General features: G+C 64.9%; 54 protein-coding genes (2 of these 54 running past the window's edge). 20 read left to right on the forward strand and 34 right to left on the reverse strand.

Annotation, left to right across the window (positions count from 1 at the left end):
- The 5 genes from NRS07_RS17095 to NRS07_RS17115 form a co-directional block, all read right to left on the reverse strand.
- On the reverse strand, positions 1-1,159 hold the 5' portion of the coding sequence (locus NRS07_RS17095) for a methyl-accepting chemotaxis protein (RefSeq protein WP_259209103.1). The gene continues 1,139 nt to the left of window position 1, outside the view; 1,159 of the gene's 2,298 nt are visible here — the first part of the coding sequence; the start codon lies at positions 1,157-1,159; the stop codon falls past the left edge of the window.
- A gap of 18 nt (positions 1,160-1,177) precedes the next feature.
- Positions 1,178-1,726, reverse strand: coding sequence for a chemotaxis protein CheW (locus NRS07_RS17100; RefSeq protein WP_259209107.1), 549 nt, complete (start codon positions 1,724-1,726; stop codon positions 1,178-1,180).
- Entirely contained in the window at positions 1,723-2,139 is a 417-nt protein-coding gene (locus tag NRS07_RS17105; RefSeq protein WP_307729903.1) for a response regulator, read from the reverse strand. Before NRS07_RS17105 ends, NRS07_RS17100 begins: the two co-directional genes overlap by 4 nt.
- A 25-nt stretch (positions 2,140-2,164) precedes the next feature.
- Positions 2,165-2,560, reverse strand: a complete 396-nt coding sequence (locus NRS07_RS17110; protein ID WP_259209109.1) for a PleD family two-component system response regulator — start codon at positions 2,558-2,560, stop codon at positions 2,165-2,167.
- Between the two features lie 122 nt (positions 2,561-2,682).
- On the reverse strand, positions 2,683-2,835 hold the full coding sequence (locus tag NRS07_RS17115) for a rubredoxin (protein ID WP_091876441.1): 153 nt from the start codon (positions 2,833-2,835) through the stop codon (positions 2,683-2,685).
- 248 nt (positions 2,836-3,083) lie between these two features.
- On the opposite strand from NRS07_RS17115, the gene NRS07_RS17120 reads away from it, so the two are divergent.
- Together NRS07_RS17120 and hemL are read left to right on the forward strand one after the other, a co-directional pair.
- Complete coding sequence (locus NRS07_RS17120; protein WP_373889835.1) at positions 3,084-3,923, forward strand: hydroxymethylpyrimidine/phosphomethylpyrimidine kinase; 840 nt, start codon at positions 3,084-3,086, stop codon at positions 3,921-3,923.
- Entirely contained in the window at positions 3,913-5,211 is a 1,299-nt protein-coding gene (gene hemL, locus NRS07_RS17125; protein WP_259209115.1) for a glutamate-1-semialdehyde 2,1-aminomutase, read from the forward strand. The genes NRS07_RS17120 and hemL overlap by 11 nt, the downstream gene beginning before the upstream one ends.
- Positions 5,212-5,274: 63 nt before the next feature.
- Here the strand turns inward: hemL and corA are convergent, their stop codons facing one another.
- The 8 genes from corA to mpl all read right to left on the reverse strand — a co-directional run bounded on the left by corA (position 5,275) and on the right by mpl (position 13,528).
- On the reverse strand, positions 5,275-6,240 hold the full coding sequence (gene corA, locus NRS07_RS17130; protein WP_259209117.1) for a magnesium/cobalt transporter CorA: 966 nt from the start codon (positions 6,238-6,240) through the stop codon (positions 5,275-5,277).
- Between the two features lie 105 nt (positions 6,241-6,345).
- Positions 6,346-7,071 carry a monofunctional biosynthetic peptidoglycan transglycosylase gene (mtgA, locus tag NRS07_RS17135; protein WP_259209119.1) on the reverse strand — a complete coding sequence of 242 codons (726 nt, stop codon included), beginning with the start codon at positions 7,069-7,071 and terminating at the stop codon, positions 6,346-6,348.
- The gene (aroE, locus tag NRS07_RS17140; protein ID WP_259209120.1) at positions 7,068-7,889 is read right to left on the reverse strand and encodes a shikimate dehydrogenase; all 822 of its coding nucleotides are present in this window, start codon (positions 7,887-7,889) and stop codon (positions 7,068-7,070) included. The genes mtgA and aroE overlap by 4 nt, the downstream gene beginning before the upstream one ends.
- The gene (locus tag NRS07_RS17145; RefSeq protein WP_373889836.1) at positions 7,886-8,770 is read right to left on the reverse strand and encodes an energy transducer TonB; all 885 of its coding nucleotides are present in this window, start codon (positions 8,768-8,770) and stop codon (positions 7,886-7,888) included. Before NRS07_RS17145 ends, aroE begins: the two co-directional genes overlap by 4 nt.
- Positions 8,771-8,881: 111 nt before the next feature.
- Positions 8,882-10,933, reverse strand: coding sequence for a ribonuclease catalytic domain-containing protein (locus NRS07_RS17150; RefSeq protein WP_259209121.1), 2,052 nt, complete (start codon positions 10,931-10,933; stop codon positions 8,882-8,884).
- Positions 10,930-11,544, reverse strand: a complete 615-nt coding sequence (locus NRS07_RS17155; protein WP_259209124.1) for a chorismate lyase — start codon at positions 11,542-11,544, stop codon at positions 10,930-10,932. The genes NRS07_RS17150 and NRS07_RS17155 overlap by 4 nt, the downstream gene beginning before the upstream one ends.
- Positions 11,541-12,134 (reverse strand): YqiA/YcfP family alpha/beta fold hydrolase, encoded by a 594-nt coding sequence (locus NRS07_RS17160; RefSeq protein ID WP_259209127.1) that lies wholly within the window; start codon positions 12,132-12,134, stop codon positions 11,541-11,543. Before NRS07_RS17160 ends, NRS07_RS17155 begins: the two co-directional genes overlap by 4 nt.
- Positions 12,131-13,528 (reverse strand): UDP-N-acetylmuramate:L-alanyl-gamma-D-glutamyl-meso-diaminopimelate ligase, encoded by a 1,398-nt coding sequence (gene mpl, locus NRS07_RS17165; RefSeq protein ID WP_259209129.1) that lies wholly within the window; start codon positions 13,526-13,528, stop codon positions 12,131-12,133. Before mpl ends, NRS07_RS17160 begins: the two co-directional genes overlap by 4 nt.
- 89 nt (positions 13,529-13,617) lie before the next feature.
- Here mpl and NRS07_RS17170 point away from each other — a divergent pair, with 89 nt between their 5' ends.
- From NRS07_RS17170 to NRS07_RS17205, 8 genes are all read left to right on the forward strand, one after another.
- The gene (locus tag NRS07_RS17170; RefSeq protein WP_259213353.1) at positions 13,618-14,235 is read left to right on the forward strand and encodes a hypothetical protein; all 618 of its coding nucleotides are present in this window, start codon (positions 13,618-13,620) and stop codon (positions 14,233-14,235) included.
- A gap of 40 nt (positions 14,236-14,275) precedes the next feature.
- Complete coding sequence (locus NRS07_RS17175; protein WP_259209131.1) at positions 14,276-14,836, forward strand: TlpA disulfide reductase family protein; 561 nt, start codon at positions 14,276-14,278, stop codon at positions 14,834-14,836.
- A 121-nt stretch (positions 14,837-14,957) separates the two neighbouring features.
- Entirely contained in the window at positions 14,958-15,395 is a 438-nt protein-coding gene (aroQ, locus tag NRS07_RS17180; protein WP_259209132.1) for a type II 3-dehydroquinate dehydratase, read from the forward strand.
- Positions 15,396-15,485: 90 nt separating this feature from the next.
- The gene (accB, locus tag NRS07_RS17185) at positions 15,486-15,953 is read left to right on the forward strand and encodes an acetyl-CoA carboxylase biotin carboxyl carrier protein (RefSeq protein WP_259209134.1); all 468 of its coding nucleotides are present in this window, start codon (positions 15,486-15,488) and stop codon (positions 15,951-15,953) included.
- 173 nt (positions 15,954-16,126) lie between these two features.
- A complete protein-coding gene (accC, locus tag NRS07_RS17190; protein ID WP_259209136.1) occupies positions 16,127-17,542 on the forward strand; it encodes an acetyl-CoA carboxylase biotin carboxylase subunit in 1,416 nt (471 codons plus the stop codon).
- Positions 17,539-18,495, forward strand: a complete 957-nt coding sequence (gene prmA / locus NRS07_RS17195) for a 50S ribosomal protein L11 methyltransferase (RefSeq protein WP_259209138.1) — start codon at positions 17,539-17,541, stop codon at positions 18,493-18,495. Before accC ends, prmA begins: the two co-directional genes overlap by 4 nt.
- 3 nt (positions 18,496-18,498) lie before the next feature.
- Entirely contained in the window at positions 18,499-19,731 is a 1,233-nt protein-coding gene (locus tag NRS07_RS17200) for a DUF3426 domain-containing protein (RefSeq protein ID WP_259209139.1), read from the forward strand.
- A 19-nt stretch (positions 19,732-19,750) separates the two neighbouring features.
- Positions 19,751-20,692, forward strand: a complete 942-nt coding sequence (locus NRS07_RS17205) for a carbohydrate kinase family protein (RefSeq protein ID WP_259209140.1) — start codon at positions 19,751-19,753, stop codon at positions 20,690-20,692.
- A 52-nt stretch (positions 20,693-20,744) separates the two neighbouring features.
- Here the strand turns inward: NRS07_RS17205 and NRS07_RS17210 are convergent, their stop codons facing one another.
- On the reverse strand, positions 20,745-21,272 hold the full coding sequence (locus NRS07_RS17210) for a YggT family protein (RefSeq protein WP_259209141.1): 528 nt from the start codon (positions 21,270-21,272) through the stop codon (positions 20,745-20,747).
- 155 nt (positions 21,273-21,427) lie between these two features.
- Here NRS07_RS17210 and NRS07_RS17215 point away from each other — a divergent pair, with 155 nt between their 5' ends.
- Positions 21,428-22,723, forward strand: coding sequence for a hypothetical protein (locus NRS07_RS17215; protein ID WP_259209142.1), 1,296 nt, complete (start codon positions 21,428-21,430; stop codon positions 22,721-22,723).
- 522 nt (positions 22,724-23,245) lie between these two features.
- Here the strand turns inward: NRS07_RS17215 and NRS07_RS17220 are convergent.
- From NRS07_RS17220 to NRS07_RS17275, 12 genes are all read right to left on the reverse strand, one after another.
- The gene (locus NRS07_RS17220) at positions 23,246-24,892 is read right to left on the reverse strand and encodes a glycosyltransferase family 4 protein (protein WP_259209143.1); all 1,647 of its coding nucleotides are present in this window, start codon (positions 24,890-24,892) and stop codon (positions 23,246-23,248) included.
- A gap of 112 nt (positions 24,893-25,004) precedes the next feature.
- A complete protein-coding gene (locus NRS07_RS17225; protein ID WP_259209145.1) occupies positions 25,005-25,691 on the reverse strand; it encodes a hypothetical protein in 687 nt (228 codons plus the stop codon).
- A gap of 113 nt (positions 25,692-25,804) precedes the next feature.
- Positions 25,805-27,520 (reverse strand): PQQ-dependent sugar dehydrogenase, encoded by a 1,716-nt coding sequence (locus NRS07_RS17230; RefSeq protein WP_259209147.1) that lies wholly within the window; start codon positions 27,518-27,520, stop codon positions 25,805-25,807.
- Positions 27,521-27,604: 84 nt separating this feature from the next.
- Positions 27,605-28,726 (reverse strand): ribonucleotide-diphosphate reductase subunit beta, encoded by a 1,122-nt coding sequence (locus NRS07_RS17235; RefSeq protein WP_259209148.1) that lies wholly within the window; start codon positions 28,724-28,726, stop codon positions 27,605-27,607.
- Positions 28,727-28,814: 88 nt separating this feature from the next.
- Complete coding sequence (locus tag NRS07_RS17240; protein ID WP_259209151.1) at positions 28,815-31,742, reverse strand: ribonucleoside-diphosphate reductase subunit alpha; 2,928 nt, start codon at positions 31,740-31,742, stop codon at positions 28,815-28,817.
- Between the two features lie 521 nt (positions 31,743-32,263).
- On the reverse strand, positions 32,264-33,706 hold the full coding sequence (locus NRS07_RS17245; RefSeq protein WP_259209153.1) for a sigma-54 dependent transcriptional regulator: 1,443 nt from the start codon (positions 33,704-33,706) through the stop codon (positions 32,264-32,266).
- Positions 33,707-33,718: 12 nt separating this feature from the next.
- Positions 33,719-35,434, reverse strand: a complete 1,716-nt coding sequence (locus NRS07_RS17250) for a PAS domain-containing sensor histidine kinase (protein WP_259209154.1) — start codon at positions 35,432-35,434, stop codon at positions 33,719-33,721.
- Positions 35,435-35,442: 8 nt separating this feature from the next.
- Positions 35,443-35,688, reverse strand: a complete 246-nt coding sequence (locus NRS07_RS17255) for a PP0621 family protein (RefSeq protein WP_259209158.1) — start codon at positions 35,686-35,688, stop codon at positions 35,443-35,445.
- Positions 35,685-36,488: an inner membrane protein YpjD gene (locus NRS07_RS17260; protein WP_259209161.1), complete on the reverse strand. Its 804-nt coding sequence runs from the start codon at positions 36,486-36,488 to the stop codon at positions 35,685-35,687. The genes NRS07_RS17255 and NRS07_RS17260 overlap by 4 nt, the downstream gene beginning before the upstream one ends.
- 95 nt (positions 36,489-36,583) lie before the next feature.
- Positions 36,584-37,408, reverse strand: coding sequence for an ABC transporter ATP-binding protein (locus NRS07_RS17265; RefSeq protein ID WP_259209163.1), 825 nt, complete (start codon positions 37,406-37,408; stop codon positions 36,584-36,586).
- A 1-nt stretch (position 37,409) separates the two neighbouring features.
- Complete coding sequence (locus NRS07_RS17270) at positions 37,410-38,198, reverse strand: ABC transporter permease (protein WP_259213354.1); 789 nt, start codon at positions 38,196-38,198, stop codon at positions 37,410-37,412.
- A gap of 93 nt (positions 38,199-38,291) precedes the next feature.
- Entirely contained in the window at positions 38,292-39,266 is a 975-nt protein-coding gene (locus tag NRS07_RS17275) for an ABC transporter substrate-binding protein (RefSeq protein WP_259209165.1), read from the reverse strand.
- Between the two features lie 274 nt (positions 39,267-39,540).
- Between NRS07_RS17275 and ffh the strand changes: the two genes are divergently transcribed.
- Positions 39,541-40,908: a signal recognition particle protein gene (ffh, locus tag NRS07_RS17280; RefSeq protein ID WP_259209167.1), complete on the forward strand. Its 1,368-nt coding sequence runs from the start codon at positions 39,541-39,543 to the stop codon at positions 40,906-40,908.
- A gap of 232 nt (positions 40,909-41,140) precedes the next feature.
- Entirely contained in the window at positions 41,141-41,515 is a 375-nt protein-coding gene (locus NRS07_RS17285) for an SWIB/MDM2 domain-containing protein (RefSeq protein ID WP_259209170.1), read from the forward strand.
- 97 nt (positions 41,516-41,612) lie between these two features.
- Here the strand turns inward: NRS07_RS17285 and NRS07_RS17290 are convergent, their stop codons facing one another.
- From NRS07_RS17290 to NRS07_RS17305, 4 genes are all read right to left on the reverse strand, one after another.
- Complete coding sequence (locus tag NRS07_RS17290; RefSeq protein WP_259209174.1) at positions 41,613-42,989, reverse strand: alkaline phosphatase; 1,377 nt, start codon at positions 42,987-42,989, stop codon at positions 41,613-41,615.
- 20 nt (positions 42,990-43,009) lie between these two features.
- On the reverse strand, positions 43,010-44,467 hold the full coding sequence (locus NRS07_RS17295; RefSeq protein WP_259209176.1) for an alkaline phosphatase: 1,458 nt from the start codon (positions 44,465-44,467) through the stop codon (positions 43,010-43,012).
- Positions 44,468-44,583: 116 nt separating this feature from the next.
- Positions 44,584-45,222, reverse strand: a complete 639-nt coding sequence (locus NRS07_RS17300) for a lytic transglycosylase domain-containing protein (protein ID WP_259209177.1) — start codon at positions 45,220-45,222, stop codon at positions 44,584-44,586.
- Positions 45,219-46,937, reverse strand: a complete 1,719-nt coding sequence (locus NRS07_RS17305) for a proline--tRNA ligase (RefSeq protein WP_259209179.1) — start codon at positions 46,935-46,937, stop codon at positions 45,219-45,221. The genes NRS07_RS17300 and NRS07_RS17305 overlap by 4 nt, the downstream gene beginning before the upstream one ends.
- A 216-nt stretch (positions 46,938-47,153) precedes the next feature.
- Between NRS07_RS17305 and NRS07_RS17310 the strand changes: the two genes are divergently transcribed.
- Positions 47,154-47,807, forward strand: coding sequence for an RNA pyrophosphohydrolase (locus tag NRS07_RS17310; RefSeq protein ID WP_259209180.1), 654 nt, complete (start codon positions 47,154-47,156; stop codon positions 47,805-47,807).
- 163 nt (positions 47,808-47,970) lie between these two features.
- On the forward strand, positions 47,971-48,399 hold the full coding sequence (locus tag NRS07_RS17315) for a DUF1841 family protein (RefSeq protein ID WP_259209181.1): 429 nt from the start codon (positions 47,971-47,973) through the stop codon (positions 48,397-48,399).
- A 50-nt stretch (positions 48,400-48,449) separates the two neighbouring features.
- Here NRS07_RS17315 and NRS07_RS17320 read toward each other — a convergent pair whose 3' ends face one another.
- From NRS07_RS17320 to NRS07_RS17330, 3 genes are all read right to left on the reverse strand, one after another.
- Positions 48,450-49,970: a SulP family inorganic anion transporter gene (locus tag NRS07_RS17320; protein ID WP_259209182.1), complete on the reverse strand. Its 1,521-nt coding sequence runs from the start codon at positions 49,968-49,970 to the stop codon at positions 48,450-48,452.
- A gap of 110 nt (positions 49,971-50,080) precedes the next feature.
- On the reverse strand, positions 50,081-50,431 hold the full coding sequence (locus NRS07_RS17325; RefSeq protein WP_259209183.1) for a cytochrome c: 351 nt from the start codon (positions 50,429-50,431) through the stop codon (positions 50,081-50,083).
- Positions 50,432-50,439: 8 nt separating this feature from the next.
- Positions 50,440-50,778: a cytochrome c gene (locus NRS07_RS17330; RefSeq protein WP_259209185.1), complete on the reverse strand. Its 339-nt coding sequence runs from the start codon at positions 50,776-50,778 to the stop codon at positions 50,440-50,442.
- Positions 50,779-50,966: 188 nt separating this feature from the next.
- Here NRS07_RS17330 and NRS07_RS17335 point away from each other — a divergent pair, with 188 nt between their 5' ends.
- From NRS07_RS17335 to NRS07_RS17355, 5 genes are all read left to right on the forward strand, one after another.
- Positions 50,967-51,821 carry a MoxR family ATPase gene (locus NRS07_RS17335; protein WP_259209186.1) on the forward strand — a complete coding sequence of 285 codons (855 nt, stop codon included), beginning with the start codon at positions 50,967-50,969 and terminating at the stop codon, positions 51,819-51,821.
- A complete protein-coding gene (locus NRS07_RS17340; RefSeq protein ID WP_259209187.1) occupies positions 51,818-52,444 on the forward strand; it encodes a GNAT family N-acetyltransferase in 627 nt (208 codons plus the stop codon). Before NRS07_RS17335 ends, NRS07_RS17340 begins: the two co-directional genes overlap by 4 nt.
- Positions 52,438-53,607: a VWA domain-containing protein gene (locus tag NRS07_RS17345; RefSeq protein WP_259209189.1), complete on the forward strand. Its 1,170-nt coding sequence runs from the start codon at positions 52,438-52,440 to the stop codon at positions 53,605-53,607. The genes NRS07_RS17340 and NRS07_RS17345 overlap by 7 nt, the downstream gene beginning before the upstream one ends.
- A 115-nt stretch (positions 53,608-53,722) precedes the next feature.
- Complete coding sequence (locus tag NRS07_RS17350) at positions 53,723-54,922, forward strand: cation:proton antiporter (protein ID WP_259209191.1); 1,200 nt, start codon at positions 53,723-53,725, stop codon at positions 54,920-54,922.
- Positions 54,912-56,054, forward strand: coding sequence for a YbdK family carboxylate-amine ligase (locus NRS07_RS17355; protein ID WP_259209194.1), 1,143 nt, complete (start codon positions 54,912-54,914; stop codon positions 56,052-56,054). The genes NRS07_RS17350 and NRS07_RS17355 overlap by 11 nt, the downstream gene beginning before the upstream one ends.
- Before the next feature lie 57 nt (positions 56,055-56,111).
- Here the strand turns inward: NRS07_RS17355 and NRS07_RS17360 are convergent, their stop codons facing one another.
- Positions 56,112-56,130: the final stretch of a hypothetical protein gene (locus NRS07_RS17360; RefSeq protein WP_259209197.1), read on the reverse strand. 314 nt of this gene lie beyond the right edge of the window; the window shows 19 of its 333 coding nt (coding positions 315-333); the start codon falls outside the window, past its right edge; it ends in the stop codon at positions 56,112-56,114.

The following is a 56,130-nucleotide window of genomic DNA, read 5'->3' on the forward strand; positions in this document are numbered from 1 at the left end:
TAAAGACCGATGCGCCCACCAGCAGCCAGAACCATGGGCTCCTGGCCGCCAGCTGGCTACGATAATCCGCCTGGATCCGCGTCAGCGTCGAGCGCAAGCCTTCGTTGTCGCGCGCGATGACTTGCTCGGCGCTGCGGGCGGCGTCGAAATTATGAAGGTTGGCCACGAGCGTGGTCACGCCCTGCTGCCAGGCCCCGAAGGCGGTGCCGGCATCCGCCACGCGCTCGCGCAGGTCGGCGTCGGCCAAGGGTGCCAGGCTTGCCAGGCTTGCCAGCAAGGCGCCCAGTTCGGCGCTGTCGCGCGCGATGGCGCGGGCAGTGTCGCGCGGCGCCGCTCCAGCCGACATGAAGGCATGGGCCGTTGCCGGCAGGCGTTCGGCCAGCGCCTTGAGGCGTTCGGCGCTAGCTGCTTCGCGCGGGGCACCGCCAGCTAGACGGGCGGCAAGGCGGTGCAGGTCGGGCACCAGCGCGTCGAGCCGGGCCACGCTGGCGCCAAAGCCGATCAGGTGGCGCTTGTTGCCCGCGATGGTGGTGGCGGCCGCGTTCGAGGCCGACCAGGCCGAACGCGCTTTCGCGAGCTGGGCCACGAGCTCGCCGGAGGCGGCCGGGATCGCATGGCCGCCCAGGCGGCCGCCGCGCGCCAGCAAGGTCAGGTCGCGCACCACTTCGGCGCGGCTCTCGTCGAGCTCCTTGAAAGAGGAAATGTCGCCGCGCAGCGCGTTCGGCGCAGCCTTGGCCACGCGCTGCGAGTGCATCAGGGCGTCTGCGGCAATCTGGCCCTGGTTCGCCACCACGTCGGTGCGGGCGGCGTTCTGCCACATGGCCAGCACGGTCAGCACGATGCCGACCGCAAACGCGCCCATCACCAGGCGCAGCTGGCGCGCCAGCGACAGGTGGCCGATCAGCGGCAGGCGCAGGTCGTCATCTTCGGCGGGCATGACGCCCAGCGGCTTGCGTGGGCGCGTGTTGCCGAGCCGGCGCGCGGCGGCGTCGGCCGAGCCGTGCAGCTGCGCGCCGCCCCTGCCTTCGGTCGAGGGCTGCGGCGGCAGCATGTCCGGACCGAACTGGGTATCGGGCGACACCAGCGCGGTATCGTCGTGCGCGCTGGCCGCATTGTCTTTCAAGAAGGCGTTGATGCTGATCTTCGAGGCGAATCCCATACCGGCTCCTGGTGCTGCTTACTGAATGTCTGGTTGTTGCGCGATGTGCAAAAAGCGCTGTTCGCGCACCAGCGCTGCCAGCGAGAGCGGCGTCCAGAGGATATTGTCGGCATCGCGCAGGGCGTCGCCCTCGCGCTGCATGCTGCTGGCCTGGCGCAGGCCGTACACGCGCTCGGCCAGCAAGGCGCAGTTCATGCCCAGCGAGGGCGCGAAGGTCACCAGGCGCATGCCTGGCGCGGCGCCCGGCGTTGCGCCGGCCGCTGCTGCGTCCTGGCCCAGGTAGCGCGCCAGGTCGATCACGCCGACCAGGGAACCGCGCACATTGGCCAGGCCCAGGTACCAGGGCTGGGTCAGCGGCACCCGCGCCAGCGGCACCGGCGGCACGATTTCGCCGGCCTCGAGCAGGTCGAGCAGGTAGCGCGTCGCGCCCACCTGCATCCCCAGCTGGCGGATCGGGGCGCCGTTGCCGCTGTTCGCGGCCTGCATGCGCTCGAGCAGATGGTCCTGGTATTGGCGCAGCCGGATGCTGCGCGCGTCGCCTTCCGGCCGGGCTGCAACCTCGGTCATGCCGCGGCTTCAGCGGCGGCGGCCGGCGCTTCCTCCACGGCCGCCTTGGCGTCGAGCGCGGCGATACTGGCCAGCAGCAGCGCCGGGTTGACCGGCTTGACCAGGTAATCCCGGGCGCCCTGGCGCATGCCCCAGATGCGGTCGGTTTCCTGATTCTTGCTGCTGCAGATGATGATCGGGATCGCCGCCAGCGCCGGGTCGCGCCCGATCGAGCGCGTTACCTGGAACCCGTTCGCGCCCGGCATGACGACGTCCATCAGGATCAGGTGCGGGCGCTCGGCCCGGATCTTGTCGATCGCTTCCTCGCCATTGACGGCGGCGGCGACGGTATAACCATGCTTGGCCAACACATCGGTCAGGTAAAAGCGCTCGGTCGGGGAATCGTCGACGATCAGGATCTTTTGTATGGCCACGTGGGCTCCGCAATTCGGTTCGGGATCAAGCCTTGCCGGCCGTGTGTTCGCGCACGGCCGCCAGCAGGCTGTCTTTGGAAAAAGGTTTGGTCAGGTAGGCCGAGGCCCCGACCATGGCACCGCGTGCACGGTCGAACAGACCGTCCTTGGACGACAGCATCAGCACTGGCGTCGCATGGAAACGCGCGCTCTTCTTGATCAGGGCGCAGGTCTGGTAACCATCCAGGCGCGGCATCAGGATGTCGCAGAACACCAGCGCGGGATGGTGGTCGTTGATCTTGGCGAGCGCATCGAATCCGTCATCGGCCAGCACGACCTGGTAGCCTGCCTGGGTCAGGAAGATCTCGGCGGAGCGGCGGATCGTGCTGCTGTCGTCGATCACCATGATGGTCAGGCCGGTGGGTTGCGGCGATGTCGTCATTTTTGTTTCACTTCAGCATGAAACGCCACGATAGCACAGCGCATACCCCTTGTGCGCAAAGTGTTGCAGCATGTCAACTAGGCAAAATGACATGCCGCGGGTCGTCCTGGCGCGGCCTTGCCTTAGATTGCGGTCATCTCGAAATCGTCCTTGCGCGCGCCGCACTCCGGACAGGTCCAGTTCATCGGCACATCGGCCCAACGGGTGCCCGGCGCGATGCCGTCTTCCGGCGCGCCGGCTTCTTCGTCGTAGACCCAGCCGCAAATCAGGCACATCCAGGTCTGGAAAGCGACGGTTGTTTCAGTACTCACAGTGTGTTCCTCGTATATGGATAACGTAAATCGAGAAGTCGGAACGGGGAAGAACCGTAGCGAGCGGCCGCAATGCCGGCCGAGAAGCGCAGCTGTACGCAAGAGCTGTACGCAAGTACAGCGAGCATCGCCGGCCGGCAGTGCAACGCGCAGTAGGTTATTCCCCGTTCCGTCTAGTAAAATGCGGAATCAGGTATCTTAATCCACCCGTCGTGCAAAACCAACCGTTACCCCTCATCCTGACTTTCGGCGTGTCCGACCCCGTCGGCGCGCTCGGCGTCCAGGCCGACCTGGCCGCGTTCGCCGCCCACGGATGCCATGGCTTGTCGGTAGTTGCCGGCATCCTGGTGGCCGACAGCGCCAGGGTCGAAAACCTGCACGAAGTCGACAGCGACTGGATGGCCGACCAGGCCCGGGTGCTGCTCGAAGACATGCCGATCGCCGCCTTCAAGGTGGGCGCGGTGGCCACCGTGCTGCAGCTGGCCGCGATCGCCGAGATTGTCTCGGACTATCCGGACGCCCCGCTGATCCTCGACCCGTTTCTTACCGCCCTGCCCGACTCCGGCCTGGCCGACGAAGAAATGCTGTCGGCGATCCGCTCGATCCTGGCACCGCAGACCACGGTACTGATGCTGTCGCAGTCGGAACTGGGCCGCATGGCCGAGACCTGGCGCGAGGTCGGCGACGGCAGCGCCGGCTCGCTGCTCGAAGACGTTGCCGAACTGACCACGGCCGGCTGCCAGTACGTGCTCGTCACCGGCACCCGCGACGACAAAGGCACCTGTTCCAACACCTTGTTCGACGCCGGCGGCGAAGTCGCGCGGGTCGAGTGGCAGCACCTGCCGGGCCCCTTCATCGGCGCCGGCAACACCTATTCGGCCGCGTTTACGGCGCTGATGGCGCGCGGCATGGATGCGCAAGGCGCCCTGTTCGCCGCCCAGGAATACACCAGCGGCACGCTCGAACACGCCCAGCGCTTCGGCATGGGCAAGTTCATCCCCAACAAATTCTACCGGGGCCCTTCCGGTCCCGCAGGCACCCATGACCATTGACCACAGCACTTCGAAGAACGACCTCCTGTTTGCCCGCGCCCAGCAAAGCACGCCCGGCGGCGTCAACTCGCCAGTGCGCGCGTTTCGCTCGGTGGGCGGCACTCCGCGCTTCATTACCCGCGCCGAGGGCCCGTACTTCTGGGACGCCGACGGCAAGCGCTATATCGACTACATCGGTTCCTGGGGCCCGGCCATTGTCGGCCACGCCCACCCGGACGTGATCACGGCGGTGCAGCAGGCCGCCGCCAATGGCCTGTCGTTCGGCGCGCCGACGCTCGGCGAAATCGAGATCGCCGAAGAGCTGTGCCGCCTGGTGCCATCGATCGAACAGGTGCGCCTGGTCTCGTCGGGCACCGAAGCGACCATGAGCGCGCTGCGCCTGGCGCGCGGCGCCACCGGGCGCGACAAGATCGTCAAGTTCGAGGGCTGCTACCACGGCCACGCCGACTCGCTGCTGGTCAAGGCCGGCAGCGGCCTGCTCACCTTCGGCAATCCAACCTCGGCCGGCGTGCCGGAAGATTTTGTCAAGCACACCCTGGTCCTCGACTACAACAACGTGCCGCAGCTGGAAGACGCGTTCGAGTCGATGGGCGACACCATTGCCTGCGTGATCGTGGAGCCGGTGGCCGGCAACATGAACCTGATCCGCGCCACGCCGGAATTTTTGCAGCGCATGCGCGAGCTGTGCACCGAGCACGGCGCCGTGCTGATCTTCGACGAAGTCATGTGCGGCTTTCGCGTTGGCCTGGGCGGCGCCCAGGAAATGTACGGCGTCACGCCCGACCTGACCGCGCTGGGCAAGGTGATCGGCGGCGGCCTGCCGGTGGCGGCCTTTGGCGGGCGCGCCGACCTGATGCAAAAAATGGCGCCGCTCGGGCCGGTGTACCAGGCCGGTACGCTGTCGGGCAATCCGGTGGCGGTGGCAGCAGGCATGGCCACGCTCAAGCTGGTGCAGGCGCCGGGCTTCTACGACAGGCTGGGCGCGGCCAGCGAGCGCCTGGTGACGGGCCTGGCGGCAGCCGCCAGCGAGGCCGGCATCGCGTTCTGCGGCGATGCCGTGGGCGGCATGTTCGGGTTCTACTTCTCCGACAGCGTGCCCTCGACCTATGCCCAGATGATGGCCGGCGACAAGGAGCGCTTCAACCGCTTCTTCCATGGCATGCTCGACGAAGGCGTGTACTTCGCGCCGGCGATGTTCGAGGCCGGCTTCGTCTCGGCGCAGCACACCGACGCGGTCATCGACGAGACGATCGAGGCGGCGCGCCGGGTGTTCAAGCGTATCGGATAATCTGCATCGACGCGGTGGTGAAATATTATTTCACCACCGGCACTTCGATGAAATTTTATTTCATCACCGTAGCCAGCCGCGGCGGTGGAAATACAGCAGCGGCGCAGCGATCGCGGCGGCCATCAGCCCGATCGCGAACGGATAGCCGAGCGTCCACTTCAGCTCCGGGAACACCTCGAAGTTCATGCCATAGATGCTGGCGATGAGGGTCGGCGGCAGGAAGGCGACCGAGGCGACCGAGAAGATCTTGATGATCTTGTTCTGGTTGATGTTGATGAAGCCGACCGTGGCATCCATCAGGAAGTTCACCTTGTCGAACAAGAACGACGTGTGGCCGTCCAGCGATTCGATGTCGCGCAGGATCTGGCGCGCCTCCTCGAACTGATCGGCGTTGAGCAAGCGGCCGCGCATCAGGAAGCTTACTGCGCGCCGCGTGTCCATCATGTTGCGGCGGATGCGGCCGTTCAAGTCTTCTTCGTGCGCGATCGCGTTCAGCGCGGCGGCCGCGTCCTGGTCGGTGAAATCTTTCTGCAGCACGCGGCTCGAGACTTCCTCGAGCGCTTCGTAGATGCCCTCGAGCGCGTCGGCCGAATACTCGGCATCGGTCGCGTACAGGTCGAGCAGCACGTCCATGTAGTCTTCGATCGAACCGGGCCGCGAACGCGCCCGCAGGCGCACCAGGCGAAACACCGGCAGGTCGTCGTTGTGCACCGAAAACAGGATTTTTCCGGACAGGATGAAAGCCACCGTGATCACGCGCGACGGGCCGGCGTCTTCTTCGAGCAAGAAATCGGTGCGCAGGTGCAGGTCGCCGTTTTCGGCTTCGTAGTAGCGGGCCGAGGCCTCGATGTCCTGGACTTCGTCCTCGCCCGGCAGCGTCACGCCATACGTCGCCTTGACCAGGGTGCGCTCTTCCTCGGTCGGATCGGTCAGGTCGACCCAGACCGGCGTGACCGTTTCCAGGTCCTGGCGCGTGTCGACGCCGACCTGGTTGAGGCGGCCATTCTGGAGGACAAATACGTTGATCATGCGCTTTTCTCGGCCGGATACAAAAACTGACGCAAGTGTAACCGTTAGGCCTGACCGCGGCCACCCCGTCACGACAATTTCATGGCCGGCTGGCGCGGACGCGCTTCACGGCAGGTCGGCGAAGCGCATCCGGCGCTGGATCAGCGCCGTGCGGCGCTCCAGGTACGAGGTAGAACGATGCTTGTCGTAGTAGCGCGGATTGGGCAGCATCACCGCCAGGCGCGCGGCCTGCGAGGGCGACAGCTTGGCCGCCGAGGTGCGGAAATAATGGCGCGCCGCGGCTTCGGCGCCGAACACGCCGCGGCCGTATTCGACCACGTTAAGGTAGAGCTCGAGGATGCGGCGCTTGCTCATCACCGTCTCGAGCATGAAGGCGATGATCATCTCCTGCCCCTTGCGCAGGTAGCTGCGCGAGCCCGACAGGAACAGGTTCTTGGCCAGCTGCTGGGTGATGGTGGAGCCGCCGCCCACCACCTTGCTGCGCCGGTTGTTGCGTTCATAGGCTTTTTCCAGCGCTTCCCAGTCCACGCCGCCGTGCGCGGCGAAACCCGAATCTTCCGAGGCCACCACCGCCCGTTTCAGGTTGGCCGAAATGCGCTCGTAGGGCACCCACTGATGCTTGAGGCGCGCGTCCGGGTTTTGTTCGCGCAGTTCCGACAGCTGCTGGCGCATGAAGCTGGTCGATCCCGGATTGACATAGGCATACCAGCAGACCATGCTGAAGAAATAGAGCTGGGCCAGCAGCACCAGCAGGAGCGGGCCCAAAAAGATCCACTTGACCCAGCCGCGCGAAGCCTTGCGCGACCCGGCCGCCTTGCGCGTTTTGCTCATCGTTGTGATTGCCGCATCTGGTTCAGGATGTCCGCGGTGTCGGGCTTAATTCCGCGCCACAGCGCAAACGCTTCGGCCGCCTGTTCCACCAGCATGCCCAGGCCGTCGCGGGTGGCGGCGCCATGGCGGGCCGCGAACTGCATGAATCCGGTCGGCTCAAGCCCATACATCATATCCAGCGCCAGCGTGGTTCGGCAAAAAACACTGGCCGGAATCGGCGGCACATCGGCATGCAGGCTGGCGGAGGTCGCATTCACGACCAGGTCGAAGCTGCCTTCGATGCCGGCAAAGCCGCTGGCAGCGACCACCATCCCGTGCTGGCCGAATTCGCGCGCCAGCGCTTCGGCGGTGGCCGCGGTGCGGTTGGCGATCACGATCTGGCGCGGCCGCTCTTGCAGCAAGGGCAGCAGCACGCCGCGCGCGGCGCCGCCGGCGCCGAGCAGCAGCACGCGCCGCCCCGCCAGCGCCATGCCGGCATTGCGGCTGATGTCGGCCACCAGCCCTGGTCCGTCGGTGTTGTCGCCAACAATCGCGCCATCGGCGTCGAACACCAGCGTGTTGACGGCGCCGGCCGCGCGCGCGCGCTCGGCCAGCCGGGTCGCGATGCGCGCCGCTTCAATCTTGAACGGTACCGTGACGTTGGCGCCGCGGTAACCTTCCTGCACCAGCCGCCGCACGGTGGCGGCAAAGCCGTCAAGTGGCGCCAGGCAGCGCTCGTAGCTGATGTCCTGGCCGGTCTGGCGCGCAAAGGCGGCGTGGATCTCGGGCGACCTGCTCTGGGCGATCGGGTGGCCAATGACGCAATAGCGCTCGCTCACTGCGCGCCCCCGCGCAATTCGGCCTGCATCCTGTCTTCGCGCGTGAAGCGAAAACGCGTGATCACTTCCCATAGGTCGTCCTTGCCCTGGGTGCGCATGTTGGCCGGGAAGCCCCCGAAGGGCGCGGCGCGGCGCACGATCTGCAGGGCCGCCTTGTCGAGGGCCGGGTTGCCGGAACCCTGCTCGATGCGCGGGCCGCCATCTTTCATGTAGAGCGAGCCATCCTGGAAGATCGGAATATAAACCACCAGCTCGCCGTACAGCTTGCGGCCGCCCTCCTGCGGGAAATTGAGCGTGCCGATCTCTTCGATCCGCTTCTGCATTTCCTTGTAATAGATGGCATAGCCGACCTGGCGCGTGCTGGGCGTGATCTGGGTGCGCTTGGGCCGCTTGTTCTGGTCTTCGATGCGCTCGATGACTTCGGCCGCCGCGCGCGAGATGGCGCGGCTGGTGTCGAACGCGTCGCTGCCGGTGCGGGTGGGATCGGGCTTGTCCTGTTCGGTTTTCGGGGCCGCGGTAAATTCGGTACGCTGGACCTGGGTCAGGACGTTGCGCTGTTGCTGTTCGAGGTCGGCAATGCGGCGCTGCAAGGCCTTAATGCTTTCGCCGTTCTCGATTCTGCGCAGATCCGGCAGCGGCGAACGGGCGCGGCCCGCGTCGGCCGTGCCGCCGCCGTCGAGATTGGCCTGCGCCAGGGCGTCGGCCTTTACCGGCGCGTTGGCATGCTTGGCATTGACCAGGATGACTTCCAGCCCCGGATCGGCCGGCTGGTGCCGGAACGCATCCGGCGCGGCGAACCGCACCGCCAGCAGCGCCCCATGCACAAGCACGGACACGCCGAGGGCAATCATCAATGGACGGTTGTTCTGCAAATACTTCACGCGCTGCACTCGCCCGGACGGGCCGTTGGATCGGGGACTGATCATTCTAACCCGCAACTGGGCGCGCGGGGGGAATGTGGGGGGGCGTGGCGGCCGCGCCCCCAGCGGGGGTCAGGCGGAACCGGGGCTGGGCGCCAGCGGAGCATTGTCGTCGGTGGTCACCACCGCCACGACCCCCTCGGCCTCGACCGCTTCGGCCACCGCGGCCTCCCCGGCATCGCCCTCTTCTTCCTCTTCCAGGCCGACCGATGCATCCGGCGCGGCCGGCACCACTTCGAGCAAGCGCGCCTCGAGTACCAGGTCGACCTCATCCCAGCGCACGATGTCGAGCCTGACTTGCGCGCCGCGCGCGACCGAGGTCATGCCGGCCAGGCGCACCACCAGCGGCACGTCCACCAGGCGCACGATTTCGTCCTTCAGTACCACGGCATCGACATGCCTGGCGCCGGTCTGGTCCAGCCAGCGCAGGCACCAGTAGCGCTCCATGTTCTGCTGGAAGTCGTTGTAGGCGGCATAGGCCGCGTCGAAGCTCGAGACGATTGCGAACAGGGTCGCGTCGCGCGGCTTGAACGGCGCCACCAGCGGCGCGGTCACGCCGTGCGAGGCCGCCGCGATGATCTGCCACTGGTTCACCAGGTCGGTGTAGCGGCGCAGCGGCGAGGTGCTCCATGCGTACTGGTCCACGCCCAGGCCCTGGTGCGGCGCCGCGTGCGTGACCATGCGCACCTGGATCTTGGCGCCCCAGCCGCCGGCGCCCGGCCCCTGCGAGCGATAGATGCCCGGCACGCCCGAGTCGTGCAGCAGCTTGCCCCAGGTGCTGTTGGCGAAGATCATCAGCTCGGCCACGATCTTGTCGAGCGGCGCGCCGCGCTTGCGGCGCACGATCGAGACCACGTCGTCTTCGACATAAAAATTGAAGTCGACGCGGTTGGCCTGCTCCGGCTTCAGGCCAAAGGCTTCGCGCTTTTTCATGCGCCCCGCTTCCAGCTGCAGCGCCCATTTCCACAGCAGGCCCAGCTCTTCCTTGTGCGGGTACTCGCCCGCGCCGCTGGCGAGGGTTTCTTCATTGACCAGCGCGTCCAGGTCGTTGTGGCGCAGGTTGCTCTTGATCGGCACCCGCTCGGCGCGGGTAGTGGTCGACACCACGCTCCAGTCTTCCAGCTTGATCACCGCATACAGCGACAGCGCCGGGCAGTCCTTGCCTTCGGCCAGCGTAAAGGCGTCCACCACCTCGTCCGGCAGCATGGTGATCTTATCGCCCGGCATGTACACGGTCGACATGCGCGCGCGCGCGATCTTGTCGATGGCGTCGTCGGGGCGAATGGCCAGGCCCGGCGCCGCAATGTGGATACCCACCCTGACCAATCCGTCCTCGAGCTTGACGACCGAGAACGCGTCGTCGATCTCGGTGGTGGTCACGTCGTCGATCGAGAACGCGGCCACGTCGGCCAGCGGCAGGTCCGTCGGCGCCTGTGGCACTTCGACCGGCGCGAAGCCGGCGCCGCGCGGGAAGTGCTCGAACAGGAAGCGCGCCATGTGCAGCGCCTTGGGCGACTCCAGCCCCTTGGTCGCCAGCATCAGGCGCGGCGCGGTGGTGTGCAATTCGTTGGCGGCCGCTTCCAGGGCCTTGTACTCGATGGTGTTCTTGTCCGGCTTGAACAGCAGCTGCTGCACGATGGGCTGCATCGACTGCGGCAGCGTGCCGGCCTTGAGCTGCTCGACGTAGCCGGCCTGCACAATGGCCAGCTGCTTCTTCTTTTCAATCCCGGCCAGCGCCGCCTTGAGCGTCTGCTCGGGCGCCGCCTTGTAGCGTCCCCGGCCCTTCTTGTGGAAATAGACCGGGGCGGCGTGCAGCGCCAGCACCAGGCCAGCCGCTTCGAAAGGCAGCGGCGCATGGCCGAAGTACTCGAGGCCCAGCTCGGGAATGCCGAATTCTTCCTGCCCTGCGACCTCCCACAGGAAGTCGAGGTCGACTTCGGCGGCGACTGCGCGCGCCGCAGCCAGCAGCGCTTCCGGATCGGGTTTCTCGAACTGGATCAGCACATCCCTGGCCTTGACCTTGGTACGCTTGCCGCTGGCCAGCTCCACCTGGTAGGCCTCACCTGCCTGCGACAGCACGGTACCGACCTTGAAGTCGCCCGATTCTTCAAAAAATAGATTCATCTTGTTTCGTATTCTTTCGTCGTATTCTCTTGCAGTGTGCCCAGGCCGAGCACCGCAGGCAGGAATACCTCGGTGACCAGCAGCAGGCCCTGGCGGCGGCGATAGACGCAGCGCCGCGCATAATATAGTGCTTCATCGTGCATGCCGCAGGCCCCGCCAAGGGCCGCGCGCACGCGCCCCATCAAGGGATGGCCGGCGCGGATGCGCGCATATTCCAGCTGGCCACGGCGCACCAGCGGATCGTAGAACAGCGTGCTGCCGAGCGAGCGTTCGCCCAGCGCCGAAAACAGCGGCCAGTCGGCCGCGGTGCATCCGGTAGGCACCACCGTGTGGCCGAACACCACCGGCTTGCCGTCGCACTCGAGCAGCACTTCGCGTTCCCACACCCGTCCCGGACGCGGCAGGCCGATTGCCCGCGCCTCGTCCGCCAGGCAGGTGGCGCCGCGCTGGTGCAGCCGGCGCACCCGGAACGCTTCGCTGCTGGCCACCAGGCGCGCGGTCAGCGAGCCTTCGGTGGTGAGCCAGTCGCGCATGCGCGCCGGGGCACGCACGGCGCCGGCGTGCGGCTGCCAGGCGGCCTGGCGCAGCGAACCGGCCCGCGCCGGCTTCACTGCCCGATGCCCATGACGCTATCGGTCTGGCTGCAAAAGGCCAGCACCTCGTCCACGTACTGCGCAAACTCCGAGATCGCGTGGTCGCTTCCCTTGATGACTCGCTGGCGCGCCCCGGCGTAGTGCATCACCATGTCGCGGTAGTCGAGTACTTCGTCGCCGGTCGCCGCCAGCAGAAAATAGCGTTCTGGTGCCGTGATCTGCCCGACCCGCAGTTCGGCCAGCTCGTCGATGTACTCGCGGCGAAATTCGAACGGCGCGCTGGAGTGCCAGGCGGTGGTCACGCCGACATGGTCTTCCAGGCTGGCCAGCGGATTTACGGATGGGTTGAGCAGCACCGCGCGCACGCCCATGCGCTCGGCCAGCCAGGTGGCGTAGAAGCCGCCCAGCGAGGAACCGATAATGGCCAGATTGTCGGGCGCATGACGTTCGGCCAGCAGCAGGCACAGGGCCATCGCCTCTTTCGGCGAGGCCGGCAGCTGCGGACAGATCAGCTCATGCGCGCGGCCGGCGTCTTGCAGGGCCTTCTGCACCACCCGCGCCTTGAATGACTTCGGCGACGAGCGAAATCCATGCAAATACAAGATCATGGTGCCAGCGCGTCCAGCAATTTCTGGTGCACGCCGCCGAAGCCGCCATTACTCATCACCAGGATGTGGTCACCCGGCTGGGCCGCCTGCACGATGGCCTGCACCATGTAGTCGACCTGGTCGAAGCTGTGCGCGATGTTGCCAAGCGGTTTCAGGGCGTCGGCCAGCGACCAGCCCAGCGCCTGCTGGCTGCCGAAGCCGAACACCAGGTCGGCGTCCTTCAGGCTGCCCGGCAGCGCATCTTTCATGGCGCCGAGCTTCATGGTGTTCGAGCGCGGCTCGAGCACGGCCAGGATCCGGCCCGCCTGGTCTCCTCCTGCGCCCAGCTTCTGGCGCAGGCCGCCGACGGTGGTGGCGATCGCGGTCGGGTGGTGGGCGAAATCGTCGTACACGGTGATCTCATTGACCTTGCCGCGCACTTCCATGCGCCGCTTGACGTTCTGGAAACGCGACAGCGCATCGATGGCCTGCGAGGTCGGTACGCCCACGTGGCGCGCCGCCGCAATCGCCGCCAGCGCATTGGAACGGTTGTGGTGTCCGGTCAGGTTCCAGTGCACGGTGCCCTGGGCGTCGCCATTGAACAGAACGTCGAAGCTGGCGCCCCCCGGATGCTCGACCATGCCCCAGTTGGCGCCCTCGCTCGAGCCGAACAATTCCTTCTCGCTCCAGCAGCCACGCTTGATCACGCGCGCCAGCGAGGTTTCGTCGCCGTTCACGATCAGCCGGCCCACGCCCGGCACGGTGCGCACCAGGTGGTGGAACTGGGTTTCGATGGCGCCGATGTCCGGGAAGATGTCGGCGTGGTCGTATTCCAGGTTGTTCAGCACCGCGGTCCTGGCGTGGTAGTGCACGAACTTGCTGCGCTTATCGAAAAACGCGGTGTCGTATTCGTCCGCTTCGATCACGAAGAAATCGGAACCGGCCGCGCCAGAGGGCTTGTCGCCATGCAGGCGCGCCGACACCCCGAAATTCATGGGTACGCCGCCGATCAGGAAGCCGGGCGCGTAGCCGGCGTCTTCCAGGATCCAGGCCAGCATCGACGAGGTCGTGGTCTTGCCGTGCGTGCCGGCCACGGCCAGCACCCATTTGTCACGCAAAATATGTTCGCCAATCCATTGCGGGCCAGAGACGTATTTCAGGCCACGGTTCAGGATTTCCTCGATCAGCGGATTACCCCGCGTCATGACGTTGCCGATCACGTACAGGTCGGGATTGAGCGACACCTGTTCCGGGCCATAACCCTGGATCAGCTCGATTCCCTGGGCTTCGAGCTGGGTGCTCATCGGCGGATAGACGTTGGCGTCGCACCCGGTCACGCGGTGGCCGGCCTCCTTGGCCAGCACTGCCAGCCCTCCCATGAAGGTGCCGCAAATGCCGAGTATGTGAATGTGCATGGTCTAGGGAGAAATAGCAGGAGTGAAAAATCGAATACGCGATTCTACCCGACCCGCTGCCATTTTCCGTTCAAGAGTATGATTCCATCATCATGCCGAACCCCAACACCGACATCCTGCAGCTGCGCGCCCAGATCGCCGCCAACGCCGCGCGCCTGGTCGCCCAGGACGGCGCCGACTATGCCACCGCGCGCCGCAAGGCCGCCCGCCAGGTGGTGGGCGTGGACCAGCCGGCGCCCAACCTGATGCCCGATAATATCCAGATCGAAGACGAGGTTCGCAAATACCTGGCCCTGTTTGGCGTGGCTGGCCAGGCCGAGCGCCTGGCGCTGCTGCGCACCACCGCGCTGCAGGTCATGGATGCCCTGGCCGAATTCCATCCTTACCTGACCGGCGCCGTACTCAATGGAACCGCTGGCGAACACGACGACATCCACCTGCAGCTATTCGCCGACAGCGCCAAAGAGGTCGAGATTTTCCTGCTCAACCGTAACGTCAGTATCGATATCTCGGAAACCCCGCATTTTCGCGGCGGCCGGCACGAGCCGGTTGAAACTGTCAGCTTCGTATGGCATAAAGAAACTATTCATGCCGAATTGTATGATTACCACGACCTGCGCGGGGCCTTGAAGCCGCGCAGCGATGGCCGCCTTCAGCGGGTCGACGCGGCCGGCCTGCGCACCCTGATGGCGCGCGATACAGAGTAAGCCCCACCCGAGGGCAAGCCCGAACACTGGAATGAGATAAATGAACAAGAAACACGTGGCCGCCTACGCGGCCGTTGCCGCCATGTTCGGCATCATGGGGGCCTTAGTTGCGGTCAACAAGAAAGATCCACCTCCCCTGACGACGGTCATGGCCCCCACCGGCGGTAAGCCGCACACGGCCGTCGACAAGCTGTACAGCCAGTCGCTCAACGACCTGGCAGGCGCGCCGCAACCCCTGGCCAAGTGGCGCGGCAAACCGCTGGTAGTCAATTTCTGGGCCACCTGGTGCGCTCCTTGCGTTGAAGAAATGCCTGAATTGTCCGAGCTGGCCGGTCACGATAACGGCAATAGCTTCAATGTCATTGGTATCGGCATCGATTCACCATCGAACATGAACGAGTTCGCGGCCAAGTTGAAGATTGCCTATCCTTTATATGTAGGGGGCATGGGTGGCACCGAACTGTCGCGCGATTTTGGCAATAAGGCAGGTGGACTGCCATATACCGTCTTGATCGGCGCGGACGGGCAGGTAATCAAGACGTATCTGGGCAAGTTGAAGTTCGATGAATTACGGGCAGACCTGGCCAAGCTAAAAAGCTAACGAACGACCGTTCTATTCGGAATTCCGGCGAATATGCCTTTATCCACTGGCAATTTTACCGCTTGCCAATAGTCGGGCTTGACGGCACAATGCCTGACTTTCCGGCATTCAGACTCTCATTATGGTGAAAAAGCTATTGCTGCTTAATGGACCCAACCTCAATTTATTGGGGACCCGGGAGCCAGCGGTGTACGGCGCGACGACGCTGGCCGACATCGAAGCAGCAGCAGTCGCCCAGGCCGCAGCGCAAGGGGCGACGCTGGCTTGTTTCCAGAGTAATCACGAGGGCGCCCTGATCGACCGTATCCATGCCGCGCGCGACGAAGGCGTGACCATGATCGTCATTAATCCGGGCGGCCTGACCCATACCAGTGTGGTCTTGCGCGATGCGCTGGCCGCGGTGGCGATTCCATTCGTGGAAGTGCATGTCTCGAACGTGCACGCCCGCGAGCCGTTTCGGCATCACTCGTTCCTGGCGGCGAACGCGCAAGGCGTGATTTGCGGGCTGGGGCCGGACGGATACCGGTTTGCCATCGACTTTGCGCTTAAATCGCGTTAATCTAAGCTAACTTCATGTATCAGCGGCCACGCGGTGACCTCCGACGTGCAGCCAGCTCTCTTAAAAACAAATAATTCCAAGGGGTTTCACATGGATCTCAGAAAACTCAAGACCTTGATCGACCTGGTCGCCGAATCGGACATCGCTGAACTCGAAGTAACTGAAGGTGAAAGCAAGGTTCGCATCGTCAAGTCGTCCGCCATGGCGCAAAACCAGATGATGATGATGCCGCAGCAGGGCGTGCAGCACTACGCCGTCCCCCAGCACGCTCCCGCCCCAGCCCCGGCCGCAGCAGCGGCGCCGGCAGTGGTAGCCGAGCCGACCGGCCACGTCGTCAAGTCGCCGATGGTCGGCACCTTCTACCGTTCGTCGGCGCCCGGCGCCGCGGCCTTTGTCGAAGTTGGCCAGAGCATCAAGGAAGGCGACACCCTGTGCATCATCGAGGCGATGAAGCTCCTGAATGAAATCGATGCCGATGCCTCTGGCGTTGTGACCAAGATCCTCGTGGAAAACGGCCAACCGGTCGAATTTGGCCAGCCGCTGTTCATCATCGGCTAAGATCGCCCGACAGGTTCCCATTGCGGCTGCTCCGGGAACCTTGCGAGACGATCTAGACACTTCGGCCCGGCGGCGTCTGCCGCCAGCTCATCCATGTCGTGTCCGGCGCGCTCGTCAGCTAGTAAAGCTTGTAAGCTGGCTGCGCCGGTTTTCACAGAAACACCAAACCTACCATGTTTGAAAAAATCCTCATCGCCAACCGTGGTGAAATCGCGCTGCGTATCCAGCGCGCCTGCCGCGAACTGGGCATCAAGACGGTGGTCGTGCACTCCGAGGCGGACAAGGACGCCAAGTACGTGAAGCTGGCCGACGAATCCGTTTGCATCGGCCCGGCCCCGTCCGCACTGAGTTACCTGAACATGCCGGCCATTATCAGCGCCGCCGAAGTGACCGACGCCGAAGCGATCCACCCGGGCTACGGCTTCCTGTCGGAAAACGCCGACTTCGCCGAACGGGTCGAGAAATCGGGCTTTGTCTTCATCGGTCCGCGTTCCGAGTCGATCCGCCTGATGGGCGACAAGGTCTCGGCCAAGCAGGCCATGATCAAGGCCGGCGTACCCTGCGTGCCTGGCTCCGAAGGCGCGCTGAGCGACGACCCGAAAGCGATCATCCAGACCGCGCGCAAGGTTGGCTATCCGGTCATCATCAAGGCGGCAGGCGGCGGCGGTGGCCGCGGCATGCGCGTGGTGCATACCGAAGCGGCCCTGCTGGGCGCGGTGCAGATGACCAAGACCGAAGCGGGCAGCGCCTTCGGTAATCCAGAAGTCTATATGGAGAAGTTCCTGGAAAATCCGCGCCACGTGGAAATCCAGATCCTCGCCGACGAACACAAGAACGCGGTCTGGCTGGGCGAGCGCGATTGCTCGATGCAGCGCCGTCACCAGAAAGTGATCGAAGAAGCGCCGGCGCCGGGCATCCCGCGCAAACTGATCGAGAAGATCGGCGACCGCTGCGCCGAAGCCTGCCGCAAGATCGGCTACCGCGGCGCGGGCACCTTCGAATTCCTGTACGAGAACGGCGAGTTCTATTTCATCGAAATGAACACCCGCGTGCAGGTCGAGCATCCGGTCACCGAGATGATCACCGGGATCGACATCGTGCAGGAACAGATCCGCATCGCCTTTGGCGAGAAGCTGCGTTTCCGCCAGCGCGACATCATGCTGTCGGGCCATGCGATCGAGTGCCGGATCAACGCCGAAGACCCGTTCAAGTTCACGCCCTCGCCGGGGCGCATCACCGGCTGGCATCCGCCGGGCGGTCCTGGCATCCGCGTCGATTCGCATTCGTATGCCGGATACTATGTTCCACCTCATTACGACTCGATGATCGGCAAGGTAATTTCCTACGGTGCGACGCGCGAGCAGGCCATTCGCCGCATGCAGATCGCCCTGTCGGAAATGGTAGTCGAAGGGATCCTCACCAATATCCCGCTGCACCGCGAGCTGATGGTGGATGCGCGCTTCATCGAGGGCGGCACCAACATCCACTACCTGGAGCACAAGCTGGCTTCCAAGCCAGACCTGCCCAAGGTAGGCGGCATCGGCGCCAAATCGGAAGCCAAGGTAGCGGACGTTAAGGCTAATCTATGAGCTGGACCGAAGTAGTCATCGAAGTCGCGCGCGACCATGCCGAGGCCCTGTCGGACGCCCTGCTGGAAGCGGGCGCCCTGTCGGTCTCGGTCGAGGACGCCGACGAAGGCACCGACGCCGAACGGCCGTTGTTCGGCGAGCCGGGCATGGAACCGAAAGAAGCGGCCTGGGACCACTCCCGCGTCGTTGCCCTCACCGAGGCCGATGCCGACCAGTTCGCCATCGTGCAAGAAGCCGCCAACGCCATCAAACTGCCAGTCGTGCCCGCGTTTACCACCCGCGCGGTGCATGACGCCGACTGGGTGCGCCTGACCCAGTCGCAGTTCGAGCCTATCCATATCGGTACCAATATCTGGGTTGTGCCGAGCTGGCACGAAGCACCGGATCCGAATGGCCTGATCCTCGAGCTCGACCCGGGCCTGGCCTTTGGCACCGGCAGCCACCCGACCACCCGCCTGTGCATGGAGTGGCTCGAAGCACACCCCAAGCCGGGCAAGTCGGTGCTGGACTACGGCTGCGGTTCGGGCATCCTGGCGATGGTCGCCAAGAAGCTGGGCGCGCAAGACGTCGCCGGAGTCGACATCGACCCGCAGGCGATCGTCTCGGCGCGCGCCAACGCCGAACGCAATGCCTGCGCGATCGACTTCTACGTGCCGGACGACCTGGCCGTGACGCCGAACGAGCGCCATGCCAGGGGCCAGTTCGACACCGTGGTAGCCAACATTTTGTCGAGCCCATTGAAGCTGATGGCGCCGATGCTGGCCGGGCGCGTGGCGCCGGGCGGTTCGCTGGTGCTGTCGGGCGTGCTGGCGCGCCAGGCCGACGAGGTGGCCGCCGCCTATCTGCCCTTCATCAAGCTGGGCGTCTGGGCCGAGCAGGACGGCTGGGTTGCCCTGCACGGCACGCTCGGCCAGGAAACCCTACCGCCGTCGCGCCAGGCTAGCGGCAGCTGACGCATGGCGCTCGCCACCCAATGCCCCCACTGCGGCACCGTCTTCCGGGTCGCCGCAGACCAGCTCAAGCTGCGTGGGGGCATTGTCCGTTGCGGCGCCTGCACCCAGGTGTTCGATGGCAGCGCCGCATTGGTCGACCTGGATGCGGCGCCGCCCGCCCCGCTTCCGGCAGATGCCGCATCCGCAGCACCCGCATCACCCGCAGCCCCGGCAGCCCCGGCAACGCCTGCACCTGCCGCCGCTGACGTCCCCGAGGCAGAGGACGATCCCATCTACACCCTTGAACTCGACCATACCTTCGCGCCCTTCGGCATCCTGCCGCAGATAAGCGACGGCGATGGCGATGGCGACACGGCTGCGCCGCAACCGGCGTCGCCGCCCGCGCCCGAGCTGCCGGTAGACGAAGAACTGGTCGCCGCGCCCGCGCCCGACGAGCACCACGAGATCGAAGAACTTGCCGAGCCTGCGCCGCGCGCGCGTCGCTCGCAGGCCGCGGGCAAGGCCTCCGACATGCCGGGGCCGTCGCTGCTGCTGCGCGAATCGGGTCCGTCCACCGTCACCATGCAGGCGGCCCCGATCGCCCCGCCACTGGCCCCCCCGACGCCGCCGCGCAAGCGCGCTGCCGAGGCGCGCGCCGCACGCCGCTCCAAGCTCACCCCGACCAGGATCGAGGCGCCCAAGTTGCGCGTGCCCGAATCCGACGAGCCCGAATTCGTCCGGCGCGGCCGCCAGCGCGAACGCTCCGGCAAGGCCGTGCGCATCGCCCTGGCCGTGGGCAGCCTGCTGCTGGTGCTGGTGCTGGCCGCGCAGGCGGTCTCGAGCTTTCGCAACACGCTGGCCGCCCGCTACCCCGGCATGAAGCCGGCGCTGGTCGCCACATGCGGCGTGCTGGGCTGCCGCGTCGAACTACCGGCGCAGATCGACCAGATGGCGATCGAAACCGGCGAACTGACTACCCTGGGCGGTAACGCCTACAGCTTCACCACGCTGCTGCGCAACCAGGGCGACTCGGTGCAGGCCTGGCCGAGCATTGAACTGACCCTGACCGATCCGGACGACAAGCCGCTGGTGCGCCGCGTCTTCGGTCCGCGCGACTACCTGCCGGTTGGGTCGCGCCAGGTCGGGCCACTGCTGGCGGCCGGCTTCGCCGCGCGCGCCGAGCAGCCCGTCAAGCTGAACTTCCGCGTCGAAGAGCCGGCGCCGTCCGGTTATCATATCGCCGTCTTCTACCCTTAATCTCCCCGAAGGTTCATTCATGACCAAGACCGCCCTGATCTGCGGATCGATCGCATTCGACAAGATCATGCAGTACCACGGCCGCTTTGCCGAAACCCTGCTGGCCGACCAGCTGCACCGCGTCAACGTATCCTTCCTGGTGCCGACCCTGCGCACCGAATACGGCGGCTGCTCGGTCAATATCGCGTACAACCTGAAGCTGCTCGGCGGCGCGCCGCTGGTGATGGGCACGATCGGCCAGGACGGCGGCGATTACCTCGAACGCATGGGCAAGCAAGGCATCGACACGCGCGCCATCCGCACCATTGCAGATGCCTACACCGCGCAGTGCTTCGTCACCGCCGACCAGGACAATAACCAGATCAACGCCTTCCACCCGGGCGCGATGCAGTATTCGCACCAGAACAACGTGGCCGACTGCGGCGCGCTGCGCGTGGCGATCATCTCGCCGGACGGCCGCGACGGCATGCTCAAGCACGCGGCCGACTGCGCCGAGCTGAAGCTGCCGTTCATGTTCGACCCGGGCCAGCAGCTGCCGATGTTCTCGGGCGAAGAATTGATCCGCTTCATCGAGCAAGCCAGCTACCTGGCGTCGAACGACTATGAATTTGAAATGGTGATGGACCGCACCGGCTTGACCCAGGCCGACATCGCGGCGCGCCTGGACGCCTTGATCATTACGCGCGGCGGCGAAGGCTCGGACATCTACGCCGGCGGCGAGCACTATCGCATTCCGGCGGTCAAGGCCGAGAACATCGTCGACCCGACCGGTTGCGGCGACGCCTACCGCGCCGGCCTGCTGTACGGAATCACCGAAGGCTTCGACTGGCCTACCACCGGCCGCATCGCCAGCCTGCTCGGCGCCATCAAGATCGCCAGCCAGGGCGGCCAGAACCACACGTTCACGCCGGACCAGATCGAGCAGCAGTTCGAGGCGGCGTTCGGATACAGGTTCAGGTAAATCCTCGCGCTATCGCAGCGCGGCCGGCATGGGGACCGGCCAGCCTGCTGCCTCAGCCGAAAAACACTTGCCTGAGCACGAACTGAATAATCTGGATCAGTACCAGCGCCACCAGCACCGATAGATCCATCCCACCCACCGGCGGCACCACGCGCCGGATCGGGCGCAGGATCGGTGTATTCATCGCATGCACGAAAGGCGCCAGCGGCGCGTTCGGATTAACCCAGCTAAATACCGCGTCGATGATCAGCAGCGCCATGAATCCGTACAAGATCCAGTTCAGGAAGCGGAACAGCGCGCCCAGCAGCACCACATCCATCCCCGCCCCGACCAGCAGCATCAGCGAACTGGCCAGCAGCACCACCAGGAAAGCGCCAACCAGGCTGGCCCAGTCATAGCCGCCCGCGCCCGGCAGCACGCGCCGCAGTGGCAGCACCAGCCAGTCGGTGAGCGTGAAGGTAAACTGCCCGATCTGCGCCGGCGGACGCACGCGGATCGCCTGCATCCAGAAACGCAGCAGTAGCAGCCCGCCCAACAGACCGGCGGCAATATCGACAATAAACTGGAGAATAGACAGCACGAAGGCTCCTCAAAAAAAAACCGCTGCGTGAACGATCACACAGCGGTATTTTGCCTGATCCAGGCAAGACTTGCTGATGAGCCGCGCGGGGCAGCCCGGATTATGGGCGGCTGCTGGTCGGGAATGGCCAGGCCGCTGCCGGCGACAAGGTGGTCTTGGCCGCCGGAGTCGTGGTCGATGCCGCCTTGTTATCGGCTTTGCTATCTGCCTTGGCTTCCTTCGATTCGGCTTTCGATTCGGCTTTCGATTCGGCCTTGCTCTCGGCTTTCGCTTCCGGCTTGGTTTCCGCCTTATTGTCCGGCTTCGATTCAGCCTTCACTTCCGGCTTGGTTTCTGCTTTAGCGGCTGGCTTGGCAGCGGCTTTGTTCGCCGCCGGCTTGCTTGCAGCAGCTTTTGCTGGAGCAGCGGTTTTAGCCGGCGCGGCGGCTTTGGCTGGCGATGTAACTTTAGCTGGAGCAGCAGCTTTTGCAGGCGTGGCAGCCTTGGCTGGAGTAGCAGCCTTTTTAGCAGGTGCTGGAGCTGCAGCTTTCTTGGTAGCAGGCTTGGCCGAGGCTTTGGTAGCGGTCGCTTTAGTTGCGGTCGCTTTAGTTGCGGTCGCTTTCTTTGCAGCCGGTTTGGCAGCGGCCTTCTTGGCGGCTGGTTTGGCGGCGGCCTTTTTAGCGGCTGGCTTAGCGGCTGGCTTAGCGGCAGCCTTTTTAGCGGCTGGCTTAGCGGCTGGCTTGGCAGCAGCCTTTTTCGCCGCAGGTTTGGCAGCGGCTTTCTTGGCCGCTGGCTTGGCTGCGGATTTAGCTGCCGGCTTGGCCGTTGATTTCTTGGCAGCAGGTTTAGCTGCCGGCTTGGCGGTTGCCTTCTTCGCTGCTGGCTTGGCTGCAGCTTTCTTTGCCGCTGGCTTGGCTGCTGCTTTCTTGGCAGCTGGCTTTACAGCCGACTTGGCTGCCGATTTGGCGGCTGGCTTGGCTGCGGCTTTCTTTGCTGCTGGCTTGGCTGCAGTTTTCTTTGCTGCTGGCTTGGCTGCGGCGTTCTTTGCTGCTGGCTTGGCGGCGGCTTTCTTGGCTGCTGGCTTGGCTGCAGCTTTCTTGGCGGCCGGCTTGGCGGCGGCTTTCTTTGCTGCCGGCTTGGCGGCGGCTTTCTTTGCTGCCGGCTTTGCCGCTGGCTTGGCCGCGGCTTTCTTCGCTGCCGGCTTGGCCGCTGCCTTGCTAGCAGTGGTCTTGGTCGCTGCGGTCTTGGTCGCGGTAGCTTTCTTTGCAGCAGGCTTGGCTGCCGATTTCACCGCTGGCTTGGCCGCCGACTTGCTTGCCGACTTCGCCGCGGTGGCCTTGGCCGCCGGTTTCTCGGCTGCAGCTTTGGCTGCCGGCTTGGACTTCGTCACGGACGAAGGTGCGCTTTTCGTTGCTGCTTTTGCTGCTGGTTTTTTAGCGGTTGCCATTGTAGTTCTCCTTCATCTGCGATGAAATAAGCTCAAGGTTAAAACCCGCTCCGCCAATCGCTGGCGAGCGAATTATTCATCGGCCCAAACCCGAATGGTATGGGCCAATGAATCCGGCCGGCTGAACTGCTGCAACGCCTCATAATTGCAGCACTTTAGCCAAGGTCGACAGGCAACCGACTCAACATGTTTTCGCTTCGCTACCCTCGCGGGCGCGAAAAGAAAAAGCCGCCTTGCCTGAACTCAGGTCAGGCAGTGCGGCTTTGTTCTTTTCGCTTGGCTGGCGTTGCATACTGATTGAATCAGTGTCCTATTATTCGATCGATTACTGCCTGGATGGACGCGACAATATCACATGTTCACGTTTTGACAAATTCAATCACGTAAAGTACACGAAAACTTCTTGCATGCGCAACCCGAACACCTCAAACAAAACCTGCTTTTTTTCCTGAACCACGTGCGCGCGCATTCATTTCGTGTGCATCTGGCTTTCGCTTGTCTTATGCCGCAATGCCCGCATCGGCACCGGCCGGTTCTATTTCCGCGCTTATTCCACCACGCGTAACAAATCCATCTTGCACAGCCATGCCAGCCCACGCAGCAGCGTCGCGCGGTCGCAGGGCCCGAGGGTGTCGATCAGTTCTTCGACTTCGACCGGACGCGGGCCGATTGCCCCGAACATCTGGCCAAAATCTTCGAGCGTCGGCAGCGATGCCGTGGCAAACCGGTTGATGGCCAGCTCGCGGTACTGATTGACCAGCGCGAGCGTCGCGTCCGGTGTCAGCTCCACCAGCGAATCGGCGGCCAGCTGTCGGGTCGGATAACTGGCGAACAGCTTGAACGGATCGGGACGGTCCGGCGCGCGTGCCGGCAGCGCCGGCACCATAATCGGGTCGGCGCGGCGCCGCTCGGCCAGCTCGTCCCACAGCGCCTGGTAGCGGCGCAGCACCACTGGCCAGTCGAAGTCGGCCAGCGCGCGCAGGCGCGCCTGCTCGCCCATCGTGCGGCGCAGGCCGGCGTCGCACACCAGCCGGCCATAAGCCTGGGCCAGCTGCGCGCCGTCGAGCGCCACCGCCTGGCTCGCGTGGCCGCAGTACATGTCGGCGCTGTCGACGCCGTCGTCGTAGCGCTGCGCCAGGTCGAGGCCCGCGCCCGGCCCCGGCATCAGGGTCGGAATACGGTAGCCGTCGACGCCGTCGCGCACCGTGTCGCGGTAGCCATTCCAGTCAGAGACCACGCACGGCAGGCCGGCCGCCATGGCTTCGACCGGCGTCAGCCCGAAGGTTTCCTGTACGTTGTCCGCCAGCGAAGTGAAGACATCGGCAGCTGTCCAGGCGTCGATCTGGTTCGCAGGCAGCCTTCCGTCCAGCTCCACCAGCCGCACCGAGGGACAGAGCAAGGCGGCCGCTTCGCGCAAGGCCGTTTCGCTGGCTTCGCTGGCATGCCAGCCCGCCATGATCAGGTGTACCCGGCGGCCGCCCTTGGGCGCGCGCTCGAGGGCGGTGAACATCTGCTGCGGGTGCGACTTGGCATGCACCGACACGCGCCCCAGGTACAGGAAGGCGACGTCGTGTTCGCCAATGCCGAGCCGGGCGCGCGCTTCGATGCGGCGCCCCGCGTCGCGCACGAAATCGGCGCAATGCACGCCGAGCGCTATCAAGGGCAGTTGCGGCAATTCGAAACGCTGCGCACCGAGACGGGTGCGTAAATAATCGGCCTGCGCCTCGAGCAGCACCCGCACGCTGTCGCGCACTACGCGCGAAGTGCAGACGATCGCGTCCCAGCTGCGTACCGGCGCCACCAGCAAGTTCGCTACCATGCTCATCATCTCGTGCGAAGCGGTGGTATGCACGATGCCGCACAGGCTGTAACGATGCTCGCCCACCTCGAGCCGGCGCCAGCTCAGGCGCTCGATGCCGGGGCCAGGGTGATACAGGCAGCCGAAAGGCGCAAGTTCTTGCGGCCGCGACTGCGGTACCCAGGCCACCTCGCCCGTGTAGCCAACGGCGCGCAGCGCTGCGTCAAAGGCGTCGGCATGGGTGCGGTCGGCAGCGAAGCATCCGATCCTGGCCGCGCTCGCGTGTTGGGCGATGGCGCGCATCAGGCCCACGCCGGCGGACTGGCGCCCCATCAGCTTTTGGCCGGCGATCGAAAACGCTTCGGGAAGGTAGTGCAGGGCAAAGCTCTCTAGCATGCAGTCTCCTTCTGCCAGGGCGCCGCCGCAACGCGGCGAACGGCTGGCTGCTCGAGACCATCATAGCGGGGCCCGGCGCCGCGCGGCGCGAGCCTCGATCAGGCAGGGAGGGTCAGGATGCGGCTATCTGCATCAGGCCCTGCGGTTCTGGAAGACCAAGGCAGGATGCTTCGTTGTATTCGGCTGCGGTGATCAGGCCAGATCGATACAGGCCTGCCGCTGTCAGGTATTCGGGGAAACGCGCGCTGGTGGCGACCCCGAGTTCGTCCAGGGTCGAACAGGCAATCCGGCCGTTGATGATGCGGTAGCCGAAGCCGCGCGGCATTCCCAGTTGCGCATCCAGCGCGAACAGCCGCGGCAGGTGGTTACCGGCAACCGGGCAGGACGCGCGGCGGCGCGCCTGCACCAGGCAGGCTCCCAGTGCCTCGCCCACCGACTGCTCCATGCTCGCTGGCTCGGCATAAGCGATGGCCTTGCCGACATGGCGGATGCAAAAGCGCTCGAGGCTGGGGGCATCCATGCACGCCCAGGCCTGCCAGACCGAATCGGCGGCACGCGAGGGCAGCGCACATGGCCTGGAGGCGGCCGCGGCACAATCGAAGAACACCATCAGGCCTTCGACCGCCTGGGCGTAGAACGAGGCGTCGCGGGGTATGCCGGGAAACTCGATGCGCGCACTCTGCGCCCAATGGAAAAACAGTGCGGCCGGCACATCGGCCAGCACCTGGGCGTAGGTCGAGTGGGCGAATTCCCACTCGACGGTGCACGCCACAGCATGCGGGGTTTCCCGGAGATTCATCGCCATTCCTTTGCCGTGAATGATCCAGTCACGTTAGTTCACGGCAACCTGGCGTATGCTGACAGAAGTCAATGATGGCAAGACCCGCCTGGCGGCGGGTTGGCCCTGCCCCTTCAGCCTTGCGGTGTGATGCGCCAGACCACGCCGCCAGCGTCGTCGAGCACCAGCAACGCGCCATCGAGCGCCACCGCGACGGCGGCAGGCCGACCCCAGACATCGCGGTCGCTCAGCACCATCCCCGACATGAAATCCTGGTACTGCCCGGTCGGCACGCCGTTCTTCACAAAGGCGCGCACCACCTTGTAGCCGGTGCGCACGCCGCGATTCCAGGACCCGTGCAGCGCCACGAAGACGTCGCCCTCGTACCCCTTCGGGAAGGCATGCGCCGCGCCCTTGGGGGCGTGGTAGACCGCCATGCCGAGCGGCGCCGAATGCGCCTGGATCAGCACATCCGGCACAATGCTCTTGTCTTTCAGGTCGGGGCGCTGGCCCTGCAGGCGCGGATCTTCGTTGGCGCCGATGTAGTACCACGGCCAGCCATAGAAGCCGCCCTGCTTTACCCGGGTGAGGTAGTCGGGCGGCAGGTTGTCGCCCAGCGCGTCGCGCTCGTTCACGTTGCACATCACGTCGCCGGTACCTGGGTACACCAGCAGGCCGACGCAGTTGCGCAGGCCAGTGGCCCAGGTGCGGCGGTTGCGGCCATCCGGATCGAAAGCCATGACGGTGGCGCGGTCCGTCTCGACGCCCCAGCTGGCGCCCACTCCATGGCGCGCTTCCCATTGCGCCAGCGGCTGCGGCGGCGTCGGCCCGATGTTGGCGGCGACATTGGTGGCCGAGCCGATCGACAGCAGCAAGGTCTGGTCGTCTTGCGAAAACGCCAGCGTGCGGGTGGTGTGCCCGCCGCTGGTATCGGACAGCTGCGGCACAACCGTCTCGGCCGCGCCGCGCGCTTGCAGGTCGCCGTTGCGGTAGGGGATGCGGACGATCGAATTGACATTGGCGACGTACAGGTACTGCGGGTTTGCGTTCGAGGGCCAGAAGGCCATGCCATACGGCCGCGTCAAGCCACTGGCGAATACCGTGGCCGTCTCCGCGCGCTGTCCGTCTTTGGAGCGCAGCACCTTGATCTCGCCTTTGCTGGTGGCGGCCAGGAAGATGTCGCCGTTCGGTGCGCGCAGCAGCAGGCGCGGCTTGTCGGTATCGACTGCGAACACGTTTACCGCGAAGCCTGGCGGCACGGTCGGCATACTGCCGTTGGGCCGCGCCTCGACGCGCGGTCCATTGCCGGCGCTGGCGCTGGCGAAGGGCGGCGGCAGGTCGGAGACTTGAATGTGGTGGATCTTGCCGGGTTGGCTGTCGTCCCAGGAGCCGCTGCGCTCTGCAGGCGCGGCAGCGGTGGCCGTAGGCGGTGCTGGCGCCGTGGTGGCGCCCTGCAAGGTAGCGAGGTAATCGATCAGGGCGGCGCGCGTTTTTTTATCCGAAACGCCGACCGGCATCGTGGTGCCTGGCACGCTCTTGGCCGGGTCGGCCAAAAAGGCGTCGAGTTCGGCGCGGGTCCAGGTTTTTCCAGTGCTGCCGGCGCGGGTCAATGCCGCCGAATAGTGAAAGCCCGGCACCGCGGCGGCCTGGCGGCCGAGGACGCGGAACAGACCGGGGCCGGCGCGCGAAGACAGGGCCGGGTCGACGCTGTGGCAGCTGGCACAGTTGTTCTGGAAGATAGTCTGGCCGGCGACGGACTGGGGCGCGGCGTGGGCGACGCACGCCGTCGCCAGGCCGGCGACTAAAACTGCATGCAGCGCTGCATGCAGCGGCAGGGACTTGGCTTGCAAGGGGATTCTCCTGGATGGACGGGTCAATTCGCCATCATAGGCGAACTGGTCCGGCCATGCAGGGGGCAAGCCCGAGTTTGGGTTTTAATCCCAGTTCAATGCCCCACCCGTCTGATACTCGGTCACGCGGGTCTCGAAGAAGTTGCGCTCTTTCTTCATGTCGATCATCTCGCTCATCCACGGGAACGGGTTTTCCTCGTTCGGGAACAGCGGCTCCAGGCCGATCTGCACCGAGCGGCGGTTGGCGATGAAGCGCAGGTAGCCCTTGAACATCGGGGCGTTCAGGCCCAGCACGCCGCGTGGCATGGTGTCTTCGGCGTAGCGGTACTCGAGCTCGACTGCCTCCAGGAACAGCACCTTGATCTCTTCGCGGAATTCCGGCGTCCACAGCATCGGGTTTTCCATCTTGATGGTGTTGATCAGGTCGATGCCGAAGTTCACGTGCATCGACTCGTCGCGCAGGATGTACTGGTATTGCTCGGCCGCGCCCATCATCTTGTTCTGGCGGCCCAGCGCCAGGATCTGGGTGAAGCCAACGTAGAAGAACAGGCCTTCCATCAGGCAGGCAAAGACAATGATCGACTTGAGCAGCTGCTGGTCGCTTTCCAGCGTGCCGGTCTTGAATTCGGGGTCGGTCAGCACGTTGATGAACGGGATCAGGAACTGGTCCTTGTCGTGGATCGACTCGATCTCGTTGTAGGCATTGAAGATTTCCTGCTCGTCCAGGCCGAGCGACTCGACGATGTACTGGTAGGCGTGGGTGTGGATCGCTTCTTCGAAGGCCTGGCGCAGCAGGTACTGGCGGCACTCGGGTGCGGTGATGTGGCGGTAGGTGCCCAGCACGATGTTGTTCGCGGCCAGCGAGTCGGCGGTGACAAAAAAGCCGAGGTTACGCTTGACCAGGCGGCGCTCGTCTTCGGTCAGGCCGTTCGGGCTCTTCCAGAGCTCGATGTCGCGCTGCATGTTCACTTCTTGCGGCATCCAGTGGTTCGCGCAGCCGGCCAGGTATTTGTCCCACGCCCATTTGTACTTGAACGGGACCAGCTGGTTGACATCGGTCTTGCCGTTGATGATGCGCTTGTCGTCGGCATTGACGCGCTTGGCGACCAGGGCTGCATCGACAGTTGCAGTTGCGGTTTCAGTAGCGTCGGCTTGTGCTGCGCGCGGAGCTGGCGCGGTGCTTGGTTCATCGTCCCATGACAACATAGTGTTCTTCCTTCTTGAATTCTAGACGGCGGCGCCCGGCGCGGTGGCCGGGCGTGTTCTTCATCGAGCGTCTACGCGACGCCCACTTTTACTGGCAGGCTTCGCATTCCTCGAAACCATCGTCGCCCGGACGCAGGTAGCAGGCGGCGCCGTCTTCGATCTCTGCCGTGGCAGCCGCTGCTGCCGCTGCCGGGGCGGCGGCGGGCGCAGGGGCAGCGTGGCCACCCGACAGGGCGCCCGAGACCGACACCGCGTTGAGTGCGCCGGTGCGGCTGGTGGATTTCTCCATGTGCGTCGCGGCGATGGTGCGCAGGTAGTAAGTGGTCTTCAGGCCGCGCAGCCAGGCCAGCTTGTAGGTTTCATCGAGCTTCTTGCCCGAGGCGCCAGCCATGTAGATGTTCAGCGACTGGGCCTGGTCGATCCACTTCTGGCGGCGCGAAGCCTGCTCTACCAGCCACTTCGGTTCGACTTCGAAGGCGGTGGCGTAGATCTCGCGCAGGTCTTGCGGCACGCGGTCGATCTTGGAGAGCGAACCGTCGAAATACTTCAGGTCGGCGATCATGACTTCGTCCCACAGGTCGCGCGCCTTCAGGTCGCGCACCAGGTAGGAGTTGATCTCGGTGAACTCGCCCGACAGGTTCGATTTCACGTACAGGTTCTGGAAGGTCGGCTCGATGCAGGCCGACACGCCGATGATGTTCGAGATCGTCGCGGTCGGTGCGATCGCCACGCAGTTCGAGTTGCGCATGCCGAATTCCTTGATGCGGCTGCGCACCAGGGTCCAGTCCATCGATTCGCTCGTATCCTGCTCGAGGTAACCGCCGCGCTCTTGCGCCAGCAGCTTGATAGAATCTTGCGGCAGGATGCCGCGGTCCCACAGCGAACCTTCGTAGGAACCGTAGCGGCCGCGCTCTTCGGCCAGCTCGGTCGAGGCCAGGTAGGCGAAATAGCAGACCGCTTCCATCGACTTGTCGGCGAATTCCACCGCCTTATCGGAGGCGAACGGGATGCGCATCATGTGCAGGCAATCCTGGTGGCCCATCACGCCCATGCCGACCGGACGGTGGCGCATGTTCGAGTTGCGCGCCTTTTCCACGGCGTAGTAGTTGATGTCGATGACGTTGTCGAGCATGCGCATGGCGATGCGGATGGTCTTTTGCAGCTTGACGTGGTCGAGGCTGTCGCCCTTCATGTGCTGCGGCAGGTTTACCGAGCCCAGGTTGCAGACGGCGATTTCGTCGGCGCTGGTGTTCAGGGTGATCTCGGTGCACAGGTTCGACGAGTGCACCACGCCGATGTGCTGCTGCGGCGAACGGATATTGCACGGATCCTTGAAAGTGATCCATGGGTGGCCGGTCTCGAACAGCATCGACAGCATCTTGCGCCACAGGTCGAGCGCTTCGATCTTCTTGTACACGGTCATTTCGCCGCGTTCGGCCTTGGCTTCATAGGCGGTATAGGCTTCTTCGAAGGCCTTGCCGACCTTGTCGTGCAGGTCCGGCGTCTCGCTCGGCGAGAACAGGCTCCAGTAGCCTTTCTCCATCACGCGCTTCATGAACAGGTCGGGAATCCAGTTCGCGGTGTTCATGTCGTGGGTGCGGCGGCGGTCATCGCCGGTGTTCTTGCGCAGGTCGAGGAATTCCTCGATGTCCATGTGCCAGGTTTCCAGGTAGGCGCAGACCGCGCCCTTGCGCTTGCCGCCCTGGTTCACCGCCACGGCGGTGTCGTTGACCACTTTCAGGAACGGGACCACGCCCTGCGACTTGCCGTTGGTGCCCTTGATGCGCGAGCCCAGTGCGCGGACCGGGGTCCAGTCGTTGCCCAGGCCGCCGGCAAACTTCGACAGCAGTGCGTTTTCCTTGATGGCGTCGTAGATGCCTTCCAGGTCGTCGCCGACCGTGGTCAGGTAGCACGAGGACAGCTGCGAGCGGCGGGTGCCCGAATTGAACAGGGTCGGGGTCGAGCTCATGAAATCAAAGCTCGACAGCAGGTTGTAGAACTCGATCGCGCGCGCTTCGCGGTCGGCTTCGCGCAGGGCCAGGCCCATCGCGACGCGCATGTAGAAGGCCTGCGGCATCTCGATGCGGGTCTCGCGCACGTGCAGGAAATAGCGGTCGTACAGGGTCTGCAGGCCGATATAGCCGAACTGCAGGTCGCGGTCGGCGACGATGGCCTTGGCCAGGCGCTCGAGGTCGTACTTGCCCAGTTCTTCGTCCAGCAGTTCGTTGGCGATGCCCTTGGCGATGTATTGCGGGAAGTAGGTGATGTACTCAAGCGCGGCGCCGGCCTGCGGCACTTCGCGGCCGAACACTTCTTTGCGGATGGTATGCAGCAGGATGCGCGCGGTGACCTGGCTGTAGGCCGGGTCTTTTTCCATCAGGGCGCGGGCGGCCAGGATGGCCGACTTGTGCAGCTCTTCGACCGGCACGCCGTCGTACAGGTTCTTCAGGGTCTCGGCGACGATCGCGTCGGCGTCGACATGCTTTTCCAGGCCGGCGCAGGCGGCGCCCACCAGGCCGTACACGGCGTTCATGTCAAGCGGCAGGCGCTGGCCGCCGTCGATCACGTGGATCTGCGGCGCGGCCACGGCGGCGCCACCGAGCGCTTCCTTGGCGGCGCGGCGCTCTTCCATGCGCTTGGCGCGGTACAGCACGTATTCGCGCGCGACATCATGCTCGCCCGAGCGCATCAGCGACAGTTCGACCTGATCCTGCACGTCTTCGATATGGAAGGTGCCACCGTTCGGCTGGCGGCGCACCAATGCAGCTACGACATTTCCGGTCATCTGTTCCACCAGGTCGCGGATACGGGCCGAGGCAGCGCCCTGCCCGCCAGCGATGGCAAGAAAGGCCTTGGTCATGGCGACCGAGATCTTGTGCGGCTCGAAGGCGACCACGGCGCCATTGCGGCGGATCACGCGGTAGTCGCCGCGCGCCACGATCTCTGCCGGCGAGGCATTGGCTGCCGCGCCGGAGGCGGCGTGGGGATTGATCGACATGTCTTGTGCTGTTTGCATTGAGCCTCCAGGGTGGGCAGATGACTGCCGCCAAATATAGTTACCAGGATCTTGCGTAGCAAGACCACAATTTTTAGGAATTCATAGCAAAGCGATGCCCCGCCAGCCGGAACGCCTTCTGGCAACCAGGTATGCAGGGTAAGGAAATCGCTGTGGAATCAGTCGCTTGCAGAGCAAGCCTCACGTCGGGAGTGAACACGTTTCTTCTGGCTCACTACCACTACATCTAGTGTTCGACGTTGATATGAGACTAATTGTAGTACCTGACCCAGGTCACGGCAAGTAAAGAACCTCGCAATATTTTGCGTTTTTTTGAGTGCGTGGGCTTGACAATGAAGTAGCGCCGGAAGCACGGGGGATGTGAGGTGAGTGAGCGCTAACCTAGTGCGAGGGGGCTGCTTAAAGCGTCATCAGCCGCATGCGCACCGCATTGATCTGATGCGTTTTGCACTGGCGAAAAGACAACATCGAAACATCGCCTCTGCCGGCTGGCCGTGCGCTGCCCGCGCCGCGAACAGCGCTCAAGCGTTATCTTCCGGCGCCGAAATCTCCAGCTTCTGCATCTGGTAGCGCAGCTGGCGCACGCTGATCCCGAGCAGCGCCGCGGCCTGCGTCCGGTTGAACTGGGTTTGCTGCAGCGCGCGCCCGATGATGTCGCGCTCGACCTGGATCAGGTAGTCGGGCAAGCTGGCGGGCAAGCCGTTCGGGCCGAGCCCGGCCGGCGCCGGCGCCGCCTCGATCGGCGCTGGCGCCGGCGCCGGTGGTGCTACTGCCGCAGTCGCCGCGGCCGGCACCGGCTCGCGTCCCGCCTCGCCCGGACGCGCCGCCTTCAGCGACAAGTCCCCTACTTCGATCACGCCGTCGTTGGCAAACGCCAGCGCCCGCTCCAGCACGTTCTCGAGTTCGCGGATATTGCCGGGGAAGGAATAGGCGCGCAGCGCGTCCAGCACGCCGGGCCCGAGCGCGGCTTGAGCAGGTCCGGCCAGGCGCGCCAGCACCGCGTCCACCAGCGGCGGCAAATCATCGATGCGCTCGCGCAGCGGCGGCAGCGACAGCTCGATCACGTTCAGGCGGTAGAACAGATCCTGCCTGAAGCGGCCCAGTTCCACGCAGCGGGCCAGGTCCTGGTGGGTGGCGCTGATGATGCGCACGTCCACCGGCTCCTCGCTGGTGGCACCGATCTTGCGCACCCGCCGCTCCTGGATCGCACGCAGCAGCTTGACCTGCATCGCCAGCGGCAGGTCGGCCACCTCGTCGAGCATCAGGGTGCCGCCATTGGCGGCCTGGAAAAAGCCGTCGCGTTCCTCGGCCGCGCCGGTAAAGGCACCCTTGCGATAGCCAAAGAACTCCGCTTCCATCAGGGTTTCGGGAATCGCGCCGCAGTTCACCGCGACGAACGGCTTGGCCGCCCTCGAACTCTGGGCGTGGATTTCACGGGCGGCGAGCTCCTTGCCGCTGCCCGACTCGCCGGTGATCGAGATCGGCGCGTTCGAGCGCGCCAGCCGGCCGATCTGGACCCGCAGCGACTGCATCGCCGGCGAATTGCCGATCATGCGCGAACCGGGCACCACGCCGTCGGGCTGCGCCGGCGCCGCCTCGAGCAGGCGCAGGGCCGAGCGCACCATCACGCGCAGCGCATCGAGCGCCACCGGCTTGGAAATGTAGTCGAAGGCCCCCGCCTTGAGCGCGACCACCGCGTTCTCGGCGCTGCCATAGGCGGTGATCACGGCAATCGGCGTTGCCTTGGGCGAGGCATGCACTTCGCGCACCAGCTCCAGCCCCAGGCCATCGGGCAGGCGCATGTCGGTCAGGATCAGCGCGTAGTCGCGCTCCTCGAGCAGCGCGCGCGCCTGGCGCAGCGTAGCCGCGCTATCGACGTCCAGCCCCATCTTGAGCAGGGTGATCTCGAGCAGTTCACGCAGGTCGGCTTCGTCGTCGACCACCAAAATGCGGGGTGCGGTCATGATTATTTCTACCTATATATAGTGCGGGCCGCCGGAGGACGCGGCCTGGGGCGGCTGGGCGAAGCTGATCACGAAGCGTCCGCTCGCCCTGCGCTCTCCGGCCGCGGCAGCGTCGAAACGGTATTCGTAGTCGAGCTTCGCATCATTGTTCAGGCACAGCTCGCGCGCCAGGTACAGTCCCAGGCCGGTGCCCTTGCTCGAGGTCGTGTAGAAGGGCTCGAACAGGTGGGCGCGTACTTCCGGGGTGATGCCGGGGCCGTCGTCCTGCACGTGCAGCTCGGTGCGCCCGGCGGCGTCGCGCGCCGGAAAGATGCGGATGCTGGCGGGCGCCCGGCTGGCATAGCGAATCGCGTTGCCCAGCAAATTAAGCAGCACTTCGTGCAGGTGCAGCGGGTCGAAGCGCACCGCGCTCTTGCCGGGGTCGCCCACATAAACGATCTCATCGGCCAGGTCATGGGTTTCGCAGAACTCGGCTTTGAGCTCGGCCAGGAAGCTGGCCAGCTGCAGCGGCTCCCCGTTCGGCTGGACCTTGCGCGAGAGCTGCAGGATGTCTTCGACCATCCGGTTCACGCGGGCGACGTTGTCGCCGACGATCTTCAGCAGCCGCATCTCGGCCGGGCCGTGCAGGTCCTCGGCCAGCAGCGCGGTGGCGTGGCCGATGGCCGACAGCGGATTGCGCACCTCGTGGGCGATGCTGGCGGTGAGGCGCCCCATCGAGGCCAGCTTGAGCTGCTGCGCCTGGTTCTCGATGGCGCTCACGTCCTGCATGAAGACCACGCTGCGCCCCAGCGCCACGCCGGCGGTATCGACCCGCGCGAAACGCAGCTTCAGGTGCGCCGGCTGGTCGCGCCGGCCGCGCAGCGGGCCGGCATCTTCCTGGTAAGGCTTGACGGTCACGAAGGCGGCGCCCTCCATCGGGGCTTGCAACCAGGCGGCAAAGGCCTGCGCCACCGGTTCCAGCCCGGGGGCCTCGCCGAGCCGGAAACTGGCGGCCTCGCCGTCGAGGCCGAGCATGCCGCGCGCGGCCGGATTGCCGGTGAAGACCGCGCCGTCGTCGCCAACCACCAGGATGCCATCGCCGACGTCGGCGATGACGATCCCGTTGATCAGCTGCTGGATGCGCAGGTCGGTGCCGCGCTGGGCAGCGAGCTCTTCTTGCTTGATCAGGCGCGCGGCCAGCCGGTTGATCACCAGCACGCCGGCGAAAAAGGCGGCGCCGTACAGGCCGGCCTGCATCAAGGGCGGCTGGCGTTGCAGCAGCATTAATTGCCAGACGCTCTCGCCGAGCAGGAACAGTGTCGCGATCGAGGCCGCGAACAGCGCCAGCACCAGCGGGGCCAGGATCGCCGCGCCGGCCAGCGGGAACAGATAGAGCACGGCCAGGCCGCTACGCATGCCGCCGGCTTCCAGGTAGAGCAGCGAGATCACGGCCAGGTCGAGCGCGATCTGGCAGCCCAGCTGCAGCACGAAGCGGCGCTTCCACCAGGTGCCGACGCCGGCAAAGACCAGCGCCGCCAGCAGGTACACGACGCAGGTTTCGGTATTGACCGCAACGGTACGGATGCCATTGTCGGTCATGCTCACGCCCAGGTACAGCAGCAACACCAGCGCGATGACGATGCGCGTGATGTTGAAGGTCAGCAGCGAGCGCCACATGGTCGCGCGCGCCTCCGGCGACGGCAACTGAGGCAAGCGCACCTGCGGGAGCCGCAGCGGCAGGAAAGACATCGGCCGGCTTACCGCGGCGGCAGGCGCACGTGGCCCGGCGAACAGTAGTCGTGGCCGTCGGCCTGCACCGCTTCGGAGGCCGGGAAATGCAAGCCGCAATGCGCACACTGGGTCATGGTTTCGATCTGGGCCACCGGCTCTTGCGGTGGCTGGCGCGGCGGCACCTGGAAGCGCGCGCCTGTGCCCTTGAGCTTGGCGCGCACGGCCATGACCACCAGGATGATAAGGGCGATCCAGAACAGGATGCGCATCATGCGACTCCCCTGTGCAGCACTACTTCGAGCACGAAGCGGCTGCCGACATAGGCCAGCGCCAGCGTGGCGAAGCCCGCCAGCGTGAAACGCAGCGCGGTCTTGCCGCGCCAGCCCTGCCAGCGGCGCCCGGCCAACAGCGCGGCGAACAGCAGCCATGACAGTAGCGCGAACACGCTCTTGTGATCGAGCCGCAGCGCGCGGCCGAACAGCTGCTCGGAAAACACCACGCCCGATAGCACCGTCAGGGTCAGCAGCACGAACCCGATCCAGATCACGCGAAACAGAAGTTTTTCCATGGTCAAGAGCGCCGGCAGCTGGTCGAGTGCCCCGCCCAGCCAGGCACGGCCACTGCCGCGCGTATGCAGCCGCGTTTCCTGCAGCGCCATCAGCACCGCGTGGAAGGCGGCGACGGTCAGGGTGCTGTAGGCCAGCACCGCCACCGCGACATGCCAGCCAAAGGCCGGCGACTGGTCCTGGACTTCGAGCAGGCTGCCAGGGAACACCAACGGCAGCACGCTGGCGACAAAGGCGCAGGGCATGATCAGGCGGCGCATGCCGTCCAGCGCGAAATTGCGGTTTTCGAGCCAGTAGGCGGCCACCGATACCCACAACGCACTCGATAACATGATGGCGAAGCCAACCCGCAACTGGCCAGGCGAGACGATATCGAGCCCGAGCGCGGCGCCATGTACCGCCCAGGCCACGGCGGTGACGCCGGAAATGACGGCGCCCCGGCGCGACGGCAGCAGGGCGCACACCGCGTACAGCACGGCCGCGGCGAGAAAGAGGGAGTTCTGCATAGTGGAAGGATACACCATCGATCGATGGCGGGTGCGGCAGGCCGCTCTGCCGTTAGGCGGGATTCGAGAGCTCCAGCGGCGCGGGCGCAGCTACGCTAATCGACCGCCGCCATTCGCATTGCATCCGTATGATGGCGCTCCTGCTCTTCCATCACGAGCAGCCCCAGCTCGCGCTTGAGCGCATTGAAATCGGGCGCCGCCGGGTCGCGCAGGCGGGGGATCTCCACCAGCAGGTCGCGCTTGACCGTACCCGGCCGGTAGGTCATCACTACGATGCGGTCGGCCAGGTAGATCGCCTCTTCAATGCTGTGGGTGACGAACAGGATCGTCTTCTTGAGCTCGGACCAGATGCGCAGCAGTTCGTCCTGGAGGTTGCGGCGCGTGAGCGCATCGAGCGCGCCGAAGGGTTCGTCCATCAGCATGATCGGCGAGTCCAGTGCCAGCACCCGGGCGATCGCCACGCGCTGGCGCATGCCGCCCGACAGATCCTTTGGAAAGCGCTGGCGAAAATCGGTCAGCGACAGCATGCCGAGCAAGTCGTCCACGCGACGCCGGATGGCCACCTTCGACATGCCCTTGATATGCAGGCCGAAAGCGATATTGTCCTCGACCGTCATCCAGGGAAACAGCGCGTACTCCTGGAACACCATGCCGCGCTCCGGCCCCGGCGCAGCCACCGGGACGCTGTCGACGGTAATGGTGCCGCTGCTGGGCAGCGAAAAGCCCGCCACCGCGCCCAGCAGCGTGGACTTGCCGCAGCCGGACGGCCCGAGCAGGCAGGTGAACTGACCGCGCGGGATGTCGAGCGAGATGTTTTTCAGAGCCACCACATGGCGGCCTTGGCTGGCGAAGATCTTGTTGACGCCATCGATACGGATATGCGGCGCCTGCAGCAGGTGCGACGGGGATGGTGCGTTCATGTCAATGCTCCAGGCCGCGGTGCCAGCGCAGCAGATAGTTGTTGAGGCGGTTCATGGCAAGGTCGATCGCCAGCCCGAGCATGCCGATGGTGATCATGCCGGCGATGATCTTGTCCGACCAGAAGTACTCGCGCGCTTCCAGGATGCGAAAGCCCAGCCCGTTGTTCACGGCGATCATCTCGGACACGATCACCACGATGAAGGCGGTGCCGATCCCGATCCGCACGCCGGCCAGGATGTAGGGCACCGCGGCCGGCAGGATCACGCGCAGGAACATGGTGGCGGGACCGGCGCCCAGGTTGCGCGCCGCGCGCAGGTAGATGCCGTCCACGTGGCGCACTCCGGCGATGGTGTTCATCAGCACCGGAAAAAACGCGCCCAGCGCGATCAGGAACACGGCTGGCGGATTGCCCAGGCCGAACCACAGGATCGCCAGCGGGATATAGGCGATCGGCGGAATCGGACGCAGGATCTGCACCAGGGGATTCATCCAGGCGTAGACCACGCGGCTGGCGCCCATAGCCAGGCCGAGCGGCAGCGCCAGTCCGGCGCCGATGGCGAAGCCCACCATCACCCGCACCATGCTGGTGGTGATATCGACCGGCAGTTCGCCCGACAGCGCCCACGACCACCAGCCGCCGCCGGTGTACTGTTCGAACGGCACCAGCGGCAGCAGGTAAGTGACCCACTTGCGCCAGACGTCGAGCGGCGCCGGCAGCACCAGCGGATCGACCCAGCCCCTGGCGGCCACCCAATGCCAGAGCAGGATCGCCGCCAGGGGGACCACCATGCCGACCGCCCGTTCATACCAGGGATTGCTCCAGAATGCGCGCGAGGAACGGCGCCGGTTGCGTGTGACTGTGTGCGTCGTCATGCCGTCCCCTCAGCGCAGCTTCAGGCTGCCCATGGCGGCCTCGAGCAGGTCGGTGCGCACCCAGTCCCTGGCCCGCGGCGGGCGCGCCATGCGTCCTACCCCGGTCTTGACCATGATGTCCGTGGTCACCTGGATATGCTCGGGCGTGATCGTGAATGAATAGGGCGAATTGCGGATCGCGTCGCGGAAGTCGTCGCTGGTGATCTGGTTCTTGAACATCACCTCGCGCACGTATTTCTCGGCCACCGCCGGATGGTCGATGAAGGTGCGGGTGGCCTCGACGAAGCAGCGCATGAATTTTTCGGCCACCGGGCGCTGCTCGCGGTAGAACTTCTCGGTCATGACCAGGGTGCGCACCGGTTCGCCGATCGGCGTGCCATAAGGTTTCAGCACTTCGACGCCATAGCCCTTGTTGATCGCCTGCGACGACTGCGGCTCGGACTGCATCATGGCGTCGATCTGCCGGCCCAGCAGCGCCCCGTTCAAATCGGCATAGGACAGGAACACCAGCTGCACATCCTTGCCGGGCACCGCATCCGCCGTCAAGCCATGCCTGGCCAGTTCGGCCATGAGCAGCACCTCCTGGATCGCGCCGCGGGTGACGCCGACCCTCTTCCCCTTGAGCTGGGCCACGCTGCGAATCTTCAGTTCGGGCCGCGCCACCAGCCGCGCGCCGCCACGGGCGAAACCGGCCACCGCCACGATCGGGGCGCCGCCGGCGCGGCCCGAGATCGCCGCTTCCGAGGCGGTCGCGCCCACGTCGAGTTCGCCGGCAATGATCGCCTGCATCACGTCCAGTCCTTTCGGGAACACCTTTTCTTCAACCCGGATGCCGCACGTCGGTGCGATTTCCTTGATATACGAGACCGCGCCGAAGTGCGCGAACTTGAGATTCCCGAGCCGGACGACTTCACTCGCCCCCGCTAGCCCGCACGCGCCCAGCAGGCTGCCGATAACGAGGATACTGCGTAACAATTTGGTCATGCCTGTCTCCCTTTGGCGCCGCACGACAAAACGGCGCGGCACAGAAGATGATGCTGCCGGGAAATGGCCAGACGGTACGTGAGGTGTGTCAAGTTACGCAAGCTGGCAAGATGATCGGCCCCAGCACGGCTGCTCAAATAAAAGCGGCATATCCTGCGCTTGCCAGAACCGCGACGCTGGCGCGAGGTAAAATAGCGGATTATCGAATGCGCCAATTGGGGCGAGATCGAACGCCGTCACATCGCCGTTACATATATATACAGTCAGGTAGAACATGCTAGATAACCTTACCCAACGCCTTGCCAAGGTCGTCAAGACCATGCGCGGCGAGGCGCGCCTAACCGAGGCGAACACCGCCGAGATGCTGCGCGAAGTGCGCATGGCCCTGCTCGAGGCCGACGTGGCGCTGCCGGCGGTACGCGAATTCATCGCCAAAGTGAAGGAAAAAGCACTGGGCGAAGAAGTCATCGGTTCGCTCAGCCCGGGCCAGGCCCTGGTCGGCGTGGTGCAGCGCGAGCTGGCTGCCCTGATGGGCGCCGATCTTGGCCCCGAAGCCTCGCAGCTCTCGTTCGCCCAGCAACCGCCGGCGATCATCCTGATGGCCGGCCTGCAGGGTGTGGGCAAGACCACCACCGTCGGCAAGCTCGCCAAATACCTGAAAGAGCAGAAGAAAAAGAAAGTCCTGACCGTCTCGGCCGACGTCTACCGCCCGGCCGCCATCGCCCAGCTGGAGTCCGTCACCAAGCAGGTCGGCGCCGATTTCTTCCCGAGCACGTCGTCAGACAAACCGGTCGACATCGCCCTCAATGCGCTGGACTGGGCCCGCAAGCATTACCACGATGTCCTGATCATCGACACCGCCGGCCGCCTCGGCATCGATGAAGCGATGATGCTGGAGATCGCTGCGGTACACGCCGCCGTCAATCCAGTCGAAACCCTGTTCGTGGTCGATGCCATGCTGGGCCAGGATGCGATCAATACCGCCAAGGCCTTCAACGACACGCTGCCGCTGACCGGTATCGTGCTGACCAAGCTCGATGGCGATTCGCGCGGCGGCGCCGCATTGTCGGTGCGCCATGTGACCGGCAAGCCGATCAAGTTCGCCGGCGTGTCCGAAAAGCTCGATGGCCTGGAAGCCTTCGATCCCACCCGCATGGCCAACCGCGTGCTGGGCATGGGCGACATCCTGGCGCTGGTCGAAGAAGCGCGCAAGGGCGTCGATGCCGAGGCGGCGACCGAGCTGGCCAACAAGATCAAGGGCGGCGGCCGCTTCGACATGAACGACTTCAAGGCGCAGCTGACCCAGATGAAGAAAATGGGCGGCATGGCCGGACTGCTCGACAAACTGCCGGCGCAGTTCCAGCAGGCTGCCGGCAACGCCAACATGGACCAGGCCGAAAAACAGGTGCGCCGCATGGTCGGCATCATCGATTCGATGACCCCTGGCGAGCGCGCCAAGCCGGACCTGATCAAGGCCAACCGCAAGCGCCGCATCGCCGCCGGCGCCGGCGTGCAGGTGCAGGAAGTCAATCGCATGCTGAACCAGTATGACCAGATGCAGACCATGATGAAAAAGCTCAAGGGCGGTGGCCTGATGAAGATGATGCGCGGGATGAAAGGCATGATGCCGGGTATGCGCTGATTGTCACGGCATTCCAAAGAAAACCGCGCGGGCACTGGCCTTGCGCGGTTTTTTTACGTTCCGCGGCCGTATTTTTCGGTCGCGGCGCATCGAGTGTGCGTTAGCTCTCATTCAGGGGCTTACAAGAATGAAAAAGTTTTGAAAAAGACTTGCACGAACAGTAAAAGGCCACCAATATAAGCCCGTGCGTCAATAACGCAACTTCCCCGTGATCGTTTTAGGAGGCTCGAAGATGGCAACAGCCAAAAAATCCACCGCAGCGCCAGCCACGAAAGCAGCTGCCAAGCCTGCTGCCGCGGCCAAGCCTGCAGCAAAAAAAGCAGCAGCAAAACCAGCGGCCAAGCCTGCAGCAGCACGCAAGCCTAACGCCGCTTTCATGAAAGCGATGACGCCGTCGAGCGAACTGGCCGCAGTCGTGGGCGAGACGCCGCTGCCGCGCACCGAAGTCACCAAGAAAGTTTGGGACTACATCAAGAAAGAAAACCTGCAGGACCCAGCGAACCGCCGCATGATCAATGCCGACGACAAGCTCAAAGCCGTCTTCGGCGGCAAGGAACAGGTCTCGATGTTCGAAATGACCAAGCTTATTTCGGATCACCTGAAATAATCGCTGCTGCTGTCCAAAAGCCTTGAATGCAGAAAGCCCCGGTTTCCGGGGCTTTTTGTTTTTGGCAGTAGCGCACCCGGGCGGTTCGCCCGGCCCACTACAGGCCTGCCGCCGCCTTCATCAGGTGAAACACCTGCGTATTCTCGATCGTCCCCTTGAACGGGGCCGAGCCGGCGCCGACAGCGTACAGCTTGACGTCGCCGCCGCCGTGCGACTCGTACACGGTGCGCACGCCGGCTTCCTGCCGGTAGCGCGGGTCCTGCGCGGTGGCGCTGTCGACATCGGCACGCGAGTCGGGCCGCACCTTGCCGTTTCCGAACAGGAGTGCGGTGAAGGTCTTGCCGTCGGCGTCCTTTTTCGGCTCGCCGCTGGCGTAGTCGTGGACGATGTCGAGCACCTTGCTGCCGCGCTTCGGATAGCCGCTCAGTACCATGGTGTGGTCATGGTCGGCGGTGACGACCACCAGCGTGTTTTCCAGTCCAGGGTCGATGCTGCGCATGCGCTCGATCGCGGCCCGAATCGCTTCGTCGAAGGCCACCGTGTCGGCCAGCGCGTTGCTGGCATTGGTGTCGTGCAGCGCATGGTCGATCTTGCCGCCTTCGACCATCAGGAAAAATCCGTCCGGGTCTTGCGAGAGCAGCTCGATCGCCGTCAAGGCCATCTCGCTCAGGCTCGGCTGCTCGGGACGGCGCGCCAGCGAATAGTCCAGGTGATCGTCCGCGCTGTAGATGCCGACGAACTTGCGTCCAGGTCTTGCCGACATCATGCCGGCACGGGTGGTGGCGACGTCGTAGCCCTGCTTCGCCAGCTCCGCCAGCAGGTCGCGCCCGTCGGCGCGGCCCTTCGGGTTGGATGCCTTGTTCCAGGGCGTGAAGTGGTGGCGCCCGCCGCCCATCAGGACGTCGACGCCGTCGCCCAGCGCCGCATTGTAGCCGGCGCCACCCGGCACCAGCTGGCGTGCGATGGTATAGGCCGCATCGCGGTGGCAGACGTGCGAGAAAGTCGACGCTGGCGTGGCGTGGGTCAGCTCGGTGGTCGTGACGGCGCCCACCGCCTTGCCCCGTGCCTTGGCCAGTTCGAGGATGGTCGGCGTGATGCTGCCGTTGTTCTCGCCGCACAGGTCGACCGTGCGGTTGCCGTTGGCGTCCCTGGCGGGATCGATGGCGCGCGCATCCTTCATCGAGATGCCGTTCTGGTTGATCTTTACCCCGGTCATGTAGGCGCCCATCGATGGAGCGCTGTCGGTGGTCTGGAAATCGTTGGAATACGTCTTGATGCGCGCGGTGCGCTCCAGCCTTTCGAAGTTCAGCAGGCCGTCTTCGCCGTGCTGGTAGATGCGTGCGGCGGTGATCGTGGTCGGGCCCATGCCGTCGCCCAAGAAGAAGATGATGTTCTTCGCTTGCGGCGCGGCGAAGGCGCTGGCGCTGGCGCAGAACAGGCTGGCGGCCAGCAGCAGTGAAAGTCGTTGTGTCATGGTGGTGTCCAGTTCAGGGCTCACAGGCCGGCGGCGGTCTTGATCAGGCTGAAGACGCGGGTGTTATCGATGGTGCCGCGAAACAGCTCCGACCCGGCGCCGGCGGCGCCCAGGTAGACGTCCGAGCCGCCATGGGTTTCGGCCCCGGTGCGGGTGCGCACCACGGCTTCCTGGTGGTAGTCGTCGCGCGTTACGACTTCGTCGGTCAGTGCTGGCTGCGAATTGCGCTTGCCATCGATGCGGTGCTCCCCGGTGCCAAAGCCGATGATCGTGAACGGACGGCCGTCCTGGTCGAGCTCGGGGCTGCCGTCGAGCCTGCGCACCAGGCCCAGCACGCCCGGATTGCCGTGCGTCGTCTTGCCGGTACGCGCCGCATAGCCATTCAGGAGCAGCGTGTGGTCATGGTCGGCGGTTGCTACTACCAGCGTATTCTTCAAGCCGGGGTCGAGCGCTTCCATCTTGTCGAGCGCGGCCTGCATGGCGTCGTTGAACGACACGGTTTCCTGCAGCGCGCGCTTGCCCAGCGTGGCGTGCAGGGCATGGTCGATCAGGCCTGCCTCGACCACCAGAAAGAAGCCCGCCCCCTGCTTGCCTGCATGCGGCGCCAGCAGCTCGATCGCCTTGCGCGTCATCTCGGTCAGGCTAGGCTGCATGGCCGGATTGCGCAGCGCGTCGTAATCCATGTGATTGGGGGCGAACAGGCCGATGGCGGGTTGCCCCGCGCTAGCGGCCAGGGCGTTCAGGCCAGCGCTGCTCGACACCACGCGGACACCCTGCGCACTCAATTCGGCCAGCAGGTCGCGCTCGTCGGCGCGCTTGCCGCCGCGTGCGAAGGGGGTGAAGAACTGGGCGCCGCCGCCGAACATCACGTCGATGCCGCGGGCGCCCAGGGCGCTGTTGTAGCCAGCACCGCCCGGCACCAGGGCCGCGGCGAAATCGGCCTCGAGCTTGCGGTGGCAAGCGTGGGCATAGCTTGCCGCCGGGGTGGCGTCGGTGACACTGGTGTTGGTGACCACGCCGGTCGCCATGCCGCGCCGTTTGGCCAGTTCCAGCAGGGTCACGGCGGGACTCGCATTGTCACAGCGGCTGACCGTTGCGTTGCCGTTGGCGTCCTTGCCTGGGGCTACCGCACGGGTGCCGGCCGACATCGAGATGACGCCGTTGTCGTGCTTCACGCCGGTCATGTAGGCCGCCATGGCGGCGGCGCTGTCGGTCACCATCGCATTGTTCGAGAAGGTCTTCACGAAGGCCGATTCGGGCATGCGGTCGATGGCCAGTTCGCCGTCTTCTCCCGCATGGAAGATGCGGGCGGCGGTGAGCGTGTTGATGCCCAGGCCGTCGCCGAGAAAGAAGATCACGTTTTGCGCGCGCTCACCGGTCGGGGCCGGGGTCGGGAATGAATCGGATGCGGGCGGAACGGCCGCGCAACCGGCCAGCACGGCCAGGCTGGCGGCGCCGGCGAGGGTGGACAAGCGCATGAAAACCTCAACGTCGGGAAAACGCGAAGTTTACACCCTCGCCACGCCGCCATGGTGGATTGATATGTTGCGAAATTGTCGGCGCCACCGCGACTTACTGCGCGCCGGGCCAGCCATCAGAGCACCTGCTTGAACTCCCACTTCTTCCATGCCGCCAGCACCGCGTTCGGGTACTGCGGCTTGCCGCGGCTGCCGTTGTAGCGGCCCAGGGCCAGGTAGAGGTTGCCCTTTTCCATGTCGATGTACATGCGCAGGATCGAGCAGCCGTAGCGCAGATTGGTCTGCATGTGGAACAGCTTGCGGCGGTCGCCGTCGCCGATCACCTTGGTCCAGAACGGCATCACCTGCATGTAGCCGCGCGCGCCAGCGATCGAGATCGCGTACTTGCGGTAGGCCGACTCCACCTGGATCAGTCCCAGCACCAGCCCCGGATCGAGCCCGGCGCGGGTCGATTCGTACCAGACCACTTCGAGAAATTCGGTGCGCGCCTGCTCGTCGGGCAGACGCTTGACGAGGCGGCGCGACATCTCGCTGAACCAGGCCTGGTAGCGTGCCCGCGCCGCATCGTCGCGCAGCACCGGCTTGGGCGGCCGGCTGTCGCGGATTGCATTGGCCATGGCCAGGCGCACGCCATCGGCCATGGCGATTTCTTTCTGGTTACCGGCGTGCGCAGGCGCGCCGGTAACCAGGCCGGCCAGCAGTGCGGCGGCCAGCAGTGCACGCCCATTCCGGGACACCAGCTGCAAGAAGCTCACTTGCCGAGCTTGCCCTTGATAAAGGCCGCCATTTCGTCGAGCGGCACGCTGGTGGCAGCGTCGTCGCGGCGGCCCTGGTATTCCAGGCTGCCTTCTTTCAGGCCACGTTCGCCGATCACGACCCGGTGCGGCACGCCGATCAGTTCCCAGTCGGCGAACATCGCGCCCGGACGCAGGCCGCGGTCGTCGACGATCACGTCGATCCCCAGCGCCTGCAGGTCGGCGTACAGCTTCTCGACCTGCTGCTTGACCATCTCGCTGCGGTCCATGCCCATCGGGCACAGCACCAGCTCGAACGGCGCGATGGCATCCGGCCAGACGATGCCCTTGGCGTCGAAGTTCTGCTCGATCGCCGCGCCCAGGATGCGGGTCACGCCGATGCCGTAGCAGCCCATCTGCAGCGGGGCCGGCTTGCCGTTCTCGTCGAGGAAATTGGCACCCATGGCCTCCGAGTAGGCGGTACCGAGCTGGAACACATGCCCCACTTCGATGCCGCGCTCGATCGCCAGCACGCCCTTGCCGTCCGGCGAAGCATCGCCTTCGACCACGTTGCGCAGGTCGGCCACCAGGGGCTCGGCCACGTCGCGGCCCCAGTTGGCACCCAGGTAGTGGTAATCGGCTTCGTTGGCGCCGCAGATGAAGTCGCTCATGCTGGCGACGGTGCGGTCGGCCACCACGACCACCGGTGCCTTGGTGCCGATCGGACCGAGATAGCCCGGCACGGTGCCGTAGACTTCTTGGATTTCCGCCTCGGTCGAGAAGCGGTAGTCTTTCAGGCCGTCGACTTTCGAGACCTTGATCTCGTTGAGCTCATGGTCGGCGCGCAGCAGCAGCAGGAAATAAGTCTTCTTGCCTTCGTTCTCGACGGTCAGGGCGATGCTCTTGACGTGCTGCTGCAGCGGCAGGCCCAGCTGCTCGGCCACGGCTTCGCACTTGGTCTTGCCGGGGGTCGAGGTCTTGGTCAGCGGCTGCGCGGCCGCGCCGCGCGTACCGATGGCCAGCGCTTCGGCCGCTTCCATGTTAGCGGCGAAATCCGAGTCCGGACAATACACCAGCGCGTCTTCGCCGGTGCTGGCGATGACGTGGAATTCGTGCGAGCCGGTGCCGCCGATGGCGCCGTTGTCGGCCGCCACCGCGCGGAACTTCAGGCCAAAACGATTGAAAATGCGCGTGTAGGCGTCGAACATGGCCTGGTAGGACTGCTGCATGCCGGCCACGTCGCGGTCGAACGAGTACGCATCTTTCATCGTGAACTCGCGGCCGCGCATCAGGCCGAAGCGCGGACGCCGCTCGTCGCGGAACTTGGTCTGGATGTGATAGAAGTTGACCGGCAGCTGGCGATAAGACTTCAGTTCGCTGCGCACGACATCGGTGATGACTTCTTCCGAGGTGGGCTGGATGGCGAATTCGCGCCCGTGGCGGTCTTTGACGCGCATCAATTCCGGGCCCATCTTGTCCCAGCGGCCGGTCTCCTGCCACAGTTCGGCCGGCTGCACGAGCGGCATCAGGAGTTCGATCGCGCCTGCGCGGTTCATTTCTTCGCGGATGATGCCCTCGACCTTACGGATGACGCGCAGGCCCGTTGGCATGTAGGTATAGATGCCCGAGCCAAGCCGCTTGATCATCCCGGCACGCATCATCAGCTGGTGGCTGACGATTTCGGCGTCGGAAGGCGCTTCTTTAAGAGTTGAAATAAAAAAACGTGAGGCGCGCATATCGATGAATTCTTTTTAAAAAGAGAGAGTTATAATCGACCTAATTTTAAAGGATTAGCTGGCTGATGCGTCCAATCTTTCTACAAATGGGTCCGGAACACGCAGTACCTGCCTCGCCGGCAAGATCCCGGCAGCTTATTGGCACTACAAGGCACGGCAATTTGTGGGTAAAAATATAAGGATCGTACGGCTGGCAGAAAGTTTCGAGGTGCACTTATGCTCGATCGTGAAGGGTTTCGCCCCAACGTCGGCATCATCCTGCTGAACGCCAATAACGAGGTGTGGTGGGGCAAGCGGGTGCGCGAGCACTCATGGCAATTTCCGCAAGGAGGAATCAAATACGGCGAAACGCCGGAGCAGGCGATGTACCGCGAGCTCGAAGAAGAAATCGGCTTGCGCCAGGAGCACGTCAAGATCGTGGGCCGCACCCGCGACTGGCTGCGCTATGAAGTGCCAGACCACTTCATCAAGCGCGAGATCCGTGGCCACTACCGTGGCCAGAAACAGATCTGGTTCCTGTTGCGGATGGTGGCGCGCGATAACGACGTCAACCTGCGCCTGACCGACCATCCCGAGTTTGACGCCTGGCGCTGGCACGACTATTGGGTGCCGCTGGACGTGGTCATCGAGTTCAAGCGCGATGTCTATCAGCGGGCATTGCAGGAATTGTCGCGTTTCATCACCTGGCCCCCACGAAGCGGTGGCCCGAGTGGCGAACGGCGTCATAGCGCGCGCTACCTGCGCCAGCCGCACGGCCGGGCGCAGGCCGGCGCCAAGCCGGGCCAGCCGGCAACGCTGGTCACGGCAACAGTTTCGACTGCGGCTGCCCCGGCAATTGCGGAACCGCTGGTACTGGTGCCGAACAAGTAGGTCCACGGTGGGAGCCGGCTGCTGCCGGCTCCCATGCCATGCTGCTCATGGTGCGCGTATTCGGCGCAGCACTACTCCTGCGCCGCGCATTCGCAGGCATCCGCACGAGCGCAACGCCATCGCGCTACAATGCCGGCTTCCTTCTTTTCTCCCCTCCCCCGACATGTTCACACCGTCTTCGCACGACGTGCGCCGCTTTTTCTGCGAAGCCTTGCGCAAGCAGCGCAACGGCGAGATCCTGACGCCGATGGACGCCATTGCGGCCGACTGGATCGCCCAGCATCCCGAATACCACGAGCAGCTCGACGACGTCGAGGCGGCAATCGCGCGTGACTATTCGGTCGAGGGAGGCCAGTCCAACCCCTTCCTGCACCTGTCGATGCACCTGTCGATCGCCGAGCAGGTGTCGATCGACCAGCCGCGCGGCATCAAGGCCGCGCACGACCTCCTGGTCGCCAAGCGCGGCGCGCACGACGCCCACCACGAGATCATGGAATGCCTGGGCGAGATGATCTGGACCTCGCAGCGAAACAGCATGCCGCCCGATACCGAGGCGTATATCGACTGCGTGCGCCGGCGCGCGTTCGCCTGAGCTCCCTCGCCTGAGCTCCCTCGCCTGCTCCCTCGCCTGATCGTGCTCGCCTACGCCAGCTTGTCGTCCGCCACCCGGTAGCGCGGATCTTCCAGCAGGTTCACCTCGATCATCTCCCTGGCCTTGTCGAGCACCTCGCGGCAGTCCGGGCTGAGGTGACGCAGGTGCAGGCGCTTGCCCTGCGCCCGGTAGCGCTCGGCCAGCGCGTCGATCGCCTGGATCGCCGAATGGTCGGCCACCCGCGCCCGACGAAATTCGATGACCACGTCCTGCGGATCGTCTTTTGGGGTAAACAAGCCCTGGAAGCCGGCCACCGAAGCGAAGAACAGCGTGCCTTCCAGGTCGTAGACTTTCCATCCCTGCTGGTCCACGCTGGTCGCCACGCGCACCTGCTTGGCATGCTGCCAGGCAAATACCAGCGCCGACACCACGACCCCGGCCAGCACCGCCACCGCCAGATCGACGGCCAGCGTGATGCCGGCCACCAGCACGATCACCATGGCATCGGCGCGCGGCACCTTGCCGAACAGGCGGAAGGTGCCCCATTCGAAGGTCTTTTCGCAGACCACGAACATCACTCCGATCAGCGCGGCCAGCGGAATCTGCTCGATCCAGTGCGAACCGACCAGGATGAACGACAGCAAAAACAGGGAGGCGACGATGCCGGACAGGCGTCCGGTGCCGCCGCTGTTCACGTTGATCATGCTCTGCCCGATCAGCGCGCAACCACCCATGCCGCCGAAAAACCCGGTGATGACGTTCGAGGCGCCCAGCGCCAGGCTTTCACGGTTGGGCTGGCCGCGCGTGTCGGTGAGCTCGTCGACCAGGGTCAGCGTCAGCAGCGACTCGATCAGGCCGACGCCGGCCAGCACCAGCGCGTACGGAAAGACGATACGCAGGGTCTCGAGGTCGAAGGGAACGTCCGGCACGGCAAATGCAGGCAGGCCGCCGGCGATCGAACCGAGGTCGCCAACCGTCCTGGTATCGATGCCCAGGAGCGCGCAGCCGGCGGTGGCCAGCAGGATGCCGATCAGGGTCGAGGGCACTGCCCTGGTAAAACGCGGCGCGATGTAGATCACGGCCATGGTCACGGCGACGATCGCCAGCATGGTGGCCAGCTCGGCCCCATCCATCCATTGCGGCGCGCCGCCGGGGCCGGTGGTCTTGAAGTGCCCGAACTGGGCCACGAAGATCACCAGCGCCAATCCGTTGACGAAGCCCAGCATGACCGGATGCGGCACCATGCGAATGAATTTGCCCAGCCGCGCCGCGGCAAACAGCAGCTGCAGCACGCCCATCAGCACCACCGCGGCGAACAGGTATTGCGCGCCATGCTGGACTACCAGCGCCACCATCACCACCGCCAGCGAGCCGGCCGCCGCCGAAATCATGCCGGGACGTCCGCCAAAAGCCGAGGTAATGAAGCTGACCAGCACCGCGGCGTACAGGCCCGTGAGGGGCGAGACCTGGGCCACCAGGGCAAAGGCGATTGCCTCGGGAACCAGGGCCAGGGCGACCGTAAGACCGCTGAGCAGGTTGGTTTTGATGTGGGATGGGGAGATGAGTGGCACGGCAGGTTCCGATGAGATCACGAGATAAAAACAAAATCCCCCCGCCGGCTTGCCGGTCGGGGGGATCGCAGTTTACCAGCCGGTGGCGGGAAACGCTTACCTGTATATGGTTATTTGCTCACGACCAGGGTCGACGGCAGCTTCGACAGGTAGGCGCCGATATCGGCCATGTCCTGGTTCGACAGCGGCTTCGCCAGGGCCGACATGATCGGATTGTTACGACCGTTGGCGCCGGCGCCGCGCTTGTAGGCGTGCAGCGAGTGGGTCAGGTATTCGGCATGCTGGCCGGCCAGCTTCGGATAGCTCGGGTCGATCGGCTTGTTGAAGTCGGCGCCATGGCAAGACGCGCAGTTGTATTTCTTGACCAGCGCTTCGCCCTTGGCGACATCGGCGGCCGAAGCAAGGGTGGATGCACCGAGGCAGGTAGCGCCGAACACCAGCGCGGAAACGAGTTTCTTCATGGCGGTCCTTAGCGCTTGGCGTTGGCTGGTGTCTGCTGCGCATAGTACGCCGCCACGTCGGCGATGTCCTGGTCGCTCAGGCTGGCGGCGATGCCGCGCATCGACGGGTGCTTGCGGTCGCCCTTTTTATAGGCATGCAGCGCGGATTCGATGTATTTGGCCGACTGGCCGCCGATCATCGGGACCCGGTAGACCTCGGGGAAGGACGCCTTGTAGCCAGGGATGCCGTGGCAGCCAATGCACATTTCGACCTTGCTGGCCGCGGCCTTCGGGTTGCCGACGACGTCCGCGGCTGCGGCGGTACCGGCAAACGCCGCCAGTACCAGTAGTGCTAAAGATGTTTTCATGGGTGTGGCTCGTTAGTTGTAATTCGAATACCGCAAACGCACAAAAAGTTAGCAAATGATCCACCAACCTGTCGATTCTATCTGAAGAGTTGTCCACAGTCTACAAACGCACGTACCGCGGGGAGGTCTTCGGTGGCCGCCATTCTGGCATATACTCGGCCTCATTTCATACTAACTTCCAATTGCACATGCACGCTTCCCAACGCTTTGAAGGCAGCGACAACTATGTCGCCACCGATGACCTGAAACTGGCGGTCAACGCCGCGCTGACGCTCGGGCGTCCGCTGCTGATCAAGGGCGAGCCGGGTACCGGCAAGACCATGCTGGCCGAAGAGGTGGCGGCGGCACTCGACATGCCGCTCATGCAGTGGCACGTGAAATCGACCACCAAGGCGCAGCAGGGCCTGTACGAATACGACGCCGTCTCGCGGCTGCGCGATTCGCAGCTGGGCGACGAACGCGTGCGCGACATCCACAACTACATCGTCAAGGGCGTGCTGTGGCAGGCCTTTACCGCGCCCGAGCCGGTGGTGCTCTTGATCGACGAAATCGACAAGGCCGACATCGAGTTTCCGAACGACCTGCTGCGCGAACTCGACCGCATGGAATTCTACGTCTACGAGACGCGCGAGATGGTGGTGGCCACGCACCGCCCGCTGGTGATCATCACTTCCAATAACGAGAAAGAACTGCCGGACGCCTTCCTGCGCCGCTGCTTCTTCCACTATATTAAATTCCCGGACCGCGACACGATGACCGACATCGTCAAGGTTCACTTCCCTACCCTCAAGCACGACTTGCTGGCGGCCGCGCTACACAGCTTCTACGAGCTGCGCGACGTCGCCGGCATCAAGAAGAAGCCATCGACCTCGGAATTTCTCGACTGGCTCAAGCTGCTGCTGGCCGAAGACGTCTCGGTCGATACGCTGCGTGGCCCTGACGGGAAAGCGATCGTGCCGCCGCTGCACGGCGCGCTGCTCAAGAACGAGCAGGACGTACACCTGTTCGAGCGCCTGATCCAGATGGCGAGGAACAATCGATGATCGATGTGGTGCCCGTGACGCTCGAGTTTAACGGCCTGCGCCTGGAGCCGCTGGCGCCGCACCACGAAGAGGGTTTGCGCGCGGCCGCCGCCGACGGCGAGTTATGGAATTTGCGCGTGACCAGCGTGCCACAGCCGCATGAAGCGGGGCGCTACATCGACACTGCGCTTGGGATGCCTGATCGCGTCGCCTACGCCGTGATCGACGCCAGCGGCGGCAAGAACGACGGCTCACTGCTCGGCAGCACCAGCTACCACGACATCGTTGCCGGCGCAGACCGCGTGGAGATTGGCTACACCTGGTATGCGAAACGCGTCCAGCGCACTCATGTGAACACCAGCTGCAAGCTGCTCCTGCTGTCGCATGCCTTTGATACCCTTGGCTGCGCGGTGGTAGGCCTGCGCACCGACGGCGAGAACCATGCCTCGCAGGCAGCCATCGAGCGGCTCGGAGCGAACAAGGATGGCACCATTCGCCACCATGCCCTGCGGCGTGACGGCACGCCACGCGACACGGTCATGTACAGCATCCTGCGCAGCGAATGGCCGGCGATCAAGAGCGCCCTGTACGCGCGCCTGGAGCGCCACCCGCGGGGCCGCACTGAAGGCCAAGCCCGATGCTGATCGATTTCTTCTACACACTGCGCAGCGCCAGGGTCCCGGTCACGATCAATGAATTCCTGACCCTGCTCGAAGCGCTCAAGCGCGGGGTCATCACGCCCTCGCTCGACGAGTTCTATTACCTGGCGCGCCTGACGCTGGTAAAGGACGAAGCCCACTTCGACAAGTTCGACCGCGCCTTCGGCGCCTACTTCAAGGGCATCGACGCGGTATTCGACACCAAGGCCGACATTCCACTGGACTGGCTGCTCAAGCGTTTCGAGCGCGAGCTCACGCCCGAGCAGAAAGCGGCGCTCGAGAAGCTCGGCTACGACAAGCTGCAGCAGCGCCTGGAAGAGTTGCTCAAGGAGCAGCATGGCCGCCATGAGGGCGGCAGCAAGTGGATTGGCACCGGCGGCACCTCGCCGTTCGGCAACGGCGGCACCAACCCGGAAGGCATACGCATTGGCGGCCAAAGCCGCAACCGCACGGCCGTGAAAGTATGGGAGCAGCGCAGCTACCGCGACTACGACGACGAACGCGAGCTTGGCACGCGCAACATCAAGGTGGCGCTGCGTCGCCTGCGCCGTTTCGCGCGCACTGGGGCCGCCGACGAACTGGCGCTGGACGACACCATCCGCGCCACCGCCAGCAACGCCGGCTACCTCGACATCCGCATGCAGCCCGAGCGCAAGAACCGCATCAAGGTGCTGATGCTGCTCGATGTCGGCGGCTCGATGGACGACCATATCGAACGCGCAGAAGAGCTGTTCTCGGCCGCCAAAAGCGAATTCAAGAACATGGAGTTCTATTACTTCCATAACTGCGTCTATGACTACCTATGGAAGAACAACCACCGCCGCCACAGCGAGCGCTTCCCGACCTGGGAGGTGCTGCGCAAGTACCCCAACGATACCCGCGTGATTTTCGTCGGCGACGCCACCATGAGTCCCTACGAAGTGCTGGCGCCGGGCGGCTCGGTGGAATACAACAACGAGGAAGCCGGCGCCGCCTGGCTGGCGCGCTTTACCAGCGCCTTTCCCAAGTTCGCGTGGCTCAACCCCGAGCCGGAAAACCTGTGGCAGTACCGCCAGTCGATTTCAGTCATCCGGCAAATCATGAACAATCGGATGTTCCCGATCACGCTCGAAGGGCTGGAACGGGCAATGCGGTTGTTGAGTAAATAGGCGGCGGCCTGCGGCACGCGCGCCTCAATCGTGCGCGCGCTCGTCTCTTGTAGAATTGGCAACAACCTGTGGGAGGCGGCTTCGGCGCCCGGCCCACGCCTTTCCGAGAGAACCCATGCCCGACTTGCCGCCCATCCTGACCAGCCTCGCGTGGCCCATCGCGATCGCCATCGCCTGGCTGGCCGGCGAATTCGGCCAGCGCTGGACCGGCCTGCCGCGCATCAGCTTCTATGGCCTGGTCGGCTTCGTGCTGGCAGGCCCACAAGGCGCAGTGCTGCCGCTGCCCGACAGCGGCCCGGTCGCGCTGCTGGCCGACATCGGCTTTGGCCTGATCCTGTTCGAACTGGGCTACCGCATCAACCTGCGCTGGCTGCGCACCAACCCGTGGCTGGGCGCCGCCGGCCTGACCGAGTCGCTGCTCACCTTCGGCGTGGTCTACCTGATCGCGATCGCTTTCGGCAGCTCGCAGCTGGTAGCGCTGATGATGGCGGCGCTGTCGATGGGGAGCTCGCCGGCCACGGTAGTGCGGGTGATCAACGAGCAGCGCAGCTCGGGCCAGGTAACCGAGCGCGTGCTGCACCTGACGGCGCTGAACTGCGTGCTGGCGGTATTTGCTTTCAACGTGATCATCGGCTTCTGGATTTTCCGCACCTTCGACGCCGTGGGCGAAGCGCTCTGGCAGAGCCTTGTCATGCTGGCCGGATCGGCGCTGCTCGGCGCGCTGTTCGGCGTGCTGGTGCCGGCCCTGCTGCGCGCCATTCGCAACCCGCGCCAGGATGCCACCTTGGCCTACGCGATCGCCATCTTGCTGCTGGTGGCGATCTGCGACGCCGGCACGCTCTCGCCCTATATCGCGGCACTGGCTTTCGGCCTGAGCGCGCGGCACCGGCGCGTCGCCTTTAGCGCGGCCCAGCGTAATTTCGGCGCGCTGGGCGGCTTGCTCACGGTGCTGCTGTTCGTGTTCGCCGCCTCGACGCTCGACTGGCGCCAGATCGCTGCAGGCAGCGCGCTGGCGGTGGCGGTGGTGCTGGCGCGCCTGGCGACCAAGACCCTCGCGGTGACCGCGTTTGCCCACCTGTCCGGCGTGTCGTGGCGCAAGGGCGCGCTGACCGGCCTCGGGCTGGCGCCGCTGTCGGTGTTCGTGATCCTGCTGATCGAGCATGCGCGCCATGCGGGCGTGCACGTGGTCGACGAGCTGCGCGCGATGGCGGCCGTGACCATGCTGCTCGAAGTGTTCGGCCCGGTCATCATCCAGCGCGCGCTGATATGGGCGCACGAATCGACCACCGACCCGGAGCCGCCCCATGCCGCTTGAAGCGTTTACCCCGTCCCAGCCGCTCACTTTCGGCGTCGAGCTGGAACTGCAGCTGGTCAGCCTGTCGGACTTCGACCTGACCGCGGCCAGTCCGGACCTGCTGCACCTGCTCCAGCGCCACCCCTTCCCCGGCAACGTCACGCCCGAAATCACCGAAAGCATGATCGAGATTAACTCGAGCGTGCACACCGCCTACGGGCCGCTGCTGGCCCAATTGCGCGAGATCCGCGACACCCTGGTGGCGGCCAGCGACGTGCTCAACATCGGCATCGCCGGCGGCGGCACCCACCCTTTCCAGCACTGGTCGCAGCAGAAGATTTCGAGCAAGCCGCGCTACGAATACCTGTCGCAGCTCTATGGCTACCTGGCCAAGCAGTTCACGGTGTTCGGCCAGCACGTGCACATCGGCTGCGCCAACGGCGACGATGCGCTCTACCTGCTGCATGCGCTGAACCGCTACCTGCCGCACTTCATCGCGTTATCGAGCTCCTCGCCCTTCGTGCAGGGGCATGACAGCGGTTTCGACTCGGCGCGCCTGAATTCGGTCTTTGCCTTCCCCATGAGCGGGCGCGCGCCTTTCATCCTGAGCTGGCAAGAGTTCACCGATGTCTATTTCGCCAAGATGGAGCGCACCAACATCATCAAGAGCATGAAAGACTTTTACTGGGACCTGCGGCCCAAGCCAGAATTCGGCACCATCGAGCTGCGCGTGTGCGACACGCCGCTGACGGTGGAGCGGGCAGCGGCGATCGCGGCTTACCTGCAGGCGCTGTGCCACTACCTGCTCGCGCGTCCGGAAGCGCCCCCACTGGAAGACGACTACCTGGTCTATCACTACAACCGCTTCCAGGCCTGCCGCTTCGGCATGGAAGGCTCGCTCACCCATCCCAAGACCTACGACACGGTGCCACTGCGCGACGACATCCTGGCGACGCTGGAAAAAATGATGCCGCATGCCGAGGCACTGGGCAGCGTCGAGGCGCTGCAGCACCTGGCTGCGACCGCGCGCGGCGGCAGCGATGCGGCGCAACTGCGGCAGGTATTCGAACGCGAAGGCAGCGTCGAGAGCATGGTGCATGCGGCGATCCAGCGCTTCAGGGGCGATCGCCGCATGCGCTGGCAGCGGGGGTAAAGGTTTGGCGCCGAACGATCGAAGCGGCGCTACCGGCGGCAGGTAGCACGCAACGTGCTACGCCGCCCGCGCGCTC

Origin of the sequence: Massilia sp. H6 (assembly GCF_024802625.1) — a bacterium.
GTDB lineage: Bacteria > Pseudomonadota > Gammaproteobacteria > Burkholderiales > Burkholderiaceae_D > Telluria.

Excerpts from the sequence above, each read along its gene's own strand:
- NRS07_RS17100 (WP_259209107.1), bottom strand. The coding sequence starts at position 1,726 with ATGACCGAGGTTGCAGCCCGGCCGGAAGGCGACGCGCGCAGCATCCGG.
- NRS07_RS17110 (WP_259209109.1), bottom strand. The coding sequence starts at position 2,560 with ATGACGACATCGCCGCAACCCACCGGCCTGACCATCATGGTGATCGAC.
- NRS07_RS17115 (WP_091876441.1), bottom strand. The coding sequence starts at position 2,835 with ATGTGCCTGATTTGCGGCTGGGTCTACGACGAAGAAGCCGGCGCGCCG.
- hemL (WP_259209115.1), top strand. The coding sequence starts at position 3,913 with ATGACCATTGACCACAGCACTTCGAAGAACGACCTCCTGTTTGCCCGC.
- corA (WP_259209117.1), bottom strand. The coding sequence starts at position 6,240 with ATGATCAACGTATTTGTCCTCCAGAATGGCCGCCTCAACCAGGTCGGC.
- mtgA (WP_259209119.1), bottom strand. The coding sequence starts at position 7,071 with ATGAGCAAAACGCGCAAGGCGGCCGGGTCGCGCAAGGCTTCGCGCGGC.
- NRS07_RS17150 (WP_259209121.1), bottom strand. The coding sequence starts at position 10,933 with ATGAATCTATTTTTTGAAGAATCGGGCGACTTCAAGGTCGGTACCGTG.
- NRS07_RS17160 (WP_259209127.1), bottom strand. The coding sequence starts at position 12,134 with ATGATCTTGTATTTGCATGGATTTCGCTCGTCGCCGAAGTCATTCAAG.
- mpl (WP_259209129.1), bottom strand. The coding sequence starts at position 13,528 with ATGCACATTCACATACTCGGCATTTGCGGCACCTTCATGGGAGGGCTG.
- NRS07_RS17175 (WP_259209131.1), top strand. The coding sequence starts at position 14,276 with ATGAACAAGAAACACGTGGCCGCCTACGCGGCCGTTGCCGCCATGTTC.
- aroQ (WP_259209132.1), top strand. The coding sequence starts at position 14,958 with ATGGTGAAAAAGCTATTGCTGCTTAATGGACCCAACCTCAATTTATTG.
- accB (WP_259209134.1), top strand. The coding sequence starts at position 15,486 with ATGGATCTCAGAAAACTCAAGACCTTGATCGACCTGGTCGCCGAATCG.
- accC (WP_259209136.1), top strand. The coding sequence starts at position 16,127 with ATGTTTGAAAAAATCCTCATCGCCAACCGTGGTGAAATCGCGCTGCGT.
- prmA (WP_259209138.1), top strand. The coding sequence starts at position 17,539 with ATGAGCTGGACCGAAGTAGTCATCGAAGTCGCGCGCGACCATGCCGAG.
- NRS07_RS17200 (WP_259209139.1), top strand. The coding sequence starts at position 18,499 with ATGGCGCTCGCCACCCAATGCCCCCACTGCGGCACCGTCTTCCGGGTC.
- NRS07_RS17205 (WP_259209140.1), top strand. The coding sequence starts at position 19,751 with ATGACCAAGACCGCCCTGATCTGCGGATCGATCGCATTCGACAAGATC.
- NRS07_RS17220 (WP_259209143.1), bottom strand. The coding sequence starts at position 24,892 with ATGCTAGAGAGCTTTGCCCTGCACTACCTTCCCGAAGCGTTTTCGATC.
- NRS07_RS17225 (WP_259209145.1), bottom strand. The coding sequence starts at position 25,691 with ATGAATCTCCGGGAAACCCCGCATGCTGTGGCGTGCACCGTCGAGTGG.
- NRS07_RS17235 (WP_259209148.1), bottom strand. The coding sequence starts at position 28,726 with ATGTTGTCATGGGACGATGAACCAAGCACCGCGCCAGCTCCGCGCGCA.
- NRS07_RS17240 (WP_259209151.1), bottom strand. The coding sequence starts at position 31,742 with ATGCAAACAGCACAAGACATGTCGATCAATCCCCACGCCGCCTCCGGC.
- NRS07_RS17245 (WP_259209153.1), bottom strand. The coding sequence starts at position 33,706 with ATGACCGCACCCCGCATTTTGGTGGTCGACGACGAAGCCGACCTGCGT.
- NRS07_RS17250 (WP_259209154.1), bottom strand. The coding sequence starts at position 35,434 with ATGTCTTTCCTGCCGCTGCGGCTCCCGCAGGTGCGCTTGCCTCAGTTG.
- NRS07_RS17255 (WP_259209158.1), bottom strand. The coding sequence starts at position 35,688 with ATGATGCGCATCCTGTTCTGGATCGCCCTTATCATCCTGGTGGTCATG.
- NRS07_RS17260 (WP_259209161.1), bottom strand. The coding sequence starts at position 36,488 with ATGCAGAACTCCCTCTTTCTCGCCGCGGCCGTGCTGTACGCGGTGTGC.
- NRS07_RS17265 (WP_259209163.1), bottom strand. The coding sequence starts at position 37,408 with ATGAACGCACCATCCCCGTCGCACCTGCTGCAGGCGCCGCATATCCGT.
- NRS07_RS17270 (WP_259213354.1), bottom strand. The coding sequence starts at position 38,198 with ATGGTGGTCCCCCTGGCGGCGATCCTGCTCTGGCATTGGGTGGCCGCC.
- NRS07_RS17275 (WP_259209165.1), bottom strand. The coding sequence starts at position 39,266 with ATGACCAAATTGTTACGCAGTATCCTCGTTATCGGCAGCCTGCTGGGC.
- ffh (WP_259209167.1), top strand. The coding sequence starts at position 39,541 with ATGCTAGATAACCTTACCCAACGCCTTGCCAAGGTCGTCAAGACCATG.
- NRS07_RS17285 (WP_259209170.1), top strand. The coding sequence starts at position 41,141 with ATGGCAACAGCCAAAAAATCCACCGCAGCGCCAGCCACGAAAGCAGCT.
- NRS07_RS17290 (WP_259209174.1), bottom strand. The coding sequence starts at position 42,989 with ATGACACAACGACTTTCACTGCTGCTGGCCGCCAGCCTGTTCTGCGCC.
- NRS07_RS17295 (WP_259209176.1), bottom strand. The coding sequence starts at position 44,467 with ATGCGCTTGTCCACCCTCGCCGGCGCCGCCAGCCTGGCCGTGCTGGCC.
- NRS07_RS17305 (WP_259209179.1), bottom strand. The coding sequence starts at position 46,937 with ATGCGCGCCTCACGTTTTTTTATTTCAACTCTTAAAGAAGCGCCTTCC.
- NRS07_RS17310 (WP_259209180.1), top strand. The coding sequence starts at position 47,154 with ATGCTCGATCGTGAAGGGTTTCGCCCCAACGTCGGCATCATCCTGCTG.
- NRS07_RS17315 (WP_259209181.1), top strand. The coding sequence starts at position 47,971 with ATGTTCACACCGTCTTCGCACGACGTGCGCCGCTTTTTCTGCGAAGCC.
- NRS07_RS17325 (WP_259209183.1), bottom strand. The coding sequence starts at position 50,431 with ATGAAGAAACTCGTTTCCGCGCTGGTGTTCGGCGCTACCTGCCTCGGT.
- NRS07_RS17330 (WP_259209185.1), bottom strand. The coding sequence starts at position 50,778 with ATGAAAACATCTTTAGCACTACTGGTACTGGCGGCGTTTGCCGGTACC.
- NRS07_RS17335 (WP_259209186.1), top strand. The coding sequence starts at position 50,967 with ATGCACGCTTCCCAACGCTTTGAAGGCAGCGACAACTATGTCGCCACC.
- NRS07_RS17340 (WP_259209187.1), top strand. The coding sequence starts at position 51,818 with ATGATCGATGTGGTGCCCGTGACGCTCGAGTTTAACGGCCTGCGCCTG.
- NRS07_RS17345 (WP_259209189.1), top strand. The coding sequence starts at position 52,438 with ATGCTGATCGATTTCTTCTACACACTGCGCAGCGCCAGGGTCCCGGTC.
- NRS07_RS17350 (WP_259209191.1), top strand. The coding sequence starts at position 53,723 with ATGCCCGACTTGCCGCCCATCCTGACCAGCCTCGCGTGGCCCATCGCG.
- NRS07_RS17355 (WP_259209194.1), top strand. The coding sequence starts at position 54,912 with ATGCCGCTTGAAGCGTTTACCCCGTCCCAGCCGCTCACTTTCGGCGTC.